This is a genomic window from Streptomyces sp. NPDC047072 (assembly GCF_040643855.1).
Classification (GTDB): Bacteria; Actinomycetota; Actinomycetes; order Streptomycetales; family Streptomycetaceae; genus Streptomyces.
Genome location: NZ_JBEYVC010000058.1, coordinates 1 through 56,617 on the forward strand (window position 1 = coordinate 1; position 56,617 = coordinate 56,617).

Annotated in this window: 51 protein-coding genes and 1 pseudogene; 34 read left to right on the plus strand and 18 right to left on the minus strand. The window is 70.2% G+C overall.

Annotation, left to right across the window (positions count from 1 at the left end; genetic code table 11):
* The 4 genes from ABZ896_RS24070 to ABZ896_RS24085 form a co-directional block, all read left to right on the plus strand.
* Positions 1 to 347: HupE/UreJ family protein (locus ABZ896_RS24070; protein WP_360932620.1), on the plus strand; the 347-nt coding region annotated here is incomplete at its 5' end.
* A 90-nt stretch (positions 348 to 437) separates the two neighbouring features.
* Entirely contained in the window at positions 438 to 1,307 is an 870-nt protein-coding gene (locus ABZ896_RS24075) for a helix-turn-helix domain-containing protein (RefSeq protein ID WP_360932623.1), read from the plus strand.
* A gap of 30 nt (positions 1,308 to 1,337) precedes the next feature.
* Positions 1,338 to 1,511, plus strand: coding sequence for a hypothetical protein (locus tag ABZ896_RS24080; protein ID WP_360932626.1), 174 nt, complete (start codon positions 1,338 to 1,340; stop codon positions 1,509 to 1,511).
* Between the two features lies 1 nt (position 1,512).
* Complete coding sequence (locus ABZ896_RS24085; protein WP_360932629.1) at positions 1,513 to 2,511, plus strand: peptidoglycan-binding protein; 999 nt, start codon at positions 1,513 to 1,515, stop codon at positions 2,509 to 2,511.
* Positions 2,512 to 2,527: 16 nt separating this feature from the next.
* Here ABZ896_RS24085 and ABZ896_RS24090 read toward each other — a convergent pair whose 3' ends face one another.
* Together ABZ896_RS24090 and ABZ896_RS24095 are read right to left on the minus strand one after the other, a co-directional pair.
* The gene (locus tag ABZ896_RS24090) at positions 2,528 to 2,899 is read right to left on the minus strand and encodes a peptidase inhibitor family I36 protein (protein ID WP_360932632.1); all 372 of its coding nucleotides are present in this window, start codon (positions 2,897 to 2,899) and stop codon (positions 2,528 to 2,530) included.
* Entirely contained in the window at positions 2,896 to 3,399 is a 504-nt protein-coding gene (locus ABZ896_RS24095; RefSeq protein WP_360932635.1) for a hypothetical protein, read from the minus strand. Before ABZ896_RS24095 ends, ABZ896_RS24090 begins: the two co-directional genes overlap by 4 nt.
* A 124-nt stretch (positions 3,400 to 3,523) precedes the next feature.
* Here ABZ896_RS24095 and ABZ896_RS24100 point away from each other — a divergent pair, with 124 nt between their 5' ends.
* The gene (locus tag ABZ896_RS24100; protein WP_360932637.1) at positions 3,524 to 3,814 is read left to right on the plus strand and encodes a DUF3303 family protein; all 291 of its coding nucleotides are present in this window, start codon (positions 3,524 to 3,526) and stop codon (positions 3,812 to 3,814) included.
* A 3-nt stretch (positions 3,815 to 3,817) separates the two neighbouring features.
* On the opposite strand, the pseudogene ABZ896_RS24105 reads toward ABZ896_RS24100, so the two are convergent.
* The 4 genes and pseudogenes from ABZ896_RS24105 to ABZ896_RS24120 form a co-directional block, all read right to left on the minus strand.
* Positions 3,818 to 4,018 (minus strand): annotated as a pseudogene (locus tag ABZ896_RS24105) (hypothetical protein); the annotation flags it as partial.
* An 88-nt stretch (positions 4,019 to 4,106) separates the two neighbouring features.
* Positions 4,107 to 4,757 (minus strand): hypothetical protein, encoded by a 651-nt coding sequence (locus ABZ896_RS24110; protein ID WP_360932754.1) that lies wholly within the window; start codon positions 4,755 to 4,757, stop codon positions 4,107 to 4,109.
* A gap of 131 nt (positions 4,758 to 4,888) precedes the next feature.
* Positions 4,889 to 5,590 (minus strand): GntR family transcriptional regulator, encoded by a 702-nt coding sequence (locus tag ABZ896_RS24115; protein ID WP_360932640.1) that lies wholly within the window; start codon positions 5,588 to 5,590, stop codon positions 4,889 to 4,891.
* 129 nt (positions 5,591 to 5,719) lie between these two features.
* Positions 5,720 to 7,075 (minus strand): aspartate aminotransferase family protein, encoded by a 1,356-nt coding sequence (locus ABZ896_RS24120; protein WP_360932643.1) that lies wholly within the window; start codon positions 7,073 to 7,075, stop codon positions 5,720 to 5,722.
* 126 nt (positions 7,076 to 7,201) lie between these two features.
* Between ABZ896_RS24120 and ABZ896_RS24125 the strand changes: the two genes are divergently transcribed.
* From ABZ896_RS24125 to ABZ896_RS24135, 3 genes are all read left to right on the plus strand, one after another.
* Positions 7,202 to 7,441: a hypothetical protein gene (locus tag ABZ896_RS24125; protein ID WP_360932646.1), complete on the plus strand. Its 240-nt coding sequence runs from the start codon at positions 7,202 to 7,204 to the stop codon at positions 7,439 to 7,441.
* A 123-nt stretch (positions 7,442 to 7,564) separates the two neighbouring features.
* Complete coding sequence (locus ABZ896_RS24130; protein ID WP_360932649.1) at positions 7,565 to 9,106, plus strand: substrate-binding domain-containing protein; 1,542 nt, start codon at positions 7,565 to 7,567, stop codon at positions 9,104 to 9,106.
* Positions 9,107 to 9,209: 103 nt separating this feature from the next.
* Positions 9,210 to 10,604: a M20/M25/M40 family metallo-hydrolase gene (locus ABZ896_RS24135; protein WP_360932652.1), complete on the plus strand. Its 1,395-nt coding sequence runs from the start codon at positions 9,210 to 9,212 to the stop codon at positions 10,602 to 10,604.
* Positions 10,605 to 10,654: 50 nt separating this feature from the next.
* On the opposite strand, the gene ABZ896_RS24140 is transcribed toward ABZ896_RS24135, so the two are convergent.
* Complete coding sequence (locus tag ABZ896_RS24140) at positions 10,655 to 11,380, minus strand: SLATT domain-containing protein (RefSeq protein WP_360932655.1); 726 nt, start codon at positions 11,378 to 11,380, stop codon at positions 10,655 to 10,657.
* A gap of 237 nt (positions 11,381 to 11,617) precedes the next feature.
* Between ABZ896_RS24140 and ABZ896_RS24145 the strand changes: the two genes are divergently transcribed.
* From ABZ896_RS24145 to ABZ896_RS24155, 3 genes are all read left to right on the plus strand, one after another.
* Positions 11,618 to 11,959, plus strand: coding sequence for a YbaB/EbfC family nucleoid-associated protein (locus ABZ896_RS24145; protein ID WP_360932658.1), 342 nt, complete (start codon positions 11,618 to 11,620; stop codon positions 11,957 to 11,959).
* A 78-nt stretch (positions 11,960 to 12,037) separates the two neighbouring features.
* Positions 12,038 to 12,637, plus strand: a complete 600-nt coding sequence (recR, locus tag ABZ896_RS24150) for a recombination mediator RecR (RefSeq protein WP_360932661.1) — start codon at positions 12,038 to 12,040, stop codon at positions 12,635 to 12,637.
* A complete protein-coding gene (locus ABZ896_RS24155) occupies positions 12,630 to 13,298 on the plus strand; it encodes a DUF5063 domain-containing protein (RefSeq protein WP_360932664.1) in 669 nt (222 codons plus the stop codon). The genes recR and ABZ896_RS24155 overlap by 8 nt, the downstream gene beginning before the upstream one ends.
* Positions 13,299 to 13,468: 170 nt before the next feature.
* On the opposite strand, the gene ABZ896_RS24160 is transcribed toward ABZ896_RS24155, so the two are convergent.
* On the minus strand, positions 13,469 to 14,347 hold the full coding sequence (locus ABZ896_RS24160; RefSeq protein ID WP_360932667.1) for a hypothetical protein: 879 nt from the start codon (positions 14,345 to 14,347) through the stop codon (positions 13,469 to 13,471).
* Positions 14,250 to 17,591, minus strand: a complete 3,342-nt coding sequence (locus ABZ896_RS24165; protein ID WP_360932670.1) for a hypothetical protein — start codon at positions 17,589 to 17,591, stop codon at positions 14,250 to 14,252. Before ABZ896_RS24165 ends, ABZ896_RS24160 begins: the two co-directional genes overlap by 98 nt.
* A gap of 278 nt (positions 17,592 to 17,869) precedes the next feature.
* On the opposite strand from ABZ896_RS24165, the gene ABZ896_RS24170 reads away from it, so the two are divergent.
* The 4 genes from ABZ896_RS24170 (at position 17,870) to ABZ896_RS24185 (ending at position 26,329) form a co-directional block, all read left to right on the plus strand.
* Entirely contained in the window at positions 17,870 to 24,808 is a 6,939-nt protein-coding gene (locus ABZ896_RS24170) for an RHS repeat-associated core domain-containing protein (RefSeq protein ID WP_360932673.1), read from the plus strand.
* Between the two features lie 15 nt (positions 24,809 to 24,823).
* Entirely contained in the window at positions 24,824 to 25,366 is a 543-nt protein-coding gene (locus ABZ896_RS24175) for a hypothetical protein (protein ID WP_360932676.1), read from the plus strand.
* A 307-nt stretch (positions 25,367 to 25,673) separates the two neighbouring features.
* Positions 25,674 to 26,090 (plus strand): SsgA family sporulation/cell division regulator, encoded by a 417-nt coding sequence (locus ABZ896_RS24180; protein WP_360932679.1) that lies wholly within the window; start codon positions 25,674 to 25,676, stop codon positions 26,088 to 26,090.
* Positions 26,090 to 26,329: a helix-turn-helix transcriptional regulator gene (locus tag ABZ896_RS24185; RefSeq protein ID WP_360932682.1), complete on the plus strand. Its 240-nt coding sequence runs from the start codon at positions 26,090 to 26,092 to the stop codon at positions 26,327 to 26,329. Before ABZ896_RS24180 ends, ABZ896_RS24185 begins: the two co-directional genes overlap by 1 nt.
* On the opposite strand, the gene ABZ896_RS24190 is transcribed toward ABZ896_RS24185, so the two are convergent.
* Entirely contained in the window at positions 26,292 to 26,720 is a 429-nt protein-coding gene (locus ABZ896_RS24190; protein ID WP_360932685.1) for a hypothetical protein, read from the minus strand. The genes ABZ896_RS24185 and ABZ896_RS24190 overlap by 38 nt on opposite strands.
* Positions 26,721 to 26,798: 78 nt before the next feature.
* Between ABZ896_RS24190 and ABZ896_RS24195 the strand changes: the two genes are divergently transcribed.
* The 4 genes from ABZ896_RS24195 to ABZ896_RS24210 all read left to right on the plus strand — a co-directional run bounded on the left by ABZ896_RS24195 (position 26,799) and on the right by ABZ896_RS24210 (position 29,633).
* The gene (locus ABZ896_RS24195; protein ID WP_360932688.1) at positions 26,799 to 27,596 is read left to right on the plus strand and encodes a helix-turn-helix transcriptional regulator; all 798 of its coding nucleotides are present in this window, start codon (positions 26,799 to 26,801) and stop codon (positions 27,594 to 27,596) included.
* Entirely contained in the window at positions 27,589 to 27,771 is a 183-nt protein-coding gene (locus ABZ896_RS24200) for a DUF397 domain-containing protein (RefSeq protein ID WP_360932691.1), read from the plus strand. Before ABZ896_RS24195 ends, ABZ896_RS24200 begins: the two co-directional genes overlap by 8 nt.
* Positions 27,772 to 28,056: 285 nt before the next feature.
* Complete coding sequence (locus tag ABZ896_RS24205; RefSeq protein WP_360932694.1) at positions 28,057 to 29,001, plus strand: hypothetical protein; 945 nt, start codon at positions 28,057 to 28,059, stop codon at positions 28,999 to 29,001.
* 50 nt (positions 29,002 to 29,051) lie between these two features.
* Positions 29,052 to 29,633, plus strand: coding sequence for a Uma2 family endonuclease (locus ABZ896_RS24210; protein ID WP_360932697.1), 582 nt, complete (start codon positions 29,052 to 29,054; stop codon positions 29,631 to 29,633).
* Position 29,634: 1 nt separating this feature from the next.
* On the opposite strand, the gene ABZ896_RS24215 is transcribed toward ABZ896_RS24210, so the two are convergent.
* Positions 29,635 to 30,360, minus strand: a complete 726-nt coding sequence (locus tag ABZ896_RS24215; protein ID WP_360932700.1) for a sulfite exporter TauE/SafE family protein — start codon at positions 30,358 to 30,360, stop codon at positions 29,635 to 29,637.
* Between the two features lie 140 nt (positions 30,361 to 30,500).
* Here ABZ896_RS24215 and ABZ896_RS24220 point away from each other — a divergent pair, with 140 nt between their 5' ends.
* Together ABZ896_RS24220 and ABZ896_RS24225 are read left to right on the plus strand one after the other, a co-directional pair.
* On the plus strand, positions 30,501 to 30,671 hold the full coding sequence (locus tag ABZ896_RS24220; RefSeq protein ID WP_360932703.1) for a hypothetical protein: 171 nt from the start codon (positions 30,501 to 30,503) through the stop codon (positions 30,669 to 30,671).
* Between the two features lie 136 nt (positions 30,672 to 30,807).
* A complete protein-coding gene (locus ABZ896_RS24225) occupies positions 30,808 to 31,308 on the plus strand; it encodes an SgcJ/EcaC family oxidoreductase (protein ID WP_360932706.1) in 501 nt (166 codons plus the stop codon).
* Here the strand turns inward: ABZ896_RS24225 and ABZ896_RS24230 are convergent.
* Positions 31,274 to 32,626 (minus strand): HAMP domain-containing sensor histidine kinase, encoded by a 1,353-nt coding sequence (locus ABZ896_RS24230; protein ID WP_360932709.1) that lies wholly within the window; start codon positions 32,624 to 32,626, stop codon positions 31,274 to 31,276. The two genes, ABZ896_RS24225 and ABZ896_RS24230, sit on opposite strands and share 35 nt — an antisense overlap.
* Entirely contained in the window at positions 32,623 to 33,309 is a 687-nt protein-coding gene (locus tag ABZ896_RS24235; protein WP_360932712.1) for a response regulator transcription factor, read from the minus strand. Before ABZ896_RS24235 ends, ABZ896_RS24230 begins: the two co-directional genes overlap by 4 nt.
* A gap of 187 nt (positions 33,310 to 33,496) precedes the next feature.
* On the opposite strand from ABZ896_RS24235, the gene ABZ896_RS24240 reads away from it, so the two are divergent.
* The 4 genes from ABZ896_RS24240 to ABZ896_RS24255 all read left to right on the plus strand — a co-directional run bounded on the left by ABZ896_RS24240 (position 33,497) and on the right by ABZ896_RS24255 (position 37,897).
* The gene (locus ABZ896_RS24240; RefSeq protein WP_360932715.1) at positions 33,497 to 34,777 is read left to right on the plus strand and encodes an aspartate kinase; all 1,281 of its coding nucleotides are present in this window, start codon (positions 33,497 to 33,499) and stop codon (positions 34,775 to 34,777) included.
* The gene (locus ABZ896_RS24245) at positions 34,777 to 35,856 is read left to right on the plus strand and encodes an aspartate-semialdehyde dehydrogenase (RefSeq protein WP_360932718.1); all 1,080 of its coding nucleotides are present in this window, start codon (positions 34,777 to 34,779) and stop codon (positions 35,854 to 35,856) included. The genes ABZ896_RS24240 and ABZ896_RS24245 overlap by 1 nt, the downstream gene beginning before the upstream one ends.
* A 329-nt stretch (positions 35,857 to 36,185) precedes the next feature.
* Positions 36,186 to 36,761, plus strand: a complete 576-nt coding sequence (locus ABZ896_RS24250; RefSeq protein WP_360932757.1) for a SigE family RNA polymerase sigma factor — start codon at positions 36,186 to 36,188, stop codon at positions 36,759 to 36,761.
* A 113-nt stretch (positions 36,762 to 36,874) separates the two neighbouring features.
* Positions 36,875 to 37,897: a hypothetical protein gene (locus ABZ896_RS24255; RefSeq protein ID WP_360932721.1), complete on the plus strand. Its 1,023-nt coding sequence runs from the start codon at positions 36,875 to 36,877 to the stop codon at positions 37,895 to 37,897.
* Between the two features lie 67 nt (positions 37,898 to 37,964).
* On the opposite strand, the gene ABZ896_RS24260 is transcribed toward ABZ896_RS24255, so the two are convergent.
* Positions 37,965 to 38,780 carry an SURF1 family protein gene (locus ABZ896_RS24260; RefSeq protein WP_360932724.1) on the minus strand — a complete coding sequence of 272 codons (816 nt, stop codon included), beginning with the start codon at positions 38,778 to 38,780 and terminating at the stop codon, positions 37,965 to 37,967.
* Between the two features lie 274 nt (positions 38,781 to 39,054).
* Between ABZ896_RS24260 and ABZ896_RS24265 the strand changes: the two genes are divergently transcribed.
* Positions 39,055 to 40,869: a prolyl oligopeptidase family serine peptidase gene (locus ABZ896_RS24265; protein ID WP_360932727.1), complete on the plus strand. Its 1,815-nt coding sequence runs from the start codon at positions 39,055 to 39,057 to the stop codon at positions 40,867 to 40,869.
* Between the two features lie 49 nt (positions 40,870 to 40,918).
* Here ABZ896_RS24265 and ABZ896_RS24270 read toward each other — a convergent pair whose 3' ends face one another.
* Positions 40,919 to 42,754: an NAD-binding protein gene (locus ABZ896_RS24270; RefSeq protein ID WP_360932760.1), complete on the minus strand. Its 1,836-nt coding sequence runs from the start codon at positions 42,752 to 42,754 to the stop codon at positions 40,919 to 40,921.
* A gap of 164 nt (positions 42,755 to 42,918) precedes the next feature.
* Here ABZ896_RS24270 and ABZ896_RS24275 point away from each other — a divergent pair, with 164 nt between their 5' ends.
* Together ABZ896_RS24275 and ABZ896_RS24280 are read left to right on the plus strand one after the other, a co-directional pair.
* Complete coding sequence (locus ABZ896_RS24275; RefSeq protein WP_360932730.1) at positions 42,919 to 43,956, plus strand: permease; 1,038 nt, start codon at positions 42,919 to 42,921, stop codon at positions 43,954 to 43,956.
* Positions 43,953 to 44,663 (plus strand): TIGR03943 family protein, encoded by a 711-nt coding sequence (locus ABZ896_RS24280; RefSeq protein ID WP_360932733.1) that lies wholly within the window; start codon positions 43,953 to 43,955, stop codon positions 44,661 to 44,663. Before ABZ896_RS24275 ends, ABZ896_RS24280 begins: the two co-directional genes overlap by 4 nt.
* A gap of 7 nt (positions 44,664 to 44,670) precedes the next feature.
* On the opposite strand, the gene ABZ896_RS24285 is transcribed toward ABZ896_RS24280, so the two are convergent.
* Positions 44,671 to 45,258 carry a TetR family transcriptional regulator gene (locus tag ABZ896_RS24285; RefSeq protein ID WP_360932736.1) on the minus strand — a complete coding sequence of 196 codons (588 nt, stop codon included), beginning with the start codon at positions 45,256 to 45,258 and terminating at the stop codon, positions 44,671 to 44,673.
* A gap of 76 nt (positions 45,259 to 45,334) precedes the next feature.
* Here ABZ896_RS24285 and ABZ896_RS24290 point away from each other — a divergent pair, with 76 nt between their 5' ends.
* The 4 genes from ABZ896_RS24290 to ABZ896_RS24305 all read left to right on the plus strand — a co-directional run bounded on the left by ABZ896_RS24290 (position 45,335) and on the right by ABZ896_RS24305 (position 49,667).
* Positions 45,335 to 46,123, plus strand: coding sequence for an NAD(P)-binding domain-containing protein (locus ABZ896_RS24290; RefSeq protein WP_360932762.1), 789 nt, complete (start codon positions 45,335 to 45,337; stop codon positions 46,121 to 46,123).
* Between the two features lie 12 nt (positions 46,124 to 46,135).
* Positions 46,136 to 46,882, plus strand: coding sequence for a dienelactone hydrolase family protein (locus ABZ896_RS24295; protein ID WP_360932739.1), 747 nt, complete (start codon positions 46,136 to 46,138; stop codon positions 46,880 to 46,882).
* Between the two features lie 105 nt (positions 46,883 to 46,987).
* On the plus strand, positions 46,988 to 48,292 hold the full coding sequence (locus ABZ896_RS24300; RefSeq protein ID WP_360932742.1) for an amidohydrolase family protein: 1,305 nt from the start codon (positions 46,988 to 46,990) through the stop codon (positions 48,290 to 48,292).
* Between the two features lie 157 nt (positions 48,293 to 48,449).
* Positions 48,450 to 49,667 carry an amidohydrolase family protein gene (locus ABZ896_RS24305; RefSeq protein ID WP_360932745.1) on the plus strand — a complete coding sequence of 406 codons (1,218 nt, stop codon included), beginning with the start codon at positions 48,450 to 48,452 and terminating at the stop codon, positions 49,665 to 49,667.
* Positions 49,668 to 49,827: 160 nt separating this feature from the next.
* Here ABZ896_RS24305 and ABZ896_RS24310 read toward each other — a convergent pair whose 3' ends face one another.
* Together ABZ896_RS24310 and ABZ896_RS24315 are read right to left on the minus strand one after the other, a co-directional pair.
* On the minus strand, positions 49,828 to 53,844 hold the full coding sequence (locus tag ABZ896_RS24310) for an AAA family ATPase (protein ID WP_360932747.1): 4,017 nt from the start codon (positions 53,842 to 53,844) through the stop codon (positions 49,828 to 49,830).
* A 222-nt stretch (positions 53,845 to 54,066) separates the two neighbouring features.
* Complete coding sequence (locus ABZ896_RS24315) at positions 54,067 to 54,297, minus strand: hypothetical protein (RefSeq protein ID WP_360932765.1); 231 nt, start codon at positions 54,295 to 54,297, stop codon at positions 54,067 to 54,069.
* 96 nt (positions 54,298 to 54,393) lie between these two features.
* On the opposite strand from ABZ896_RS24315, the gene ABZ896_RS24320 reads away from it, so the two are divergent.
* Positions 54,394 to 54,798 carry a metalloregulator ArsR/SmtB family transcription factor gene (locus ABZ896_RS24320; RefSeq protein ID WP_360932749.1) on the plus strand — a complete coding sequence of 135 codons (405 nt, stop codon included), beginning with the start codon at positions 54,394 to 54,396 and terminating at the stop codon, positions 54,796 to 54,798.
* A gap of 76 nt (positions 54,799 to 54,874) precedes the next feature.
* Positions 54,875 to 56,617 (plus strand): cation-transporting P-type ATPase (locus ABZ896_RS24325; protein ID WP_360932752.1); only part of this gene is annotated, 1,743 nt, incomplete at its 3' end.

Genomic DNA, 56,617 nt, shown 5'->3' on the forward strand with positions numbered 1-56,617 from the left:
TGTCCACCGGTCAACTCGTCACCAGCCTGCTCGGCTTCAATCTCGGTATCGAACTGGTCCAGCTCCTGCTGGTCTGCCTCGCCCTGCCCTCCCTGCTGGTCCTGGCACGCCTGCGCGTCGGCCCCGCGCTGCGGCTGACCGGCGCGGTGCTCACCGGCCTCGCGGCCCTCGGCTGGCTGGCCGACCGCCTCGGCCTGCCCAACCCCGTCGCCCGGGCCGCCGACGCCGCCGGCACCCACACCACGCTGCTGCTCTGCACCCTCGTGGTGAGCGCGACGGCGGCCGCGACCTGGACGCTGCTCACCCGCCGTCGCACCCGGGCGGCGGACCCCGCACCGGTGCTCTGAGGGCGCTACCGGTACCGGACGTCCATCGGAAATTTATGCGCGGCCGGTAACACTGGTACCGGACCTATTCATCCGCCTCGGGGGAGAGCGATGGACGCGGAGACCTGGACGAGGGAGCTGGGAAAGCCGGGCAGCACAAGGGAGTTGGGGGCGGTGAGGCTGTCCGCCGTGCGCTGCCCGGCGCTGTCACTGACCGGGGACGGCGGGGGACCGTACCATCTGGCCCTGTTGCTGGCCGGCGAACTCGTCGTCGACCAGGAGGGCCGCACCGCGAGGGCCGGCCGCGGGGATCTGGTGCTGCTGGACGGAGGACGGCCGTTCCGGCTGGCGTTCACCGCGCCCCGGAACACCGTCGTCACCGCCCATCTCCCCGTCGTCCCCGGCGCTCCGGCCCAGTGCGTGGCTCGCACGTTCAACGGCCGGGACGGTCTGGGCGGTCTGGTCGCCGGATTACTGACGGGACTGACCCGGGACACCACCCCGTACCGCCCCGACGAGGAACGGCGGTTGGGCTCGGCGGTACTCGAACTCACCGGTGCGTTACTGGACTTACGGCCTTCAGAACCCGTACCGGAGCCCCTCCTGCCGCGTATCCAGGCGTACGTCCTCCAGCATCTCGGCGACGGCCGCCTCACGCCCGACGACGTCGCCGCGGCCCACCACATCTCCACCCGCTATCTGCACCGCCTCTTCCAGCGGCAGGGACTGACCGTGGCCGCCTGGATCAAGGCGCAGCGGCTGGAGCGGTGCCGGCGCGACCTGGCCGACCAGCGACTGGCCCACCTCCCCGTCTGCGCCATCGGGGCCCGCTGGGGATTTCCCCAACCGGCCGATTTCAGCCGGGCGTTCCGCACCGCGTACGGCATCGCGCCGACCGCGTTCCGGGTGCGCTCGGTGCCAACAAACAGTGCGCGCGCTGCCAACGACAGTCCTCTCGCGGCTCAGCAGACTCACGGATAAGCACGACAACCACATCCATGGGGGAGCCGTATGGCCGAGAACGAAGCGGTCGCCGCCGTCGCGGCGAGCGAGCAGAAGCCGGTGGAACCGCGCGGCGGCGCCGGGCTGTTCGACGTCGACCCGGATCAGGCGGGCGTGAGCCAGGACCCGAAGAAGGTCGTCAAGGGGGACATCTCCGTCTTTCCCGAGAACACGGAGGTGTGAGATGGGATCCGTCGCAGGGATGCTGGCGCAGATGCGGGCCCTCATCGGCACCGCCGAGTACCCGCCCGGCTCGAACAGCAACAAGATCACCGACTGGTACGGCTTCGACGACGCGTGGTGCGACATGACCGTCAGCTACGCGGCCGCCCACTCGGACAACCTCAGCGCGGTCTGCGGCAAGTTCGCCTACACCGTCGCGCACGCCAACGCCTTCAAGGCGAAGGGCCGTTGGCACTACGGCCTCGGCGGGATCCGCCCCGGCGACATCGTCTTCTTCGACTGGAACGGCAGCCGGTCCATCAGCAGGATCGACCATGTCGGCGTCGTCGAGGCGGTGCACTCCAACGGCACCATCACCACCATCGAGGGCAACACCAGCGACAAGTGCCAGCGCCGCAGCCGCAATTCGTCCTGCGTGGTGGGCTACGGCCGGCCCAGCTACGGCGACGCCAGTCCGCTGCCGTCCACCGACGGCATGCTGCGCAAGGGCTCCAAGGGCCAGGCGGTCAAGACGCTCCAGCAGAACCTCAACACCGTCATGAAGTCCGGGCTCGTCGTGGACGGCGACTTCGGCGCGAAGACCGACACCGCCGTACGGGCCTTCCAGAAGAAGTACGGCCTGGCGGTGGACGGGGTGTACGGACCGGCGTCGGCCGCCGTGATGAAGTCCGCGCTCAAGGGCGGCACCAAGCCGACCCCGCCGGCCCCGAAGCCGCCGGCCGCCGGAAAGCTCACCGTGGACGGCGAGTTCGGTCCGGCGACCTGCGCGGCGATGCAGCGCGCCCTGAACAAGCACGGCGCCAAACTGAGCGTCGACGGCTCCTTCGGGACGCTCACCAAGAAGGCGCTCCAGGGCTATCTGAAGGTGACGGCGGACGGGGTCGTCGGCCCCAACACCATCAAGGCCCTCCAGAAGAAGGTGGGTTCGGGTGTCGACGGCAAGTGGGGCGCCGACACCACGCGGCACCTCCAGACAGCCCTGAACGCGGGCACGTTCTAGCGGGCCGTCCAGAAGGTCAGCAGCCTGTTGCCCAGATGTGCGAGTCCCCCCGGTCGTTGGCCGCGCCGTTGTAGCTGACCTCCTGGCCGGGGGCCAGACAGACCGTCACGCCTCCGCCCTGCCAGGCGGAGGCGTAGACCTTCACGTAGTCCTTGATGCCGGGGCCCGAGATGCCGTGGTTGGCCCAGGAGGAGTCCTGGTCGGCGATGTTCCCCTCCCACCAGCCGTCGTCGCCGCTCCACTCGACCTTCAGGCCCTGGTAGTTGGCGTCCGTCCAGGCGCAGAAGTTGCCCCGGCCGCAGGGTGCCGCCTGGGCCGAGGCCGAGGTGGCGAGGACGGCTCCGGTGGCGAGCAGTCCGGCGGTGAGGACGGCGATGATGCGCTTCACGTGGTTCCTTTCGGGGTGCCGCCCTCCAGCAGGGCGGTCGCTTCGGTGAGGGCGTGGGCGCGCAGCCGCCGCCACTCGGTGATCTCCGCGCGGTGCCGGGCGCGGATCTCGGGCAGGGCGAGGCCGGCCTGCGCGGCCTCGGGCTCCAGGTTGTCGACCACCGTCGAGGTGCGGAACCAGCGGTCCTGGTCGCCGTAGAGCCGCCGTTGCGCGGCCGCGAGACAGCCGTCGGTGTGGGCGCGGACGGTGAAGCCGGTGGGCAGGGTCAGCGACAGTTCGGCGGGGCCGGCGCCGAAGAGGGCGTCGGAGACGCGCCGGGCGCCGGAGCGGGGGGTGATGCCCTGCCGGGCCAGGCACTGGTCGGTGAGCCTGCGGGTGGCCGCCTTGATCACGTCGTCCGGCGGAAGCGCGTCGTCGGGCGGGAGCTGCCCGGACCGTGGTGCCGTGCAGCCGGTGAGAAGGGCCGCGAGGACGGCGAGCAAGATCACGGCGGGGCGCATGCGCGCTGCATGCCCAGGGGTTCATGCCCCTATGCGAGCTTTCACCCGTTCGAGGGGTAAGGCTGATATATCGGGTTTACGATGTATGCGTACGCGCGTCTCCGTGGCGAAGAAGGTGAGTGCGATGCGCGTGATGCTCAAGGCGACACTGGACACCGACAAAGCCAACGAGGTCCTGCGCACGGGAAAGATGCAGGACCTGCTGGGGGAGACGCTGGAGCACATCAAGCCCGAAGCCGCCTACTTCGGGCCGGAGGGCGGCCGGCGGACCTGTTTCCTCGTGTTCGACATGAAGGACAGCTCCGACCTGCCTCCCGTGGGCGAGCCCTTCTTCTCCCACCTCAACGCCGAGGTAGAGATCTTCCCGATCATGAACCTGGACGACCTGAAGAAGGGGCTGTCCCAGCTGCGGTGAGGATCAGGCGTGGGAGGTGACGCGGCGGCCGGTGACCCCCCGGTACAGTGCGCCCAGCGCCACCGCCTGGACCAGCGCGCCCACCGCCACGCCGATCCACGGGAGCGGGCCGGGCAGGGCCACGAACAGGAACGACGTCGGGGCGGTCACGACGAAGGCCCAGACCCCGGCGAGGCTCGCGTCGGCGTGCTCGACGAACAGGGATCGTGTCGGTGAGATCCACGATGCCGGGGAGGGGCGAGTCGCCGCCTGAGTAGCCGTACTCAGACAAGTACCCAGGCGGTACTCGCCGTCAGCTGAAGATGATCATCGAGCCCTGGGCGAGGCTCCTGGTCGCCGCCGCGTGCAGGCCCAGCCACACATGGCGTTCACGGGCGAACGGGCTGGGGTCGTACGGCGCGGGGACGGCCGGCTCCTCCAGCTCGGTCGGAGCACGCGGCGGTTCGGGGGGCGCCGGGGGGTTGGCCGGGTCGATGCCGATGACCGGGGCCACGAACTCCAGCTCCCGCAGCAGGGTCTGCGAGGAGCCCAACGGGCCGCCGCCGGCGAGCAGTTCGTCGCTCGCGAGCGGGTGCGGGAAGTCCACGGGGACATAGGCGCCCGCGTGGTCGTAGTGCCAGACCAGGTGCGACTGCTGGGCCGTCGTCTCGAACATCTCCAGCAACTGCTCGTAGTCGCCGCCCAGTTCGTCGACCGGGGTCACCGGCAGCCCGCAGACCTGGAGCAGGTAGGCGCGGCGCAGGAAGTGCAGGGCGTCGTAGTCGAAGCCGGCCACCGGGGCGACCTCGCCGGACAGCCCGGGCATGTACTGGTACACCGGCACCGGTGGCAGTCCGGCCTCGGCGAGCACCTTGTTGTATTGCGCGAGTTCCTCGGCGAACGGGTTGTCCGGGGTGTGGCACAACACGTCGACGAGCGGCACCAGCCACAGGTCACAGGCCAAAAGACAGCTCCTCGGATACTCGCGGTGCGCGGACATCTTCACACGGTGGTCAGGGCAGGGTAGTCGGTGGGGCGTCGGTACGGCCCCTGTCGTACGGGTTCGTGCTGGTCCCTTACCCGTACCGGGTCCCCTCAGTCGGTGGCGAGGCTCTCGATGAGGGACAGATAGTGCCCGTTGTAGCCGACGAGCAGACTGCGGGCCTTGTCGGTCTCGCGCCGGTAGAGCGCCTCGACGAACTCCGTGTGCCCGGACCACAGGCTGCCGCGCAGATCGGTGAGCCGGCGCAGGTGCTGGACCGTGCACACCCAGGTCTGTACGCGCAGCCGGTGCAGGAAGTCGGCGAGGTAGGGGTTGCCGAACAGGACGGTCAACTCCCGCCAGAACCTGAGGTCGTAGCCGATCAGGATCGTCAGGTCACCGGCGACGGCGGCCCGTTGCGCCTCCTCGCCGCGCCGCCGGACACCGGCCACGGCCGCGGCGACCCGGGGGTCGTCGAGCTCGTCGAGGATCTTGTGGCCCGCGTCGAGCGAGGCGAACATGCCGTCCGTGACCAGGCTGCGGGCCTCGATCATGCCCCGGAAGTCGGCGAGCGAGTACTCGTGGACATGGAAGCCGCGGTGCTGGTCGGCTTCCAGCAGTCCCTGCGCGGACAGGTCGACGAGCGCCTCGCGCACCGGGGTCGCGGAGACGCCGTACTGCTCGGCGATCTCCTTCACGGTGAACTCCTGCCCCGGCTGCAGCCGCCCGGCCAGCACCTCGTCCCGCAACGCGTCCGCGATCTGCTGTCGCAGGGTGCTGCGGGTCACGGCACCGTTGCCACTGCTGTCGGGCATGGTCGAGGCGTCTCCCTCCGCGCATGGAAAAGGCGTGCTCGTACATCTCTACGAGCACGCCACCTTACGCGTTCGACCGTCAGGGAGGGTTACTCCGTTTCGGCCGGGGTTCTGCCTGGAAGCGGGGGGCTACTCCGTGAAGCCGTCCGCCACGGACAGCGCCGTGTCCAGCGCAGCAAGCCCTTCCTTCAGCTCGGCCTCGCCGACGTTGCACGGGGGCACGACATGCGTCCGGTTCATGTTGACGAACGGCCAGATGCCCTGCTTCTTCGCGGCGGCGGCGAAGGCGGCCATCGGGGCGTTCGCCTCGCCGGCCGCGTTGTACGGCACCAGCGGCTCGCGGGTCTCCTTGTTCTTCACGAGTTCCAGGGCCCAGAACATGCCCACGCCCCGCACCTCGCCGACGCTGGGGTGGCGGGCGGCGAGGTCCTTGAGCGCCGGCTCCAGCACTGTCGTACCGAGGTGCCTGGCGTTGTCGACGACGCCTTCCTCGGCCATGACGTTGATCGTCGCCACGGCGGCGGCGCAGGCGAGGGGGTGGCCGGAATAGGTGAGGCCGCCGGGGTAGGGCCGCTTGGCGAAGGTCTCGGCGATCTCCTGCGAGATGGCGACCCCGCCGAGCGGCACGTATCCGCTGTTGACGCCCTTGGCGAAGGTCATGAGGTCGGGGGTGACGCCGAACAGGTCGGCGGCGAACCACTCGCCGGTGCGGCCGAACCCGGCCATGACCTCGTCGAGGACGAAGACGATCCCGTACTTGTCGCAGAGTTCCCGTACGCCGGCGAGGTAGCCGGGCGGGGGCACCATGATCCCCGCGGTCCCCGGGATGGTCTCCAGGATGATCGCGGCGATCGTGCCGGGCCCCTCGAAGGCGATGGTCGTCTCCAGGTGCTCCAGCGCCCGCGCGCTCTCCTGCTCCTCGGTCTCGGCGTAGAAACGGGAGCGGTAGAGGAACGGCGCCCAGAAGTGCACGACCCCGGCGGAGGCGCTGTCGGAGGCCCAACGCCGGGGATCGCCGGTGATGTTGACGGCCTGCTGGGTGCCGCCGTGGTACGACCGGTAGGCGGAGAGCACCTTGGGACGGCCGGTGTGCAGCCGGGCCATGCGCACGGCGTGCTCCACCGCGTCCGCGCCGCCGTTGGTGAAGAAGATCTTGTCGAGATCCCCCGGGGTCCGCTCGGCGATCAGCCGGGCCGCCTCCGAGCGCGCCTCGATCGCGAAGGCGGGCGCGAAGGTGGTCAGCGTCGCCGCCTGCTCCTGGATCGCGGCGACGACCTTCGGGTGCTGGTAGCCGATGTTCGTGTAGACGAGCCCGCTCGTGAGGTCGAGGTAGCGGTTCCCGTCGTAGTCCCAGAAGTACGACCCCTCCGCACCGGCGACGGCGAGCGGGTCGATCAGCTCCTGCGCGGACCAGGAGTGGAACACATGAGCACGGTCCACGGCCTTCACGGCGACGCCGACCTCGGGGTGTGGCTGAGGGGTCATGCGGCCGAGCGTAGGCGGCGGGCAGGGGGCTGCGACATCGGCGTCGTGTCTGCGGACGGGGCCTTTCCGCGACAGGTTGTCCAGGGGGACACTTCTGTCGTACGGCTGTGCGACCAAGGGGGTGTGGTGGGGGAGGAGCACACGGCCGCCGATCCCGGGGACGACGACTCCCAGCAGCATCCGCTGCCCGCCGGGACGTATCTGACGCCGTACCCGGTGGAGGAGGGGCGGCGGCCCGCTCGGGGGGTCACTCTCGTGCTGCTCGTGGTCGCCGTGGTGGTGGCGGTGGGCGCCGGGTGCTCGGTGTGGGCCGCGCTGGAGGGGGCCGGTTCGCGTCCTGCCGTGTCCCCCACGGTCTCGCCCTGAACTCCGCCTGCGCGTACGCCGGTTGAACGCCCGGCGAACTTCGTTCCGGTCGCCCTTCAAGGGTGCTCGTACGGCCGTACGGTGGACATAAGAGCGGCTGCGGGAGGTGCGGGGGCGCCCACAGTGGAGTGGTTCAGCGCGGAGAACGTCGTGGCGGTCGGGACCGCCCTGCTCGGGGTCGTCGCGTCCGGGGTCATGGTCTGGTACGAGCGCCGGGTGCCGCGCAGGAAGCGGATCGGGTACCGGGTGCAGATGGACAACCCGATCGGCGACGACGTACGGCTGGGGCGGGCCAACGTCCGGCTCGGGCTGTTCGACGAGGCCCCGGAGATGTCCGACGCCACCCTCGTCCTGCTGCGCATCGAGAACGACGGCTCCCAGGGCATCGACCGCGACGACTACACCGGCCCCGCGCGGCACGGCCTGACCGCGGTCTTCGGCGACCGCACGGTCCGCGGGGTCTCGGTCACCCAGCCGGTCGGCACCGACCACCTCATGGACCACTTCACCCCCGAGCGCGGCTTCCGCTACGAGGGCAACCGGCTGCACATCCCGCGCGTCCCCCTCAACCGCGGCGAGCACTTCAAGCTGCTCGTGCTGCTCTCCGGCGGGGACGTCGGCGATCCGATCCGGATGACCGGCGGCATCCGGGACGGCGAGGTGCACCCCAACCGCAGCGCCACCCCGGACGAGATCCCGCCCGTACTGAGCCCGCCGGCCCGCGTCTTCACGGCCCTGCTCACCGTCTCCGTGCTGGTCCTCGCGACGATCATCATCGCCCGCGACGACACCCCGCCCCCGCTGGGCTGCGAGACCGGCCGGCTCACGGTGACCGGGTCCACCGCGTTCGCGCCCGTCGTCGAGACGCTCGCGAGGGAGTACGAGAAGGACTGCGAGGGTGCCGACATCCGGGTCGAGGCGCGTGGCAGTGAGGCGGGGGTGTCGGGGCTGGCCGCTCTCGGAGCCGAGAAGGCGAAGGCCGCTCGCGCGGTGATCGCCTTCTCGGACGGCCCGATGGGCGACCGCCTGGGGCTGCGCGGTGAGAAGGTCGCGTTGTCCGTGTTCACGCTCGTCGTCAACGACGGCATCGATCTGGGCATGCGCGGGCTGACCCGCGCCGAGGTGGAGCGCCTCTACCGGGGCGAGATCCATCGCTGGAGCGACCTCAACGCCTCCCGCCCGGCCACGCTGCCCCGGTTGCCCGACCTGCCGGTGGTGCTGGTGAGCCGGGACGCGTACTCGGGGACCCGGCAGATCTTCCAGGAGCGGGTCCTGGGCGGCGCCTGGGAGGGCACTCCGACCACTTCCCTGGACTGCACCCCGCCCGCGAACCGCTCCCTTGTCACCCGCTGCGAACTCGCCTCCACCGAGGACGTGTTGGACAAGGTCGCCGACCGGCCCGGCGCCCTCGGCTACAGCGAACTCACCCTCGCCACCGGCCACAAGGGCGTACGCCGCGTCGCGCTGGACGGCGAACAGGCCTCGGTCGACTCCCTCGGCGACTACCCCTACCGGGGCGTCGAGTACGCCTACACCTACGGCTCCCCGCGGCCCGGTTCGCTCGCGGCGGGCTTCCTCGCGTACCTCGACGAGAGCACGAGCCAGGACGTGATCCGGGAGCAGGGGCATCTGCCGTGCGGGCGGCAGCCGGAGCTGTGCGGGTAACTCCCCGGTGCCGAGGGGCTCTTGAGAGACGAGGTGCCCTTGCCGTGTTTTGTTGTGTGCACGACCATTGCAGGCATCGGTCCCGCCGGCCCCGGGAGGACACATGCGCCCCAGCAGGAGAACGGTCCTGACCGCGACGGCGCTCGGCGCTACCGGTACCGCTTCGGTTTCCGGTACGGCCGCCGCGGCGCCCTCCGGCACCCGGCCCCCGGCGACCGCGCAACGCCCCACCCGCGAACTCCGCGCCCTGCTGCGGGAGATCGACCCGGCCCGCATCGAGGCGACCGTACGCAAGCTCGTCTCCTTCGGCACCCGGCACACCCTCTCCGTCCAGGACGACCCGGTGCGCGGCATCGGCGCCGCCCGCGACTGGCTGCTCGCCGAGATGCGCTCGTACGCGGCGACTTCAGGCGGCCGGATGACGGCCGAACTCCAGTCGTACGTCCAGGAACCGGCCTCCCGGATCCCCACGGCGACGCGGATCACCAACGTCCTTGCGACACTGCGGGGTTCGGTGACCCCCGAGCGGGTGTACGTCGTCTCCGGCCACTACGACTCGCGCGTCACCGACGTCATGGACGCTGTGTCCGACGCGCCGGGCGCGGACGACGACGCGTCCGGGGTGGCGGTGGTCCTGGAGCTGGCGCGGGTGATGGCGAGGCGCCGGCCGGCGTCGACGATCGTCTTCGCGGCGGTGGCGGGGGAGGAGCAGGGGCTGTACGGATCGGCCTATCTGGCCCAGCAGTTGAAGGCGGCCGGCACCGACGTGCAGGGCATGTTCACCAACGACATCGTCGGCAGTTCCACGGCGGACGACGGTACGCGGGACCCATACACGATCCGTCTCTTCGCGGAGGGCGTCCCGACCTCGGAGCCCCCCGAACAGGCCGCGATCCGCCGCTCGGTGGGCGGCGAGAACGACTCACCCGCCCGCCAACTGGCCCGTTTCGTCAGGGATGTCGCCGACAACGACGCGACCGGCATGCACGTCCGGGTCGTCTACCGCCGCGACCGCTACCTCCGGGGCGGCGACCACATCCCCTTCCTCGAACGCGCCTACCCGGCCGCCCGTTTCACCGAACCGGCCGAGGACTTCGCCCACCAGCACCAGAACGTCCGCGTCGACGACACGGGCAAGCAGTACGGCGACCTCCCGGAGTTCTGCGACTTCGCGTTCACGGCGAGGGTGGCCCGCGTGAACGCGGCGACCCTCTGGACCCTGGCCCAGGCACCGGGCACGCCCAAGGGCGTCAGGATCGACACGAGCGCCCTCACGAACTCCACCCGGCTGGTGTGGACGAGGGGCACCGAACCGAACTTGGCCGGCTACGAAGTCGTATGGCGAGAAACAACGGCCCCGGAATGGACGCATGTCATCGACGCGGGTGATGTGACTGCTTTCGAGGTGGACCTGTCCAAGGACAACGTGTTCTTCGGGGTACGGGCGGTAAACAAAGACGGCCTCCGCAGCCCAGTAGCATTCCCGTCACCCACCTAGGGGCGCGGGGAACTGCGCGACAAGCCACGACGAAACCCGCACTCGACGGCTTACCGCGGCTCAGGCGGCCTCTGTCGAGGCATGTTCGGCCGGGCCGCAGGCCCAGGAGGCAACGGAATCCGCCCCTGCCCACCCCCCGAATCCGACCGAGACCCCGAAGCCACCGCCCCCTGGATCCCCATCGGCGCCGACCCGTTCCGGAACTCCACGATCCAGTCCGCGGTCTCCACTCGGACGAGTTCCGTCACGTCCTCGGAGAACCGGCGCAGCACCCCCAGACACCGCTCCGCCGCCTCGCTCGCCGTCCCGTCCGCCGGCCCCAGAACCTCTCGCACACTCTCCGAGGCCCAGTCGAACTGGAGTACCTGAAGCCGCCGCTGCACGGCCTGCGCGGTCGCCACGTCCCTTATCCACCCGGACGTCACCCCGAAGAACCGGTCGACGGCGACACAGGCCACCGCGAGCAGCAGCGCGAGATAACCCCAGGCCACGACACCGTCACCGGCCACCCCGGTCAGCCCCAGCAACGGCAACCCCGCCCCGGTGACCGCCCCCGCCGCCGCCCCACCCCGCAAGGCCCGCGCAGCGCGCCGCTTCCACACCCGGTCCGTGAGATACCAGGCCGCCGTCTCCAGCGCCCCGCGCTCCACCCACCGGTACAGCTCGTCAAGGCGCTGGGCGGGCTCGCCCCAGTCCCCGAGCGGAAACGTCCGCCCGGCGAGGTCGCTCTGCCCGTCCTGGGGCGGGCCCTCGGGCTGCATCTCCGGCTGACCCACCCGGTACTCCCTACTGATCACGTCGCGTGACACCTGATGCTGATGTGCCGGGTCCCTTCCTAGCGCCCAATGGGTGGCGAAGAGATGCGTTTCACCTCTTTTCCGCCCGGAAGTGGGCCTTGATCAGGTATAGGACTCCCCGTGAACTCACTCGAAAGAGTGCTGGGGCGACGGGTGCCCGGAACACGTAGGCTCGGGACAGACGGAAGACCGAGGCGGAAAGCACAGGAGCTGATCGTGATCCCCGGTGGTGGCCAGCCCAACATGCAGCAGCTGCTCCAGCAGGCCCAGAAGATGCAGCAGGACCTGGCGAACGCGCAGGAGGAACTCGCCAGGACCGAGGTCGACGGTCAGGCGGGCGGCGGCCTGGTCAAGGCCACCGTCACCGGCGCCGGCGAGCTGCGCGCGCTGAAGATCGACCCGAAGGCGGTGGACCCGGACGACACCGAGACCCTCGCCGACCTGATCGTGGCGGCCGTACAGGCGGCCAACGAGAACGCCCAGACCCTCCAGCAGCAGAAGCTCGGCCCGCTGGCCCAGGGTCTCGGCGGCGGCGGTATCCCGGGCCTGCCTTTCTAAGAGGGCCCTGCTTTCGAAGAGGGGCCCCGGCCAACTAGCGTACGTATCGCAAGGAACCCCAGGAAGGACGGCAGTCCGTTGTACGAAGGCGTGGTCCAGGACCTCATCGACGAACTGGGGCGGCTGCCCGGCGTCGGTCCCAAGAGCGCCCAGCGGATCGCCTTCCACATCCTGCAGGCGGAACCGACCGACGTACGACGGCTCGCGCACGCCCTTCTGGAAGTGAAGGCGAAGGTCAGGTTCTGCGCGACCTGCGGAAACGTCGCGCAGGAGGAGCTGTGCGGCATCTGCCGCGACACCCGCCGCGACCCCTCCGTCATCTGTGTGGTGGAGGAGCCGAAGGACGTGGTCGCGATCGAGCGCACCCGGGAGTTCCGTGGCAAGTACCACGTCCTGGGGGGCGCGATCAGCCCGATCGAGGGTGTAGGACCCGATGATCTGCGTATACGAGAACTGTTGGCCCGGTTGGCCGACGGTACGGTCACCGAGCTGATCCTGGCCACGGACCCGAACCTGGAGGGGGAGGCCACAGCGACGTACCTCGCCCGCATGATCAAGCCCATGGGCCTCAAGGTCACCCGCCTGGCCAGCGGCCTCCCGGTGGGTGGCGACCTGGAATACGCGGACGAGGTGACCCTCGGCCGCGCCTTCGAGGGGAGACGACTCCTAGATGTCTGACGCCACGCTGCACGACACGACGCAGAACCCGGACGACTTCGCGGTCCAGATCGCCGACCAGATCGAGAGTTTCCTGGTGGCGACGATGGAGGTGGCGAAGGGCGACGAGCCGGACTCGGCCGTGCCCTTCCTGCTCCTGGAGGTCTCCCAGCTGCTGCTGGCCGGCGGCCGGCTCGGCGCCCACGAGGACATCGTCCCCGAGGAGCGCTACGAGCCGGACCTGGGCCCGGAGCCGGACGTGGACGAGCTGCGCGAGAACCTCGCCCGGATCCTGGACCCGGTCGACGTCTACTCCGAGGTCTTCGACCCGTACGAGCCCCGCAAGGCGCCGGTCCCGGCGCGGATCTCCGACGACCTCGCGGGCGTGATCACCGACCTGCGCCACGGCATGGCCCACTACCGGGCGGGCCGCACGACGGAAGCCCTGTGGTGGTGGCAGTTCTCCTACTTCTCCAGCTGGGGCTCCACGGCCTCTGCGACCCTGCGCGCCCTGCAGTCCGTTGTGGCGCATGTGAGGTTGAACCAGCCCCTGGAGGAACTGGACGGCCTCGACACCGACCAGGCGATGGGCGACGAGACGCTCGAGTTCGAGGCGGGCCGGGTGATGGCGGAGGAGATCGCGGGGCCGCTGGGGATCACGGGTACGGGCCGACCGAGCTGAAGGGGCTCAGGTACTCCCCGACCCGGGGTCGATGACGTCGCTGCAGTCACCGGTGCCGTTGTAGCCGGTGCACAACTTCACGTACACCTCCTCGAACGGGTCGTTCTGGGGCGGGGCGGGCACCTGGGACCTCATAGGCTGGTACCCGCTCCGCGAGTGACGGTGTGCCTCTACGCGTCGGGTCCGAGGGAACCGAGGTCGAAGGCGCCGCTGATCGCGACGTATCCGTCCGCCGTCAGATTGACATGATCACCGGAGTCGAAGTCGGCGGGGGCCGCGTCGGCGCCCAGCTTCAGTGGCTGCGGGTCCGCCGTACTCGTCGTGTCCGTCACCGACACCACAGCCTCCGCGTCGACGTAACTCACGGTGGGTGAGGTGAAGTCGACCTGGTCGGTGATCCAGGTGCTGGTGTCCGTCCGTGCGGTGTCGACGGTCGCGGTGCAGGGGGCGTAACCCTGGCACGGAGTGAGGGTGGCGAGGACGACCTTGATGCCCCAGCCGCGGAGCTGTGCGACGAGCGTGGCAAGCGCTCCCTCGACCACGACGTCGTCGGTTCCGGCGACGACATCCTCCAGCCCTTCGTCGACGATCACCGTGGTGATGCCGGGGAGCGCGAGGACGTCACGGTCCAGGCGGGTGAGTGCGGCCGGGCCCCCCTGGCTCTGTTCCGCGGCGAGACGGTTGTTCTCGATGCCGGTGGCGACGACGCCGTAGTCCGGTATGCCCTGATCGTTGGTCCGCAGGGCGGTGGCGAGGTCGTCGGACAGGCGCCGTGTGGCGAGCCCCGGGGTCGTCGCGTCGGCGAAGGGGTCCACGAGGTGGTCGCCGAGTACGGCCACGGTGGGCCGACTGTCGCCGGTGGTGACGTCGATACCGGTGAGGATGTCGGTGAAGTAGCCCGAGACCACACCGGTTCCGGTGAACGCCGTGTTGGCGGTGTCCGCTGTGTGGTCACCCGAGCCGACGGCGCTGACGTACTGGGTCGCGGCGCTCGCCCAGCTGTGTTGGACGAGGTAGGGGGTGTCGTTGACCAGATGGAGGCTGATCATGATGCGTTTGCCCGGTGTCGCGGTGTAGTCGGCTGGGTCGCTGTACACCTCTCCTCCGACCGGTACGGTGACCGACTTGCTCCCCCCCGTTGAAGGTCAGGTCGGCGGGCGTCGCGGCTGGGACGGCTCCTGAGAGCTGGGTGGCCAAGGTGGCGTGGTCGATGGTCAGCGGGGTACGTCCGCGAGCGTTGGAGAGCCGGATACGGACACTGGAGCCCGCCAGGCTGGGGTCGGCGGAGATACGGAAGGTCTGGTCCTTGTAGTCGGTGCCCTCGTAGTTGAACGAGCCCTCGTTCGGACTGCTCCACGCGCCGGTCCACTTCGAGCCGCCGGAAGCCGCGGACGTGTCGCGGACGGTCATGCCGAACAGGTGCAGCCCGGGCGTGTACTTACGGGCGGCGTCACTGAGATCGGGCAGGGTGACGGAGCTGACCTGGACACCGGCCTTCAGCGGGACGGCGAAGGCGTAGATGTTGGTGCTGCGCGTTTCCTGAGTTCCGGTCGAGAGATTGCGATGGGGGAGGGTGATCGCGGCGAGGGCGTTGGAGCCGTAGACCCAGTCCGGGACGGTCAGGTGGTAGGCGTCCGTGGTGCCGTCCGCGTAGGTGATCGAACCGTAGGGCCCACCCGCTTGGCAGTCCTCGTACTGTCCGTTGCCGAGAGTGCATCCGGTGCCGCTGACGGAGGTGCCGTCGGGGACGACGGGACTGGAGTAGTCGTCCCCGGCACGGTCGGAACTGACGAAGCCGTAGGTGGAGAAGCCGAGGAACACCAGGGCACCGCCGGCGCCGTTCATCTGGATGGTCTGGTTCGCGGCCATCACGTTGTCGCCGCTGCTGGATGTGAAGGAGGGCAGTGTGAAGGAGGCGCCGTCCACAGTGACCTTGCCGCCGGGTTGCCAGCCCGCGGCCTTCAGGTCCTGGAGGGACATGGTGGCGCCATAGCCGTCCGCGTCGGCCGCGGCCTTGGTGCTGTCGTCCGTGACGGCGGTGTTGTTGAAGGCGGCCTGAAGACTGGCGTACGTCTTGCCGACGTGCCCCAGCGCGGTGAACTGGTACTGCTGCTGTGTGGACACGTTCCCGGCGGAATCGACCGCGTAGACGTAGAGGGTGTGGGTGCCGGGGGCGGTGGGGGTGACGGAGACGGTGGCGCTGTTACCGGACGCGGTGGCGACCTGCGAGGCCGGTGTGTTGGAGGTGGGCGGGGTGGCGTCCAGGCCGTAGAGGAACTTGGTGGCGCTGTTGGTGGTGAGGGTGAATTTGCCGGGTGTACCCGCCGCGGTGACGCCGGATCCGTCCTCCGGGTAGAGATCGTCCGCGTCGGTGACGGTCGGCGCGGCCGGGGCGGTGAGGTCGACGTTGAAGTGGCAGGTGGAGGAGGTCGCGCTGGTGTCCTTGCCGTCGCTGGCGGTGACGCTCCAGCTGACCACGTCACCCGTCTTCAGGGCACTCATGAAGGTGGCGGAGAGCTGTTTTGGCGCGTTCTGGCCGCTGGCGACGGTGGCACTGGCGGTCGTCGTGGCCGTGGCGCTGTTGACCCAGTATTTGTAGGTCGCGGCCAGCGCGTCCTTGTCGCCGTCGCTGACGACGGCGTTCAGGGTCGGGGGAATGGTCGCCAGGGTCTTCCCGATGACGGGATACGGCGTCGCTGTGCCGCAGCCGACCGAGTGTGTGCCGAACTTCGCAGCCAGACTCGCGGGCTTGGCGGGAACGTGGTTGTACTCGATGGACATGGACGGGTTGTTGGCGAACCGCTTGAAGTAGTTGCCGTCGCTGCTGCTTTCCTGGCTGTTGACCAGGGCGAACGTCCAGCTCGTGTCCTTCGCGGCAGCCTTGTTGGCGATGGTGGAGGTGACGGAGAAGCCGCCGGACGGCTCGCTGGTGCAGGCGGGGCCGAAGCTCTGGGTTTTCAGCAGGGTGGAGAGGGCCGGCCGGTTGTTCCAGGTGGTTCCGGAGCTGATGGCTCCGGTGAGGTAGAGCCTGACGTCGGAGGTCAGGCTGCAACTGGCCGAGTAGTTCTCTTTGACATCGACCGTGGCGGCCACGATGTGGGTGCCCCAGACGGCGGAGGGGATACCGAGCTGGAAGTAGGAGCGCTCGTCGCCGATGCAACCGGACCAGCTGTTGTAGCCGACACCGGGATCGCCGTACTGGGTGGAGTCGTAGTTCTTCGCCGAGGGGCAGCCCTGCTGAGTCTCCGCATAGTGCTGTTTGCTGCCGGTCGCATAGTGCGGGTTCCATGCGGGGTCGATATAGACCGGGTACTGGGTGGACGAACCGGTGAGCAGGTCCCGATCCGGGGTGAGGGAGAGTTCGTTCCCGTTGACGTCGTCGGCGACGTGGGCGACCTGCGCGCCGATCCCGGGCACAGGGGCGGACGTCGTGGTGTCGTCGGTGTCGGCTTCCGCGGTGAGCCTGTGGGCGTTCGCGGCGGACGACGAGGAGTCCCACATCACTGGTTGCGGCGCGCTGAACATCACTTGGCCCGCCGCTGTGGCGGCCTGGAGATTGTCGTGTCCGTCGTCGGACACCGCCACACCGGTGGCGTGGGTGGTCAGTTTCAGGGTGGCCAGCGCAGGATCCGCGGCGGCCTCGGCGGTCTTGACGACGATGAGTTCGGAGAAGCCGCCGAGGGTGTCTGCGGTGAGCCGCAGGTCCACGTCCTTGAGTACGTCGGCGTAGGTGACCGTGGCGCCGGACACGGTCGGCTTGGGCAGGGACTGGGGCCAGGCGAAGGCGAGTTGAGCGGCGCCGCTCGTCATGGACACCAGTGGGTCGGTGCCACCTCCGGAAAACACGAGAGGCTCGGAGGCGGCCGCAGGGCTGTACGTGCCGTCGGCGTTCTCTTGCAGCGTGGCGTCGACAGGGACCCACGCACCGTTCCGGCGGACGCGTTCGGGCAGCAGAGTGGTCGTCCAGGTGACCGTGCCGGACGGGTTCGCCTGCACGGTGGCGGTCTCGGTCGTCAGCGCGTCCACCGTGACGGGGCTGCCGCTGTCGGCGGCGCGGCCCTGGGCGTCGGCCAGAGCGGCCTGCTGGTCCTTGGTCAACCCCGAGTCGTCCGGGGCCCGTGTGGTGCCCAGTGGCCCTTCCGGGGTGGTCTCGGGCAGGGCCGGTGCCGGCGTGGACACGGGCATCGCACCACCGTCGTCCGTGGCGGTGGCTGGCATCGCGCTGACCAGGGACAAGGACATCGCGCCGACGACCGCCATCAGGAGAAACCGGCCTGTAAATCTCTCGGACATTTACCCCCCAAGTCGAGTCCGAATACGAGGCAGGAAATAGGCGCGAGGAGGTTAACCACATTCTTGTCCCGCCCACAACCAGTGGCTGGAAAGTGCCTTTGGCTGTGCGTCACTTGGTGAGAGCGAGAAGGGTTCATGGGTATCTCCATACCCGATCCTTACCGTGAGGGTCCTGCGGAATTGAATTACGTCCTGATCGAATAACCCCTCGGCAGTCACGCTGAATTGGGGGGTTCGTGGTGCGTCGTAATGCGCTGTGGCCGATTTACGGGCAGACCATGCGGTTGCACCGAAGATCGACCCTGTGGGTCATCGCCGTCGCCGCACTCGGACTCCTGGCGGGACTCCTCCTGCCGCAGGCTGCCCTCGCCGACACGAAGAACCCGAACTACCTCGTCAAGGCCGAGAAGGAAAAGCCGGTACCGGTGTCGCCCGTCAAGGGCAACGCGGCCAAGGTGCCTTCCATGGCCCGGTGGAACTCTGCCGAGGCGCACCGGACCTGGCCCGCCAAGGGGGCGGCCGATGTGGCGGTTCCCGCGCACGGGGCCGCGCGGACCGACAGCGTGCCGGTGACCGTCGCCGCGGCGGGCGGCGCGCACGGGGCGGCGGCAGGAACCCGCGTGCACGTGTCGCTCCCCGGGCAGATGGCCGCGCAGCAGCTCGGAGTCCACGGTGTGGTCTTCACGGTACGACCGGACCAGGCCGGCACCGCCCAAGTCGGTCTGGACTACTCGGCGTTCAGGGACGCCTACGGCGGTGACTGGGCCGGTCGGCTGAGCCTCGTACAGCTTCCGGCCTGTGCTCTGACGACTCCACGGTCCGCTGCCTGCCGCGAGCAGACCCCGCTGACCTCGACCAACGACGCGAAGGCCCAGACGGTCTCGGCCGCCGTCCCGCTGTCCGCCTCCGCACAGCCCACGGTCCTCGCCGCAGAGGCCACCGCCTCGGGTGGCGGCGGCAGTTACGCGGCCACCTCCCTCGCCCCGTCCGGCCAGTGGTCGGCCGGCGGTTCGAGCGGCGCCTTCACGTACTCGTACCCCATATCGGTGCCCGACGTCCCCGGCGGTCTGACCCCGAGCGTATCCCTGGGCTACAGCTCGCAGAGCGTCGACGGCCGGACGACCTCCACCAATGCCCAGTCCTCCTGGATCGGCGACGGCTGGGACTACTCACCGGGCTTCGTCGAGCGCGGCTACGCCTCCTGCTCCGACGACGCGGCGAACGGTACGCCGAAGACCTCCGACGAGTGCTGGTCGGACGATGTCGACACCCTGACGCTGTCGCTGAACGGCTCGTCCAACACGCTTGTCCACGACAAGGACTCGGGCACCTGGCACCCGCAGGGTGACAACGGCGAGAAGATCGAGTTCAAGTCCGACACGGTCAACGGCGACAACGACAACGAGTACTTCGTCGTCACCACGGCCGACGGCACGAAGTACTACTTCGGCCTGAACCGTCTGCCCGGCTGGACCACCGGTGCCGCGACCACCAACTCGGTGTTCACCACACCGGTCTACGGCAACGACACGGGCGAGCCCTGCCACGCCGCCGCCTTCGCCGACTCCTGGTGCCAGCAGGGCTACCGATGGAACCTCGACTACACCGTCGACCCGCACGGCAACGCCGTCAGTTACTGGTACACGCCGGAGACCGGCTACTACGGTCGGGACAACTCCACCACCCCGACGCCGTACTCCCGCGGCGGCTACCTCGCCAAGATCCAGTACGGTCAACTGGCCGGGAAGGTCTACGACGGCACCGCACCGGCCGCCGCCCAGGTCTTCTTCGACACCTCCGAACGCTGCCTGGCCGACGCCGACTTCGACTGTGCCGCGGCCAAGATGACGACGGCGAACGCCACGCACTGGCCGGACGTCCCCGTCGACCAGACCTGTGCGTCGACGGGCACCTGCGCCAACCACGGCCCGTCCTTCTTCACCACCCGACGCCTGACCGGCATCCGCACCCAGGTCCTGGTCGGCACCGCCTACCAGGACGTGGACGCCTGGGCACTCACCCACAGCTTCCCGTCGACCGGTGACACCACCACCCCGTCGCTGTGGCTGAGCCAGATCGTGCACACCGGCAAGGACGGCGGCAGCCTGGACCTGCCGCCGGTGAAGTTCGCCGGGCAGGCGCTGGCCAACCGGGTCGACGGACTGGACGGATACCAGCCGATCACCCGCTACCGCCTCACCACGGTCACCACCGAGTCCGGTGAGGTGATCACGGTCAACTACACCGGACCGCAATGCCATCGCACGGGCACCGCGGTCCTGCCGTCCAGCCCGGACGCCAACACCTACCGCTGCTATCCGCAGTACTGGACCCCGCCGGGCCAGACCTCCCCGCAGCTGGACTGGTTCAACAAGTTCGTCGTCAACTCCGTTACGGCACAGGACCCGACGGGTGGCGGGCTGCCCGTGCAGACGTCGTACAAGTACATCGGCGACCCGGCCTGGCACTTCAACGACGACCCGATGACCCAGGCCAAGTACCGCACCTGGAACCAGTGGCGCGGCTACGGCACGGTCGAGACCCGCACCGGCACGTCCCCCGCGACGATCACCCTTTCCCGGGAGACCTTCTTCCGGGGCATGGACGGCGACAAGACCTCCTCGGGAACCCGCAGCGTCACCCTCGACGACTCCGCGAGCGACGACCCGCAGAAGGACTCCGACTGGCTGGCGGGCCAGACCTTCGAGGCCCAGTCCTACGACGGTGACGGCGGCGACCTGCTCTCGGACGGCGTCACCGACCCGTGGAGTTCGGCGGCGACGGCCACACAGCCCCGTACGAACGCGGGCCTGGATCCGCTGGTCGCCCACCGCACCAACATCAAGCGGGCCCGTACTGTCACCACCAAGGCGGACGGCACCGGGCGTACCACCGAGGTCGACTACACGATCGACGGCGCGACCGGTCTGCCCACGGCCGTCGACGACCTGGGCGACACCTCGACATCCACCGACGACAAGTGCTCCCGCACCTGGTACGTCCAGGACGCCTCGGGCGCCAACCTGCCGGTACCGCGCCGGGTCCAGGAAGTCTCCGTCTCCTGCTCGACGACCCCCGACTACACGAAGGACCTGCTCAGCGACGACCTGACGTTCTTCGACAACTCGACGGACAACAGCGCGGTGCCCAGCAAGGGTGACGTGACGATGGTGCAGAAGGCCGACTCGGTCGCCGCCGACGGCACGATCCACCGCGTCACGGCTCTGCAGAACACCTATGACAGCTACGGCCGCGAACTCACCGAGACCGATGCGGACGGCCGTACCACGACCACGGCCTACACCCCCACGACCGGCGCGGCCCCAACTTCCGTCAAGGTCACCCAGCCGAAGGTCACCGGTCAGACGGCCGGGTTCGCCACCACGACCACGCTCGACCCGGCCCGTGGCCTGGAGTTGAAGACCACGGACGCGGCGAGTTACTCCACCACCAGTACCTACGATCCGCTGGGCCGTCTCACCGCGGTGTGGAACCCTGGCTTCTCCACTGCCAACAACCCCAACAGCAAGTTCAGTTACAGCCTTTCGCCGTCGGTACCGTCCACGGTCACCACCCAGACCCTCACCGACGACAACGCCTACCGCACCTCCGTCTCGATCTACGACGCGATGCTGCGTCCCCGCGAGACGCAGACGGCGACGGTCGACGGCGGTCGCACGATCACCGACACCGTCTACGACAGCCATGGCTGGGCGGTCAGTTCGTCCGACGCCTACTACAACACCGGTGCTCCTTCAGGCACGTTGGTCGACGCCGCGGACAACCAGACCCCATCGCAGACCGGAACGGTCTACGACGGCGCGGGCCGGGTCACCGCCTCGATCGCCTACCACTTCGCCTCGGAGACATGGAGTACCACCACCGCCTACCCCGGCTCGGACCGTGTCGACGTCACGCCGCCCGCGGGCGCGACCCCCACCACGACGTACAGCGACGCCCGCGACCAGCTGGTCAAACTGCTGCGCTACCACGGCACCACCCCCACCGGCGCCGCCGACACCGTCACCTACTCCTACGACGCGGCCGGCCACCAGACCGGTCAGGACGACGGCCAGGGGAACACCTGGAACAGCCACTACGACCTCCTCGGCCGCCGCACCTCCCAGACCGACCCCGACACTGGTACATCCGGTTCGACGTACGACAACGCGGGCCAGTTGCTGACGACGACCGACGCGCGCGGCAAGACCATCAGCTACCAGTACGACGAACTCGGCCGTAAGAAAGCGGAGTTCGACACGACGGGCGGTGTGACGGCCGCAGCCGGCAACGAGTTGGCCGCCTGGACGTACGACACGCTGAAGAAGGGCAAGCCCACCTCGTCCACCCGCTATGTGGGCGGCACGAGCGGCACCGCCTATACCGAGAAGGTGCTCGGCTACGACAGCCACGGCTGGGTGCAGGCCACCGAACTCGTCATGCCGACGGCCGAGGGCGCGCTCGCGGGCAACTACATCCACCAGAACACGTACAACCTCACCGGCACACTGTCGAACTACACCGACCAGGACCCGACGGCCGTCAAACTGCCGGAGGAATCGGTCGGTTACACCTACGACGCCTTCGACCGGCCCGTCGCGGTCGGCAGCGGCACCGGTGGCTGGGCCTACGTCAACAAGCTCAGCTACACGGAGTTCGACGAGCCGTACCAGTTCACGTACGGCACGTCCGGCAACTTCGCCCAGCAGACCCTGAATTACGACGACCAGACCCATCGGCTGACCAACTCCACCACCATCACCCAGTCGGGCGCGGCGATCGCCGACAAGACGGCGTACTCCTACCAGCCGTCCGGAAACGTCACAAAGATCAGCGACAAGTTGGAGAGCGGTCAGACCGACACCCAGTGCTTCGCCTATGACTGGGCGCAGCGGCTGAAGTCGGCGTGGACGGCGACCGACGACTGCACGGCCACCCCGGCGGCGGGCAACTCCTCAACGGTGGGCGGGCCTTCACCGTACTGGCAGTCGTGGACGTACGACGCGACCGGCGCCCGTGCGAGCCAGGTGGACCACGACACGACCGGCACCGTGACGAAGGATGCGACGGCCTCGTACACCCCCGTCGCGTCGGGCGCGGGCCCGGCGCACGCGGTGGCCCGGGTCGACACGGTCGTACCGGGCGACTCGACGGCGAACACCACGAACGCCTACACCTACGACGCCGACGGCAACGTCCTCACCCGCACCACCCGCTCGGGTACCGACACCCTCACCTACGACGACGAGGGCGACCTGTCCGAGCTGGCGTCGACGGGGTCGGCGGGCGACACGAAGTACCTGTACGACGCCGACGGCGGCCTGCTGCTGCGCCGTAGCCCCGGCGCCACCACCCTCTACACGGGCGACGAGGAGATCACCCTCAAGTCCGGCGCCACCAGCGCCGACGGCGTGCGGTACATCTCCATCGCGGGCGAGACGGTGGCCACGCACTCCTCCGACGGCAAGTTCACGTACCTGGTCCCCGACCGCCAGGGCACCGGCACACTGCAGATCGACTCGCAGACGCAGCAGGTGGTCCGCCGCCAGTACAAGCCCTTCGGCGAGACGCGGGACCAGTCGGGTACTTGGGTCGGGCAACAGGGATACGTCGGCGGGGTCCAGGACGACAACACGGGCCTGACGAACCTGGGCGCCCGCGAGTACGACCCCACGATCGGCCGCTTCCTCAGCCCGGACCCGGTGCTGGACCCGGGTGACCCCCAGTCGTGGAACGCCTACGACTACGCCGCGGACACACCCGTCACCGCCTCCGATCCCAGCGGGACCTGCGCGGACATCGACTGCCCCACCCGCAACTGCCCCGCCTGCCTCAACTACACGCCGGGTCACCCGACCCAGCAGGCGATGCACGACTACGCGGGGTCGGGCAGCACGCCCAGCAACACCAAGGCGTATGCCAAGCAGTACAAGGCGGACATCAGCAACTCCACGGCTCATGCGCAGGCGGAACAGCGTGCTCTGGAGCGGCAGAAGGCCACGGCGGACGCGGCGGTCGCCGCGGCCAGAAGACAGGCCTCGGGTTTCAAGCACCAACTGCTCAGTCTCGTCGCGGACGTCCTCGGTCTGACCGACGCCTACAACTGCTTCACCAAGGGCGACGTGATGGGGTGCATCAACACGGCCCTGACGGCGGTCCCCTGGGGCAAGGTCTTCAAGGCGATCAAGGTCGGTGTCGAGGCCTTCAAGGTCTGGCGTGCTCTGGACCGGGCGTACACCGCGGTCAAGGACGCGGAGGAGGCGGCCAAGGTCGCCGAGGACGCGGTGCAGGCCGAACGCTTCCTGTCGGAGGCGGGATCGGCGGAGGAAGCGGGGGCCGAGGCGGTCGAGGCGTGTACGGTGCACAGCTTCGTGCCCGACACCGAGGTCCGGCTCGCCGACGGCACGTCGAAACCGATCAGCAAGGTGAAGGCCGGGGACACGGTCCTGGCGACGGATCCCCAAACGGGTGTCACGGCCCCTGAGAAGGTCCAGCGGGTCATCGTCACGAAGACGGACAAGGACTTCACGACGCTGACCCTGTCCACGGCGCCGACCCGCGGCCCACCGCAGAAGTCCTCCCCCACCGGCAAGACCCTGACCACCACCTGGCACCACCCCTTCTGGGACGCCACCCACCACCACTGGACCGACGCCCACGACCTGACGCCGGGCACGAAGCTGCGGACGGCGGCCGGGACGACTGTCACGGTGGTGGGGGTCCGGAACTTCCACCAGAGCGGGACGACTTACGACCTGACCGTCGGCGGGTTGCATACCTACTACGTACTCGCAGGCTCTACCCCAATCCTTGTCCACAACTGTGGGCCCAGGGTATTCGCGGTGGATTCCGCCGGGGAAACCACCATTCTTCCTGTGCACGAGATCGACTCGGCCGCCCACGCGCCGCAGGCGGCGAACTTCCTCAAGGCTGTAAGCAATGGTGCTCCGGCTATCGTCACCAGGAGGGGCGGGGGTGAAGCAGCTGCCCGAGCCGCGAGGCGTCAAGCACAAGCGCATGCTCCCAGGCCCCGCCAGTTCGCTGCTAATGCAACGTGGGAGGAGTATCCTTTCGCTTCAACGGTAGAGGGTGGAGCGGGTGCAACCCTTACCCTTTCCCCAGGGTCGATTAATTCCAGTCATGGGTGGGCCTTGAAAGAGTTCTATCGGACTGCGGGTGTCGGTCCCGGAGACCAATTCGCGGTCAAGGTTCGCTGAGGAGTACGGACGGGCATGCTTGATGAATTGATCAGGGAGTTGTGGGGCGAGGCGGAAAGGCTTCGACTTCCCGTGGTGGCGCATAGGAAGGCCGGAGCCTCGACCGCTCTCCTGGAACGGTATTTCGGTCAGTCAGTCCCTTCGGATGTCGCAGCATGGTTCCGTTGGTGCGATGGTGTGGCCTATCTTCCCGGGCAAACTCAGAATGATGCTGCTCTCGTTCCTGGGTACGAGCCGCTCTCTGTCACCGAATCCTCCGCGATGAGACGTGATCAGCTGCCGCATCCACTTCTGCTGTCGACTTTCTTCCCAATGCTGGGCACAGGTGGGGGTGACTTTTATGCGGCGGCTTATGAGCTCGAAACAGGGCGATCGCATATTGTCAGTGTTGTGGTTGGTGAGGATTTCAGGGTCGCCTACAGGAGTGTGGAGCAAATGATCGAGACCCTTATCGCCTGTTACCGAGAGGGCGTTTTCTTCGTCGATGAAGACGGTGTCTTTCAAGCGGACGATGAGCGCTGGATCCAGAAAGAGATGGAAGCGGTTGGCTTTATGTGAAGTCAACCGGCGCTCGCTCAGCGAGGATGCGCTTGGGTGATCTCGGATTCACCTTTGAAGATGCCTGTATCTGGCACTATCTTCCGGGGTCTGCGGGACTGGTCTGGGTCTCGCGTGTCCGTAACTCACAGTGGTGGTGATCTGCGGGGACGTCATGGCGTTGCGGGTGGTGCTGGCGACATCGTTGTGGTGCAGATCACATGCGGAGGTTTGTGGAGTGGCGTAATGCCGAGGGGGCCAGCGGGGTCTCTCAGGGCACAGGGGTCGTGTCCGGCCGCTGTCGCCCCGCCCGAATCGGAGTCCCTCTATGTACGTCAGCATCCAGCAGCCGACCGGTGCTCGGCTGGTCACCGGTACCGGGCAGGAGATCGCTGTTCCTGTGAGTCTGCGGTACACCTCCGGTGATCCGCTGGCTGTGCATCTCGACTTTCCGGCGCATGTGACGCTCGACGGGGAGGGGACTACCTGGACGTTCGCTCGGGTGTTGTTGGGGGAGGGGCTTCGGGGGGTCGCCGGGGTCGGGAGTGTGCGGGTGCGGCCGTGTGGGGACGAGCACACGTACGTCGAGTTCCACGCGGCTCAGGGCGTTGCCCGGCTGCGGTTTCTCGCCGCCGATCTGGTTCGCTTTCTCGCCCGTACGTACACCGTGGTCGCCGCCGGCGAGGAGGCCGTCGGTGCTGAGCTGGACCACGGGCTCGTGGCGCTGTTCGGAGGGCGGGTCTGATGCGGGGCGGGCCGCTCTCCGCTCCGCAGGCGTACGCCCTCGGGCACCGGCTCCGCGAGGTCCGCGAGCAGCGGGGGCTGACGCGTGGTCAGGTCGCCGACGCCTCCGACCTCTTCCCCACCTGGATCTCCCAGATCGAGGGCGGCGAGGTGCACGACCTCGCCACCGTGCGCGCCTACGCCGACGCCCTCGGCGCCCGCGTCATGGGGACACGCGCCGTGCGGATACGGCGTTCCTGACCACCCGTACGAGCAGTCCGGCGTCGACGAAAGGGGCCGTCGGCGTCGGTTCGCTGTACCAGCGCAGCGGCCAGGTGTTCCCGTCCAGCGCCGGGATCCCGATGTACGTGACGGAACGGTCCCCTCGGGCTCCGAAGCGCTGCACTCCCAACGGCCACTGCTGTCTCCGTACTTCTCCCGGTGCCAGCAGGAAGTACATCCACCGGTACCCCGTCACCTCGCACACCACCGGGCCCGCGTCCCCGTCCGTCGCCTCGATCATCCGTGACGCGGCGACCTCTCCCCGTACCCCCTCGATCCGTACGGCGTCGAAGTGCACGCCCGCGAGGCGGAGTTGGTGGCCCGATGCGGGGACCCACTCGAGCGGGTCGAATACGTTCGTCATGGTCACACCGTGGCGGTCACGGAGCTACGCTCGGTAGCGACTGAGGTGATACACGGCGGGGTGTATCGGTCGGAGGTGCGTGCTGTGTCCCAGACGCCGGTGAACTGGCGCTACGGCGGCAACCAGATGAAGCGGTGGCGTCTGAAGGCCAATGTGACCCGCGAGGAGCTGGCCGCCGCGTCCAACTACTCCCCGGACACCATCAAGTCGATGGAACAGGGCGTACGGATGCCGACGCCGCGCGTGCTGGACGTGGCCGACGAGCTGTGCCGGGCGGAGGGGTTGCTGAGCGCGGCGAAGGAGTACTTGCAGCGGGAGAAGTTCCCGAAGCGAGCGCAGGACTTCATGGAGCGGGAGAAAGAGGCGATCAGCTTCTGGTCGTACGAGGCCGGACTGATCCCCGGGCTGTTGCAGACGAGCGGGTACATGCGGTCCCTGATCGAGGGCCATGTTCCGCCGCTGGACGAGGAGACGGTGGAGCAGCGGATCGCGGCCAGGGCGGAGCGGCAGGCCATCCTCACGGATCGCACCCCGCCGGTGGCCTTTGCCTTCATGATCTACGAGGCTGCCCTGCGGCTCCCCTTGGTGGATGACGCACAGCTCCGGCACCTGCTGGCGATGTCGGAGCTTAGGAACGTCGTGGTGCAGGTGCTGACGTTCGAACGGGCCGTTCCCTGCGCGGGGATGGGGCCCATGATCTTGCTGGAGAACGGCGGCTACGAGCGGTTCGCCTATACCGAAAGCCAGTTCATCAGTGACCTGTCGGCGGATCCGGACGTGGTCCGGCGGGTGACCGAGCGGCTTGGCATGATTCGTGCCGAAGCCCTCAGTCCCGCTGAGTCGGCCCGACTCCTTGAGAGCATGGTGAAGCACCGTGACTGACCAGATGACGTGGTTCAAGTCCAGTTACAGCGACTCCGAAGGCGCCGCCTGCCTCGAAGTCGCGTTCGCCTCCCGTGTCCACGTCCGAGACTCCAAGAACCCCTCCGGCCCCGAACTCCACCTCGCCCCGTCCGCCTGGAAGGCCTTCGTTTCCGCAGTTCGGCCCGGGGCTTGAGCCTCGGGCTTCGAGCTCTTCCATGGGTGTTCCTGGGTGGTGAAAACCAACCCAACCAACCAGGTCTGTACGTGAGTTGAGGCGCCGTCGCTCGAAAGGGTGACGTTCCGTGATCGGCTTGCGTCGCTGTGTAAAGGCGCTCTAGGTTCGCGGCACACAAGCAAATAGTTCGGCCCCGGTCGGTGCGCCAACACCGGCTCCGGGGCCTGACCTACAGATCGAATCGAGACTTCGACCGTGGCTTACGCCCAGCCTAGTGCTGCCCTGCCTTCCCCGTCTCACCCCATGGCCAAAACGGGTTACGGCAAACGCTCCGCAGGTGACGAAGACCCGCACGCCGACCCGGACTTCGCACACCTGAGCCCCCGTGACCGCGAGATCGCCCTCTTCGTCGATCACCTCGAAGACGGCCACGCGATGGGCTACAAGGCGATCGCCGCGGCCCACCCCCGCTACGGCCAGCAGGCCGTCCGGAGTTCGCTGGGGCGCATCACCGTCGCCGGCCATCTGCGCTGGATCAGGGAGCACATCACCGTCGAGGACAACTCGATGCGCTGGGTGACCCGCACGTACTGGTCGCGGACACCCAGGTCGCCCGAGTGGTGGGCCGACTTCGCGCGGGAGCGGCACGGCAAGGACGTGACCGACCAGCACATGCCGGGACTGGCGCGTGTCGAAACGGTGGACGAGTCCGTCGCGTGCGGCGAGGAGCCGTGCGCCGAGGAGCCGAGCGCCGCCTACCGGACCCTCGCCGACGTGCGTACGGCCGACCCGCGGATGCCGCTGTCCGACGGCGACTGCCGTTCCCTCGAAGCTCTCGCCGCCGAGTGGCTGTCCCGTGGCGCGACGGCCCACGACATCACCGAAGCCCTGACCGACGGGCTGCCGCCCGCCGTCACCAACCCGGGCGGACTCGCCCGCAACCGACTGGAGAGCAAGATGCCCCCGAAGAAGGCGAAGATCCGGCAGAAGGCCGCCCGCCGTGCCCGTGTGACCCGCGTGATCATGGCCTGCGGTCTGTGCGACGCGGACGAACGGACGACGGAGATCGTAAGCGGGCTGTGCCGGGAGTGCCTGGCGGAGATCGAGGCGGAGGGACCGGTGTACGGAGCCGTCCCGGCGACGTTCCTCCCCGGCCCGCGGGACGGAGGCGGTCTGCCCGGTGCCGACGAGGTCATCGACGTCACCGAGCGCGTGGAGGCGCTGCGCCGCGCGGCGGGGTTGCGGTGAGCGTGCAGGACGTGCCGGTCGGGGCACCATGGAGTCGAGGAGGCGACGCCATGACCCCCAGGACCGAGCATCGGCCGCAGATGTCCGTCGAGGAGTTCGAGGAGCTGGAACGCCATGCCCCGGAGACGGTGCGGCTGGAGTTCATCAGGGGGAAGGTCCAGGTCAAGCCGGTGACCGACGGCAACCACGATCAGATCGTCGCTTGGCTTCAGCGGCTGTGCATGCAACACCGTCCGGAACTTTGGCTCTACGGAGACCGAGGGATGAAGGTCGAGCGCTACCGCAAGGGACGGGCGCGACCCGACGGCGTCCTCGCGCCCTTCGGGTTCCCGGTGGGGCACGGAGACTGGTCCGAGGCGGCGGGCGTGCTCATGGCGGTCGAGGTCACTTCGCACGACTCCGACACCCATCAACGTGATCGAGTCGACAAGCCCGACGGCTACGCGGCGACCGGTATCCCCGTCTACCTCCTCATCGACCGCGACGACTGCACCGTCACCGTCTTCACCCATCCCGAGGACGGTCGTTACCGTCAGCAGGTCAACAAGCCGTTCGGGGCGACCGTGCAGCTTCCCGAACCCGTGAACATCCTTCTCGACACCGAGCCTCTCAAGGAGTTCGTGGAGGGCTGAGTCACAGGCCCCACAGGCCTTTTGTTACGGCCGTCAGCCCGCCTGCGAGTGCCAGGAGGAGTACGAGCAGGCGGGTCCGGGGCTCCGGTAGGTGGCCCGCCAGGGTGCGGCCGAGCAACGCGCCTGTCGTCATCGCCGTCACCACCGTCGCCCACTGTGTTCCGGTCAGGTCCGGTACGCCGTTCGACGCCACCGAGAACGCGTTCACCAGCACGCCGTAGAACATCGCGTTCGGGACGAACTCCCGTACCGGCCAACCCGCGTTGAGGGCGTACAGGGAGATCGGGGGGCCGCCCACGCCTGCCGCCGAGTTCATGAAGCCGCCCGCCGCGCCCGCCGCGATGGCGCCTCTCGTGCCGTGCAGGGCCGGTACGCGGATGCCGCGCATGACGAGCAGGGTCGCCGTGGTCACCAGGGCGCCCATGACCAACAGGAGCCAGGGCTCGGGGAGTTGGTGGGTGACCCAGGTGCCCGCCGGGACCGTGCAGGCCGCTGCCGCGCACAAAGGGGCCATCGAGCGGAGTCGTACTCGGCGCCGGCCGCCCAGCAGACCCACCGAACAGATCGCCCCGGCCGCGCAGTTGGCCAGCACCACCCCCTCCACCGGGCCGAGCAGCAGGACCAGTGCCGGGACCGAGACCAGGGCGAAGCCCATGCCGGTGAGCCACTGCACGCAGGAGCCGAGCAGCACGATCGCCGCCAGCGGTACCTCGCCCGTCGTCCCCATGGTTCGGCATCCTCCGCCATGGAGGGTGGAGTCCGCTACACCCCCTTTCGGGAGTCCACTCCATCGTTGTGACCTGCGGAAACCGGGATTGTTGAGCTCAGAAGAAAGCAAGGGCTCCCGCCCCGACCGAAGGAAATGACATGAAGTCGCTGCTCGCCTCCAAGCCCGTTCTGTGGTTCCTCTTCCTGTTCAACCTCGCCGTCGCCGCGGTCGCGCCGTTCGTCGTGGACGGGACGCAGGGCATCATGACCGCCGTGGGGATGGGTGTGGTGTCGCTCGGGGCCGGTGTGAGTCTGCTGCGCGGCAAGTAGCCGTACGCATGCAGAGAGTTATTTGGACCGGTGCTGGATCTGCGTTGTATCTCGGCTGCACGGGCCCTAAACGGCCTGACGACAGGCTGGAGGCAGTTCGAAAGCAGCACCTCCCACCACCGCACCGGAGACAACGATGAACCGTCGTTCCATAACCAAGCGCGCAGCCGTCGTCACCGCCACCGCGGTCGTCGCCCTCGGCACGGTCGGCACCGTCGCGGCCACCGCCGGACCGAAGCCCGCCGCCAAGCCGAGCAAGGCGCAGATCGCCGGTCTCTTCGACCGGTGGAACGCCGCGCTCAAGACCGGCGACCCGGAGACGGTCGCGGACCTGTACGCCAAGGACGCGGTCCTGCTGCCCACCGTCTCCAACAAGGTCCGCACCGACCACGCCGGCATCGTCGACTACTTCGAGCACTTCCTGGCCAACAAGCCGGTCGGCAAGAAGGTCCAGACGATCGTCAACGTCCTCGACAAGAACTCCGCGATCGACACCGGCGTCTACGAGTTCACGCTCACCGACCCGAAGACCGGCGCGAAGAGCACCGTAGAGGCCCGTTACACCTACGAGTACGAGAAGCGGGGCGGCGAGTGGCTGATCGTCAACCACCACTCCTCGAAGATGCCCGAAGGGTGATCTCCACCCGCAACCCGCTCCCGGGCGCGTCCGCCAGCGTGACGGTCCCGCCGTCGTCCGACACGAGCTGTTTGACGACGGCGAGGCCGAGGCCGGAGCCGGAGCGCCCGGTCAGGCCCTGACCGCGCCAGAAGCGGTCGAAGGCACGGGACTTCTCGGAGTCCGACATGCCCGGCCCCTCGTCCACCACCGACAACACCACCGTGTCCGCCCTGGATTCGATCTCCACGGTGATCCTCCCGCCGTCCGGCGAGACCTCCAGGGCGTTCGAGAGCACGTTGTCCAGCACCTGGTCCAGATGACCGGGGCTGGCCAGCACCAGCAGCCGGCCGTCGGCACTCCCCCTGAGCGCGATGGTGACTCCGCGCTCGTCGGCGGCCGGCCTCCACACCGTGAGCCGTTCGTTCACGATGTCCTCAAGGACCAGCGGTTCGGCTGCGGTCACCTTCGCCTCGGCCCGTGCGAGGACCAGAAGTCCGTTGACCAGGCGGCTCATTCGGACCACCTCCGCGGTCGCCTGCTCCACGTCCTCCCGTACGAACTCGTCGTCCACGCCGTCCGCGATGTTGTCCAGCGACAGGCGCAACGCGGTCAGGGGGGTACGGAGTTGATGCGACGCGTCGGCCACGAAGATGCGCTGTGAGGCGACCAGCGTGTCCAGGCGTTCCGCGCCCTGGTTCAGGGTGCGGGCGAGCGTCTGCGTCTCCGGCGGGCCCGTCACCGGGGAGCGCGCGGTGAGGTCGCCGTCGCTGAACTTGCTTGCCATCGCGTTGAGTTCGCGCAGGGGGGCGGTGATACGGCGGGCCGCGTAGGCGCCGATCGCGGCGGCGGCCGCGAGCACGAGGACGGCGAGGCCGGCTCGGAAGCCCCAGATCTGCCAGAACCGTGTGGTCATGTCCGAGGTCGAGTAGACGATCCGTACGGCTGCGCCGTCCTGGGCGGGAACGGTGACCGTCAGCTCCTTGCCCCAGATGAAGTCGGAGCCCCAGTCGGTGGTCTCCTCACCCTTCTCCAGGGCTCGGCTCAGGGCATGGTCGGCCCGGGGCGCGGGCAGTACCGGGGCACAGCCGGCCGTTGGCGTCACCTGGACGTCGCCGGGTGTCTCCTCGCCGTACGCCGTGGCCACCCGCTCCAGGGCACCGCACGACGTCGAGTCGCCGTTGGCCAGCAGCAGCGCCATCGTCTTGGCCTCGCGCAGAACCGACTGCCTGGTGTCGTCGCGCAGTTGATCGGTGAGCGTGAAAGCCACAGGCACCGTGAACAGGAAGATCGCCACCGCGACCAGCAGGATGTAACTCCTGATGAGCTGCCGGTTCATGAAGCCCCGTCACCCTTGACGATCTCCAGCCGGAAGCCCACCCCGCGCACCGCCTCGATCGCGATGACGCCCGCGAACTTCCGCCGCAGCGCGGCCACATGGACGTCCAGCGTCTTCGTCGGCCCGAACCAGTTCGCGTCCCAGACCGCCTCCATGATCTGCTCGCGCGACATCAGCGCGCCCGGCTCCTCGGTGAGGAAGGCCAGCAGGTCGTACTCCTTGGGCGCGAGGGGCACCTCCTCGCCGTCCAGCCGGACCCGGGCCGCCTTGCGGTCGACGGTCAGCCGGGAGCCGTACCGGTCGGGCCCGCTCTCCGCACCGGGAGGACGGGGCTGCGCGCGCCGCATCACGGCCCTTATCCGCGCGATGACCTCCCGTACCCCGAACGGCTTGGAGACGTAGTCGTCGGCGCCCAGCTCCAGGCCGACCACCCGGTCCGTCTCGTCGCTGCGCGCGCTGATCACGATGATCGGCACGTCACCGCGTTCGCGCAGCGCCTTGCAGACGTCGAGGCCGTCGGTGTCGGGCAGGCCGAGGTCGAGGAGGACGACGTCGTAGGGGCCGTCGTGGCTCAGCGCCGCGCCGCCGGTGGAGACCCACTCCACCTCGAAGCCGTAGCGGGTCAGGCCGCGCCGCAGGGACTGGGCGACCGGCTCATCGTCTTCCACCAGGAGTACGCGCACGTGTCGAACCTTAAGGCTTGTGAGCATCCGCACTTTTGCCGCACACCCCGCCTGGGCAGGTGCTGACCTGGGCGTCCGGATCTCACCATGAGATCTCACCGTGAGTCTCACCATGCGATACCACAGAGGTGAAAATCGGACGCTCGTTAAACTGAGCCGACACATACGGACTGAGCGAGGAGCGCACGTGGGCCTTGTCGTGCAGAAGTACGGAGGCTCCTCCGTAGCCGATGCCGAGGGCATCAAGCGCGTCGCCAAGCGAATCGTCGAAGCGAAGAAGAACGGCCACCAGGTGGTCGTCGTCGTTTCCGCGATGGGCGACACGACGGACGAGCTGATCGATCTCGCCGAGCAGGTATCCCCGATGCCTGCCGGGCGTGAGTTCGACATGCTGCTGACCGCCGGAGAGCGGATCTCCATGGCGCTGCTGGCCATGGCGATCAAAAACCTGGGCCATGAAGCCCAGTCGTTCACCGGCAGCCAGGCGGGCGTCATCACCGACTCCGTCCACAACAAAGCCCGGATCATCGACGTCACGCCCGGCCGTATCCGCACCGCGCTGGACGAGGGCAACATCGCCATCGTCGCCGGTTTCCAGGGTGTGAGCCAGGACAAGAAGGACATCACCACGCTCGGGCGCGGTGGCTCCGACACCACGGCCGTCGCGCTCGCCGCGGCCCTGGACGCCGAGGTGTGCGAGATCTACACCGACGTCGACGGTGTGTTCACCGCCGACCCGCGGGTGGTGAAGAAGGCCCGGAAGATCGACTGGATCTCCTCCGAGGACATGCTGGAGCTGGCCGCGTCCGGCTCCAAGGTGCTGCTCCACCGCTGTGTGGAGTACGCCCGTCGTTACGACATCCCGATCCACGTCCGCTCGTCCTTCTCCGGACTGCCGGGCACCTGGGTCAGCAACGAGAAGCCCGAGTCGCAAGGGGACCAGCAGGTGGAGCACGCCATCATCTCCGGAGTCGCCCACGACGTCTCCGAAGCCAAGATCACGGTCGTCGGGGTCCCGGACAAGCCGGGCGAGGCCGCGGTGATCTTCCGCGCGATCGCGGACGCCGAGATCAACATCGACATGATCGTGCAGAACGTGTCGGCGGCGTCGACCGGGCTGACCGACATCTCCTTCACCCTCCCCAAGTCCGAGGGCCGCAAGGCCATCGACGCCCTGGAGAAGGCGAAGGTCGGCATCGGCTTCGAGTCGCTGCGCTACGACGACCAGATCGGCAAGATCTCCCTGGTCGGCGCCGGGATGAAGACCAACCCGGGCGTCACCGCCTCCTTCTTCCAGGCGCTGTCCGACGCGGGCGTCAACATCGAGCTGATCTCGACCTCCGAGATCCGCATCTCGGTCGTCACCCGCCAGGACGACGTCCCCGAGGCTGTCCGCGCCGTGCACAGCGCCTTCGGGCTCGACTCCGACAGCGACGAGGCCGTCGTCTACGGAGGCACCGGGCGCTGATGGCCGTCACCGGACGGCGGCCGACGCTCGCGGTCGTGGGCGCGACCGGGGCCGTCGGCACCGTCATGCTCCAGATCCTGTCCCAGCACGCGGACATCTGGGGCGAGATCCGCCTGATCGCCTCCCCGCGCTCGGCCGGCCGCAAGCTGGCCGTGCGCGGGGAGCAGGTCGAGGTCGTGGGTCTGACCGAGGGCTCCGAGGAGGCCTTCGACGGGGTCGACGTCGCCATGTTCGACGTACCCGACGAGGTGGCCGCGCACTGGGCGCCGGTCGCCGCGGCCCGCGGTGCCGTCGTCGTGGACAACTCCGGCGCCTTCCGGATGGACCCGGACGTGCCGCTGGTCGTCCCCGAGGTCAACCCGCACTGCGCCCGGCAGCGGCCGCGCGGGATCGTCGCCAACCCCAACTGCACGACCCTCTCCATGATCGTGGCGCTGGGCGCGCTGCACGCCGAGTTCGGCCTGCGCGAGCTGGTGGTCTCCAGCTACCAGGCGGTGAGCGGGGCCGGGAAGGCCGGCGTGGACACCCTGAGGCAGCAACTGTCCCTGGTCGCGGGCACCGAGCTCGGCACGCAACCCGGTGACGTACGGCGGGCCGTCGGCGACCACACCGGGCCGTTCCCGGAGCCCGTGGCGCTGAACGTCGTACCGTGGGCCGGGTCCCTGCGGGAGGACGGGTGGTCCTCGGAGGAGATGAAGGTGCGGGACGAGACCCGCAAGATCCTCGGGCTGCCCCGGCTGCCGGTCGCCGTCACCTGTGTACGGGTGCCGGTCGTCACCGTGCACTCCCTCACCGTCCACGCCCGCTTCGAGGGCGAGGTCACCGTCACCCGGGCCCGCGAGATCCTCGCCACCGCGCCCGGGGTGGTGCTCTTCGACAATCCGGCGGCCGGGGAGTTCCCCACGCCCGCCGACGTCGTGGGCACCGATCCGACGTGGGTCGGGCGGGTCCGGCGCGCCCTCGACGACCCCACCGCGCTGGAACTTTTCGTGTGCGGGGACAATTTGCGCAAGGGAGCGGCGCTGAACACCGCGCAGATCGCCGAACTCGTCGCGAGGGAGTTTCCGCAGGAAGTGTGACCGGGCCGATGGTCCGGACCACTTGAACCGGGCCGCTTCGCGTCCGAAGATTTGACTCCCCGTCCACCGCAACCAAGCGGCGGGCGGGGAGCGTCTTTGCGAACGCCCATTCAGGGGGCGCGGGGTCGCAGGGTGGAGCGTGGGGACGCTCCGGTATTCAGGACACAGGGGAAGAGCGGGTAGGGCATGAGCGCGTTTGACGCACGGTCAGTTGTGCTGCCTGAGAGAAGACGGCCGATCGCGTACAACCCTCCCGGGGGTGAGGGCGTCCAACTTGCGTGGCTCAGGTACTCGACTTCCGACCCCGCAGGCTCGGGGCGCCCGGCGGCATGCCGGTGATCGCCCCCATGCCCGCAGCGCGGCCGACCCGCATCCCGAACCAGCGTGACGGCGCCGAGGAAGCGGCGGCGGCCGGTACCACCGTCGACCACCTCACGGAGACCTACCGGGCGCACTACCGCTCGCTCCTCGGCCTCGCCGCGCTCCTCCTCGACGACACCGCCTCCTGCGAGGACGTCGTCCAGGAGGCCTTCATCCGCGTCCACTCCGCGCGCAAACGCGTCCGCGACCCCGAGAAGACCCTCGCCTACCTGCGCCAGACGGTCGTCAACCTCTCCCGCTCGGCCCTGCGCCGGCGCATCCTCGGACTCAAGCTGCTGTCCAAGCCGATGCCCGACATGGCGAGCGCCGAGGAGGGGGCGTACGACCAGCTGGAGCGCGACTCCCTCATCAAGGCCATGAAGGGACTGCAGCGCCGCCAGCGCGAGGTCCTGGTCCTGCGTTACTTCGCGGACATGACCGAGGCGCAGGTCGCCGATACGCTCGGTATCTCGCTGGGGTCCGTGAAGGCGTACGGCTCCCGGGGGATCGCCGCGCTGCGCGTCGCGATGGAGGCGCCGGCGTGAGCGGATCCAAGGACTCCGAGGGACGGCGCCATGAGCGCCATGAGCCCTACGAATGGCACGAGCCGACATGGGCGGCTGACCACAAGACGCAATCGCACGCTGGGAACGGAACTGTGAATCACGGCCCCGACGATCTGGGCTCCACGGGGGAGTTCGACTCGGACGAGCTGGCACTGCGACGACTGCTGCACCAGGCGGTCCAGGAGATGGAGCCGCGCGACGGCACCCTCGACCACCTGCGCAAGGCGGTGCCCGCGCGGCGGGCCCGCAAGCGACAGGCCCTCGTGGGGATGGCGGCCGCGGCCCTCTTCTTCGGCACCGCGATCCCCGCCGTGGTCCACGTCTCCTCCACGGACACCGGCGCCAACACCTCCAACGCCGGGCACGCCTCGCAGATGCAGGGCGGCGCGGGCCAGGGCAAGACCGAGGACGGCGGCGAGTCCACCTCCGGCGGCTCCTCCGGCAAGACCGAGGGCGCGGGCAAGGGGGAGTCCAAGGGCGACCAGAAGAACTCCGGCGGCAGCAGCACCGGCGCGAGCAGCGGTGCCGACCCCGCGGCCACCAGTGCGGCCGGGGCGCCGGTCTGTACGGCGGCCCAGCTGGGCACCCCGACGCCGACCACCGACGCGGCCGACTCCACCGGCGCGGTCTACGGCGCCTTCCGCGTCGCCAACGTCTCCTCCACCGCGTGCACCGTCACCGGTCCCGGGAGCGTGACGCCGACCGCGTCCGGCGCGGCGGACTCCTCGAAGATCAGCGCCGTCCGGCACGCCTCGGGCGACGCGGCGGCGAGTCTGCCCGACCCGTCCACCGAGGTCTCCCAGCTGGTCCTGCAGCCCGGGTCCGCCTACGACGTGAAGTTCGCCTGGGTGCCCTCCGCGAGCTGTCCCACGTCCGACCCCTCGACCGACCCGAGCCCCGACCCCTCGTCCTCCCCGGACACCTCGACCACCGAGGGCTCCTCGACCGGCGGCGACACCGGCACCTCCACCCAGCTGGTCACGGAGGACGGCACGACCGACGGCAGCGTCACGATCACCAACACCACGGCGCTGGGCTCCCCGTCGGCCTCGACGACGCTGTCGAACGCGTGCGCGGGGGTCGTCTACTGGACGGGGCTGCTGACCTCGTCGTAGGGGGTACGGCCCTCCGGCCGGGGGTTACTTACGGCCTTCCGGCCAGGGTTACGGTGATCCGCGCGCCCTAGGCGTTCTGGGCCGGTGCCCTCTCCTGCGGCGCCGGCTCGCTCTCGTCGTCCGGGGCCGGGAGCAGGCCCAGTTCCGCGTCGCGGACGAACTCCGCCTCGCGGCGGACCAGGCGGAACCACATGAAGACCACGAAGCCCGCGAAGACGAACCACTCGCCGGTGTAGCCGAGGTTCTGGAACGCCTTCAGGTCCAGGCCGGAGTCGGCGGGCGCGGTCGCGGGCACCGCCTTCATCCCGGAGTCGCCGGTGTCGAGGGTGATCCAGGCGTCGTACACGTCGTACGGCACGAGGTTGATCAGCGAGGCGGTGCTGATCGCCGCGGTCTGGCCGGCCGGGAGCCCGCCCTGGGCGCTGACGCCGTTGTCCCCGGGCGTCTCGGACGCCTGGAGCGCTCCGGTGACGGTGACCTCGCCCTTCGGCGGGGCCGGGACCTTCGCCGCGTCGGGGGTGCCGGGCAGCCAGCCGCGGACCACCGGCAGGGCCTTGCCGCCGTCGGTGCGCAGCAGGGTGAGGACGTAATAGCCCTCCCGTCCGTCCAACTGCCGGTCCGGGACGAGGAGTTGCCTGTCGTACCGGCCCGTCGCGGTGGTCTGCTTTCCGGAGGTCACCTTGTCCACCGGCAGCAGCTCGGCCAGCGGCCGCGCGGCCTCCCGCTCGTCCGAGGAGACCTGCGCCACGGCGGTGCGGTGGTCCTGCATCCGGTCCTCGAACCGGCTCAGCTGCCACGACCCCATGAACACACAGAAGGGGATGGCGAGCAACACGAAGACGTTGATGCCCCACCAGCGGGGTGTCAGCAGAAACCGGTACACACCTCCACGGTACGGGGGCGCCCTCGGGGGCCGGGGCGCGGGGTCAGAAGCGCTCGGTCAGGTGGTCCCGGCCCGCCGGGGGCTCGCACGGCGGCAGGGTGTAGACGACGTCCGCGGCGAGGGTGTCCGTGAACGCGCTCCAGTCACGGGCCACGGCCGACGCCTGGGCTGTTGGACCAGGTCGGAAGGGGTTTGGGTAAGCGGCCGGTAGAAGTTTTCCACAGGCTGGGGGCCCCGCCAGTGCATTGTCTGTGAGGGCAGGCAGTATGGGGTCATGACTGAGAGCAACGGGACCGCCGCGGCCGAGCGGAACGACGAGATGCCGGACTGGGAGAAGCGCTTCCGGGCGCCCCGGGTGTCCCTGCCCGACTGGGCGGAGGACGCCCCCGACCGCTCCTTGTTCGTGTCCAACGCCACCGGGACGTACGAGCTGTACGCCTGGGACAGAGCGACCGGCGAGCAGCGCCAGGTCACGGACCGGCCGAACGGCACGACGGACGGCGTGCTCTCCCCGGACGGCGCGTCCGTGTGGTGGTTCGACGACAAGGACGGCGACGAGTTCGGCGTCTGGCGCCGCCAGCCCTTCGAGGGCGGCCCCGACGAGCTCGCCGCGCCGGGCCTGGAGGCCTCCTATCCCGCGGGCCTGGCCCTCGGCCGGGACGGTCGTACGGCGGTGGTGGGCCGCTCCACCGACGAGGACGGCACCACGATCTATGTCGTGCGCACCGGCGAGGACCCCGTGGAGATCTACCGCCACCGCGAGTCGGCGGGCGTCGGAGACCTCTCCCACGACGGCTCGCTGATCGCGATCGAGCACACCGAGCACGGCGACGCGATGCACTCCGCGCTGCGCGTCGTCCGCCTCGACGGCACGGCGGTCACCGAACTCGACGACACCAAGGACGGCACCGAGGAGCTGGGCCTGGAGGTCCTCGGCTTCGCACCGGTCGACGGCGACACCCGGCTGCTCGTCGGCCACCAGCGCCGGGGCCGCTGGGAGCCGCTGGTGTGGGACGTGGCGACCGGCGAGGAGACCGACCTCGTCCTGGACCTGCCCGGTGATGTCGGCGCCGAGTGGTACCCCGACGGCACGGGCCTGCTGATCGCGCACAGCTTCGAGGCCCGCAGCGAGCTGTTCCGGTACGACCTGGCGAGCCGCGCCCTGGAGAAGGTGCCCACCCCGCCCGGCTCGGTCTCCGGGGCGACGGCCCGGCCCGACGGCAGCGTGGAGTACCTGTGGTCCTCGTCAGCCGAGCCGTCGGCGGTGCGGTCGACGTCCGGCGCGGTCGTTCTCGACCCGCCCGGTCTGAAGTCGCCGGGGTCGGTGGCGGTGGAGGACGCGTGGGTGGAGGGGCCCGGCGGCCGGATCCACGCGCTGGTCCAGAAGCCGGCGGGTGTGTCGGGGCCGTTGCCGACGGTCTTCGACATCCACGGCGGTCCGACCTGGCACGACAGCGACTCGTTCGCGGCGGGACCGGCGGCGTGGGTGGACCACGGGTACGCGGTGGTGCGGGTCAACTACCGGGGCTCCACGGGATACGGGCGGGCCTGGACGGACGCGCTGAAACACCGGGTCGGGCTGATCGAGCTGGAGGACATCGCGGCGGTGCGGTCGTGGGCGGTGGATTCGGGGCTCGCCGATCCCTCGCGTCTGGTGCTCACCGGTGGCTCGTGGGGCGGGTATCTCACGCTGCTCGGGCTGGGGACGCAGCCGGAGCTGTGGACCGTGGGGATCGCCGCGGTGCCGGTCGCGGACTATGTGACGGCGTACCACGACGAGATGGAGGCGCTGAAGGCGATGGACCGGACGCTTCTCGGGGGTACGCCGGAGGAGGTGCCGGAGCGGTTCGAGGCGTCGTCGCCGTTGACGTACGTGGACCAGGTGAAGGCGCCGGTGTACATCTCCGCGGGGGTCAACGATCCTCGGTGCCCGATCCGGCAGATCGACAACTACGTGAAGCGGCTGGAGGCGCGGGGGGCGGTGCACGAGGTGTATCGGTATGACGCCGGGCACGGGTCGTTGGTGGTGGACGAGCGGATCAAGCAGGTTCGGCTTGAACTGGACTTCGCTGCTCGGTATTTGGGGTAGTTCGTCGGGTGCGGGTGTGTGGGGGCTGGTCGCGCAGTTCCCCGCGCCCCTAAGCGGTGGGTGTCCTGGGCCTGCGGCCTAGCAGTTCTGCCAGACCCCGTCTTGTGGCTGCCAGCAGCACCCTGTCCGTGTTGCGCAGTACGTAGGTGTCCGGGAGGTCCCACACCAAGGTCCCGTCCGTTTCCAAGGCCAGGACCCTCCACGAACCCGCCCTGAACGCCTCGCCCACCCTTCTGCCCTCCAGTTGGGGGTGGCCCGCCACCTCCACCGCCGCGAAGAGCAGGACCCGGCGTTCCACCGGGAACGCGCCCAGGATCTGGCGGCCCATCATCGCGCCGGCGAAGGCGGGGGCGGCCAGGTGGGAGACGCTGCGGCTGCGGGTGGAGGCGAGGGGGTGGGCGGCGCGCAGGGTGCGGTAGACCGCCGTGGAGAAGTCGTCGTCGTACAGGCGCAGGACGACCCGGAGGTCGGGGCGGACCGCGCGGGCGTACAGGACCGCCTCCAGGTTCGTGGTGTCCGCGCTGGTCACCGCGAGCAGGGCGTGGGCGCGGTGGATCTTGGCGGCTTCCAGGACGCCGTCCTGGGTGACGTCGCCGAGGACGACCGGCACCCGCAGCCGGCGGGCGACGGCGAGGCCGCGGGCCTCGGGGTCGGACTCGACGCAGACCACGGGGATGTTCAGCTCCCGCAGCCGGGTCAGCACCCGGGTGCCGATCTTGCCGAGGCCGAGCAGCACGACATGGCCGCCGAGACCGCGGGGCGGCTTGCGCAGGCCGCCCGCGGTACGGAAGGTGCCGAGCGCCTCCAGGACCGCCGCGAGGAGCACCGGGAGGAGGAGCAACCCGACCAGGCCGGAGAGGAGTTGGAGGATCTGGCGGCCCACGGACTCGCCGATCGCCGGGTCGTCGATGGCGAACAGGTCGAGGAGGGTCAGGTAGAAGGCCCGTAGCGGATGGATACCGGTCACCAGCCACAGCGCGACGGCGAGCGCCACCACGCACCCGACCATCCCGGCCAGCGACCACCGCAGCCGCCGTGAGAACAGCGAGCCGAACCACGGCATCACACCGCGTCCGACGGGCAGGGCGGGTCCGGCGTACGACACCTGCTCCAGGACCACGGTCCCGCGGTCGTCGCCGGCCCGGACCGTCGCCGCGTCCGGCAGCAGCGCGGGGCCCTGGTCGCCGCCGGGGTCGGTGCCGTCCGTCGGGGAGAGCAGGGCGAGGGTGGCGAGGCCGGGGTCGGTGCTCACCCCGGCCTGGGCCGGGGGCCGTTCGACCGCCCGCAGCAGCAGTCCGCCGGTCTGGAGGACCTTGCTGGTGCCGGTGAGGGCGGTGGCGGCGAGCGCGGGCGCGGCCGTGTCGGCGTCGGAGAGCACGGTCGTGGAGGCGTCGAAGCCGGCGCCGGCCGAGCCACCGGCGGCCAACGCGGCGGCCTGGTCGAGGAGTTCCTCGATGTGCTGGCCCAGGCGCCGGTTGTAGAGGCGCAGGACCAGCCGCAGCCGGGGGTTGAGGCGGCGGGCGGTGAGGGCGGCGCGGATGTTGGTCTCGTCGTCGTCGTACACGAGCGCGAGCGCGTCCGCGCGCTCCACGCCGGCCTCGGCGAGCGCGGTCTCGCTGGGCTCGGGGGCCTCCATCACCCGTACACCGCCCGGGGGTTCGGCGGTGACGCCCGCGCTCCCGGCTGTGCCCCCGTTGCCGGTCCGGCCCACGGCCGCCGTCACCATCCGGTCGAGCAGCGCCGACGCGGCCCGGGCGCGGCCCACCACCGGGGGCCGTACGGACCGTTCGGAGGCGGGTACGACGAGGGTGACCTGCTCGCCGTAGACATGCCGGAGTTCGGCGGCCAGCCGGTGGGCGAGACCGTCGTCGCCGCACACCACCATGTGCGCGACCATGTCTCCACCCGGTGCACCCTGATTCGGAACGCTCCCCACGAGGGAAAAGAGTGCCCCAAAGAGACGTCTGGTTCCAGAAAGGACTGAACGACCCCGCACCGGCCGCCGTACCGCCTGACAGGGAGTCCCGCATACCCGGAGGTACCTCGCCCGTGGCCATCACCAAAGCAGCCCCGCCGGCTGCCGACGAGCGCGAAGCCCCGCCGCCGGACGGCCCCGCGGAGGGGCACCCGAAGAAGGACCAGCGGCTGAACTCCCCGCTCGTCCTCACCCTGTTGATGCTCCTGGTCGTGCTGCTGCAGAACCCCATCCGGCAGGCGCTCGGCGCGCCGGTGATGCAGAGCTGGATGACGGTGTTCGTCGCCGTGCTCGTACAGGCGCTGCCGTTCCTGGTGCTCGGCGTGCTGCTCTCCGCGGCGATCGCGGTGTTCGTGCCGCCGTCGTTCTTCGCCCGCGCGCTGCCGAAGAACCCCGCCCTCGCGGTGCCGGTCGCGGGCGCGGCGGGCGTCGTGCTGCCGGGCTGCGAGTGCGCGTCGGTGCCGGTGGCGGGCGCGCTGGTGCGCCGGGGCGTCACCCCGGCCGCCGCCCTCGCCTTCCTGCTCTCCGCCCCGGCGATCAACCCGATCGTGCTGACCGCGACCGCCGTCGCCTTCCCGCGCAACCCCGAGATGGTGGTGGGACGGCTGGTCGCGAGCCTGCTGGTGGCGTGCGCGATGGGCTGGCTGTGGCTGCGCCTCGGCCGCACCGACCTGATCAAGGCCCCGGCCCGGGAGTCCTACGAGGGCCAGGGCAAGGGCGCGGCCTTCTGGGGCTCGGTGCGGCACGACGTGATGCACGCGGGCGGCTTCCTGGTCGTCGGCGCGATGGCCGCGGCCACCCTGAAGGCCGTGGTCCCGCAGACCTGGCTGCGTACGGCGGCGGAGAACCCGGTGATCGCGGTCCTCGCCCTCGCCGCGCTCGCCGTGGTGCTGTCGATCTGCTCGGAGGCGGACGCGTTCGTGGCGGCCTCGCTGACCCAGTTCTCGATGACCGCCAAGCTGACCTTCCTGGTCGTCGGCCCGATGATCGACCTCAAGCTGTTCGCGATGCAGACCGGCACCTTCGGCCGCGCCTTCGCGCTGCGGTTCGCCCCGGCCACGCTCGCCCTCGCGATCGTGGGTTCGGTCCTGACCGGGTGGGTGATCCTGTGAACCGGCAGGCGCAGTCGGCGGTCCTGTTCCTCCTCGGCGCGGCCCTGCTGCACGCGGGCACGACCGACCTCTATCTCCGTTACGTCAAGGCGGGCCTGCAACCGCTGGTCGTGGCGGCCGGTGCGGTCCTGATGGTGACGGCGCTGGCGACGGCCTGGTACGAGTGGCGTTCCAGGAGGGACACGCACGAGCACTCCCACCCCGAACCCCGGGTCTCCTGGCTCCTGGTCCTCCCCCTCTTCGCCCTGATCCTCGTCGCCCCGCCCGCCCTCGGCTCCTACAGCGCCATGCGCACGGGTACGGCCCTGCAGCAGTCGTACGGCTATCAGAAGCTGCCCGCGAGCGGCCCCCTGCGTCTGAACCTGGTGGACTACGCGACCCGTGCCGTCTACGAGCACGGGCAGGGACTCGCCGGACGGCAGATCGTCGTCACCGGCTTCGTCGCGCTGGACCACTCCGGCGCGCCCTACCTGGTGCGGATGGCCCTCAACTGCTGTGCGGCGGACGCCCAGCCGGTGAAGGTCGGCCTGGCCGGGAAGCTCCCGCCGGTCCTGCGGCCGGACGGCTGGCTCGAGGTCACCGGCACGTTCACCACGAAGCGGGCCAAGGACCCCGTCAACGGCGGCCCGATCCCCTTCCTCCAGGTCACCTCGGCGAAGCCGGTCAAGACTCCGGCCGACCCGTACGACGAGACCTGGAACACCTGACCGGGCCTCACCCCAGGGCCGCGAACGCCTCGTCCAGGAGGGTGATCAGGTTCAGGCGGCCGTCCGAGGCGGTCCAGTGGTCGAGGGCGACGTTGAGGCAGTTCAGGGCGGCGCCCGCGCGGGCGGACTGGGCGAGGGTCGGGGGGCCCTCGGTGCCCGCGCGGTCGGCGAGGGCCCGGGCCAGGGCGGGCCGCCAGCTGTGCTGTTTCTCCAGGTGCCGGGCGCACAGCGACGGGGTGTCGTAGACGAGCCGGGTGGTGGCCAGGGCGCCCGCCGGGTCCTCGCGGTAGCGGCCGATGACCGAGTCGAGGGCGTGCCGCAGCGCCGGCCAGTCCGCCTCGTCCGCGGGACGGGCGCGCAGGGCGTCGGCGACCTTGCGGTCCTGGCCCTCGAAGGCGCCGAGCACGGCGTCCTCCTTGGTGCCGAAGTAGCGCAGGAAGGTGCTGCGGGAGACCCCGGCGGCCGCGGCGAGGTCGTCGAGCGTCACCTTGTCGAAGCCCTCGCGGCGGAACAGCTCGAAGGCCACGGCGGCCAGTTCCGCGCGTACGGCGGCCCGGGCGATGTCTCTGGTGGTCGTACGTCCTGCTGCGGTCACCCGCCGATCGTAACGCCCGTACCGGACCGCACTTGCAGGAGTGGATCTCAGTGGCTAGCGTGACACTCAGTTCCACATCCAGCACTCGCCTCCAGGAGGCCGCACCCTTATGGCCCAGACCGTCGGCATCATCGGCAGCGGCATGATCGGCGGCGCGGTGGCCCGGCTCGCCGTCGCCGCCGGACTGGACGTGGTGGTGAGCAACTCCCGCGGCCCGGAGAGCCTCACCGGGCTCGTCGGTGAACTCGGCGAGCGGGCGCGCGCGGGCACGGTCGGGCAGGCGGCCGAGGCGGACTTGGTCCTCGCCGCCGTACGCTCCGCTGGGCGGGCCGGGCGCCTTCGAATGTGCCCCGTCGTGCCGTCCGGCGAGTGCGGGTTCGTCGTGGCCGGTCGCGCCCACGCGGCGGAGCCGCATATCGATACAGCCCCGCGCCCTGGGTGGGTGCAGGAGCCCCTGGTCGAGACCGGCCGGCAACCACCGACGGGGGACTGCGGCCCCGGCGGAGCCGCTCGCAGCGTGCTGCTCGACGCCCTCGGCTACGACGGTGTCGGCGACGGGTTCCTCGCCGACAGCGGGGGCCCAAGCGGACTTGGTCAAGTCGACTGCGGTTCGGCAGCGCCGCTAAGGGGCGCGGGGAACTGCGCGACCAGCCACGACGGCGCCGCGGACCAACGACGGCACGACGCGGCACTTCCAGCGGAGCGCTCGGCGCCCGGCAACCCCGCCTTCGTGCAGCCGTACATGGGGGAGCGGCCTCAGGGGCTGAGTGCGGAGGACGGGCAGCGGTGGTTCTTCCCGTCGCGGGGAGTCCCGGTGCCGGCCGCCCGTGTCGAAGAACTGATCCAGTCGCAGTCGCAGTCGTAGGAGACCTCTCGTATGCCCATGATCGACATCACCACCCCCGACGGCACGGTCGACGCCTACCTGGCGCACCCCGACGATGGCGCTCCGCACCCCGCCGTCCTGCTCTACATGGACGCCTTCGGGCTGCGCCCGCACCTGAAGTCGATGGCGGACCGGCTGGCGGCCGAGGGCTACACCGTCCTCGTGCCCAACGTCTTCTACCGGTTCGGGCCCGCGCCCGTCGTGGAGCTGCCCGACTTCATCAACCCCGCCGAGCGGCCGGAGATCATCCAGAGCATCGGCCCGGCCGCGCGCACCCTCACGCCCGAGGGCGCGATGCGGGACGCGGCCGTGTACCTGGAGTGGCTGGAGGACTCGGCGCTGACCACGGACGGGCCCGTGGGTGTCACCGGCTACTGCATGGGTGCGGGCCTGGCTCTGCGCACCGCCGGCACCCACCCCGGCCGGGTCGCCGCGGCGGCCGGCTTCCACGGCGCCCACCTCGCCACGGACGCCCCCGACAGCCCCCACCTGCTCGCCGGACACATCACCGCGGAGCTGTACTTCGGCCACGCCGACAACGACTCCACCAACCCCGCCGAGCAGATCGACCGGCTGGAGAAGTCCCTCACCGAGGCGGGCGTCGCGCACCGCAGCGAGGTCTACGAGGGCGCCCACCACGGCTTCACCCAGGCCGACACGGCGATGTACGGCGCGGAGGCGACGGACCGTCACTGGGCCGCGCTGCTGGAGCTGTTCGCCCGGAGGCTCTCCCGCTGATCGTTCCGTCCGAATGCTTGATTCCCGTTCTCCGAGAATGTAATTTTCACATCGCGAGAGCGGGAATCTGCATTCCGTACGGCGCGCGCAGCGAAGGGAACCGTGATGGAGCGGGACGACCTCATCCTGATCAGCGTGGACGACCACATCATCGAGCCGCCGGACATCTTCGTGAACCACCTGCCGAAGCGGTATCTGGACGACGCGCCCAAGCTCGTCCACCGCGAGGACGGCAGTGACGCGTGGCAGTTCCGGGACAGCACCGTGGGCAACGCCGCGCTCAACGCGGTCGCCGGGCGGCCCAAGGAGGAGTACGGCCTCGACCCGCAGGGCATGGACGAGATCCGGCCCGGCTGCTACGACGTCCACGAGCGCATCAAGGACATGAACGCCGGCGGGGTCCTCGCGCAGATGAACTTCCCGTCCTTCCCCGGCTTCTCGGCACGGCTGTTCGCCACCGAGGACTCCGACTTCTCGCTCGCGCTGGTGCGGGCGTACAACGACTGGCACATCGACGAGTGGTGCGGGGCGTATCCGGGGCGCTTCATCCCGATGGCGCTGCCGGCGATCTGGAGCGCCGAGCTGACCGCGGCGGAGATACGGCGGGTCGCGGCCAAGGGCTGTCACTCCATGACGTTCCCGGAGAACCCGGCCGCGCTCGGCTATCCGAGCTTCCACGACCCGTACTGGAACCCGGTGTGGCAGGCGGCCTGCGACACGCAGACGGTCCTCTCGGTACACATCGGCTCCTCGGGGCGGCTCGCGATCCCGGCCGTGGACTCGCCGCCGGACGTGATGATCACGCTCCAGCCGATCAACCTCGTGCAGGCGGCGGCGGATCTGCTGTGGTCGCGGACGCTGAAGGAGTTCCCGGATCTGAAGATCGCCCTGTCGGAGGGCGGTACCGGGTGGATCCCCTACTTCCTGGAGCGCGTCGACCGCACCTTCGAGATGCACGCGACGTGGACGCTCCAGGACTTCGGCGGGAAGCTGCCGTCCGAGGTGTTCCGGGAGCACTTCCTGACGTGCTTCATCACCGACCGGCTCGGGGTTCGGCTGCGGCATGACATCGGGATCGACAACATCTGCTGGGAGGGCGACTATCCGCACAGCGACTCGCTGTGGCCGGACGCGCCGGAGCAGTTGCATGGGGTGCTGACCGAGTGTGGGGTGCCGGATGTCGACGTCGTGAAGATGACCCACGAGAACGCGATGCGGTGGTACTCGTTCGATCCGTTCGCCCATGTGCCTCGGGAGGAGGCGACGGTGGGGGCGCTGCGGCGCGCTGCCGCGGGGCACGACGTGAGTGTGCGGAACCGGAGTCGGCAGTTGAAGGAACCGGTGGACAAGTTGGAGGCGTTTCGCGCTCGCGCGCGGGCGGCGGTGGCGGCGGCGTCGTCGGGAGCCTAAGGGGGAGGGGCCGGGTGTTGTGTGGCGGGTGCCGCGCCGTTGTGGCTGGTCGCGCAGTTCCCCGCGCCCCTAGGTGGGTTGCAGTACTTGCTGTTATAAGGCGCCGCCCCTAGCCTGCGATCTGACGGTCCATCAGATATCGGCTAGGGGGCATGCCATGAGCGGCGCCACCGAACTGCCCAGAGTCATCAGCGTGGACGACCACGTGATCGAGCCCGCGCATCTTTTCGAGACGTGGCTTCCCGCCAAGTACCGGGACCGGGGGCCCAAGCCGTTGACCGCCGGGATCGGGGAGCTCGCGTACGTCGGGGGGAAGTACCGGTTCACCACGGATCCGGAGGGGCAGCTCACCGACTGGTGGGAGTACGAGGGGGAGCTCTTCCCGTACAAGCGGATCATCGCGGCCGTCGGGTTCTCGCGGGACGAGATGACGCTCGACGGGATCACCCGGGAGCAGATGCGCCAGGGGTGCTGGGATCCCAAGGCCCGGCTCCAGGACATGGAGATGAACCACGTCGAGGCCTCCCTGTGCTTCCCGACCTTCCCCCGCTTCTGCGGGCAGACCTTCGCCGAGGCCAAGGACAAGGAGGTCGGCCTCGCCTGTGTGCGCGCCTACAACGACTGGATGGTCGAGGAGTGGTGCGGGGACAGCGGCGGCCGGCTGATCCCGCTGTGCCTGATCCCGCTGTGGGACGTCGAGCTGGCCGTCCAGGAGATCCGGCGCAACGCCGAACGGGGCGTACGGGCCGTCACCTTCAGCGAGATCCCCACCTATCTGGGGCTGCCGTCCATCCACTCCGGCTACTGGGACCCGTTCTTCGCGGCCTGCCAGGAGACCGGGACCGTGGTCAACATGCACATCGGCAGCAGCTCCCAGATGCCGGCCGCCTCCCCCGACGCCCCGCCCGCCGTCCAGGCCTCGCTCTCCTTCAACAACGCCATGGCCTCGATGATGGACTTCCTGTTCAGCGGGGTGCTGGTGAAGTTCCCGCGGCTGAAACTGGCGTACAGCGAAGGGCAGATGGGCTGGATCCCGTACGCCCTGGAACGCGCCGACGACGTCTGGGAGGAGCACCGGGCCTGGGGCGGGGTCAAGGACCTGATCCCGGAGCCGCCGTCGACGTACTACTACCGCCAGATCTTCTGCTGCTTCTTCCGGGACCGGCACGGCATCGAGGCGATCGAGACGGTCGGTGTGGACAACGCGACCTTCGAGACCGACTACCCGCACGTCGACTCCACCTGGCCGCACACCAAGCAGGTCGCCGAGGAGCACGTGGCCGGGCTGCCGGACGACGTGGTCTACAAGCTGATGCGGGGCAACGCGATCCGGATGCTCGACCTCGACTTCGACAAGCAGGGCCCGGGGCAGTGAAACGCCCGACCGCTGGCGACGGGGGATGCACCAGCGGTCGGGCTATGGCCAACACTAACAAGGCCGCAGGAACAGCGGGAGCGGACTGCTCGGCTGTTACCCGCAGTTGTGATCGGGATCACGTCATGCGGTTCAGTAAGGCGGCCCCGCGCACCGCGGGTCACGGATCGCACGGAGGGTCGTAGGAGAGTCTCGGCAGGTACTCCCGCCATTTCTGCTCCGTCAGGACGTTTCCGGTGCTCGCGCAGATGCGGCGGATCGCGTCGGACACGTCCAGGTTCCAGAGCCGGATGGTGTCCGCGCCGCTGGAGACGCCGAGCATGCGGCTGCCCGGGCTGAAGGAGAGGAAGTCGCCGGTCCTGGCGTTGGGGCTCATCGACTGTCCGACGGGTTCGGCGTGCGCCGGGTCGGCCACGTCCCAGAGCCGGACCGTGGTGTCGTTGCCGCCGCTGGCCAGGGTGGTGCCGTCGGGGCTGTAGGTCAGCGACACGACCGCCTCGGTGTGCCCGGTCAGCGGCGAGCCGAGGGGCTCCGCGCGCGCGGGGTCGGCCACGTCCCACAGCCGTACGGTGTCGTCGTCGCCCCCACTGGCCAGGGTGGTGCCGTCCGGGCTGAAGACGACCACGTTGACGGGCCCGGTGTGCCCGGTCAGCGGTCTGCCGAGCGGGGTCGGGCGGGCCGGGTCGGTCACCTTCCACAGCCGGATCGTGCCGTCCGCGCTGCCGCTGGCCAGGGTGTGCCCGTCGGGGCTGAAGGCCAGGCCGTCGATGTACCCCTTGTGACCGGCGACCGGGCCGTGGGAGACCGGGCGGGCCGGGTCGGTGACGTCCCAGAGCTGGAGACGGTGGTCGTCGTAGGCGGTGGCCAGGGTGCGGCCGTCCGGGCTGAACGCCAGCGCGTCCGGACCCATGAAGCGGGAGCGCAGGTCGAGCGCCGGGCCGTAGGGGGCGGGGCGGGCCGGCTCGGTGACGTTCCACAGGTGGACCTGGCCGCTGGTGAGCACCGCGAGGGTGCGGCCGTCGGGGGAGAACAGGACCTGGGTGCCGGGGTCGCCGGCCACGGGCGTGAACGGCTTGCCCAGGGCGACCGGCCGGGCCGGGTCCGCCACGTTCCACAGCCGGATCCGCCCGTCCCGCCCGGCGGTCGCGAGCACCTTGCCGTCCCGCCGGAACGCCCCGCTCGCCCCCACCATGTCCGCCGTCGGGACCGACCACAGGCGCACTGTGCTGTCGCCGCTGCCGGTGGCGAGGGTGCGGCCGTCGGGGCTGAAGCCCAGCGCGTACATCTCGCCGCTGCTGCCCGCGAGCGGCTCGCCGACCTGGGAGGGGTGGCGCGGGTCGGCGACGTTCCACAGGCTCGCCGTGCTGTCCGCGCTCGCGGCGGCCAGCGTGTGCCCCTGCGGACTGAAGGCCACCGACCAGATGGGCCCGGTGTGCCCGGTCAGCGGCGACCCGAGGGGCTCGGCGTGCGCCGGATCGGTCACGTCCCACAGCCGTACGGTGTCGTCGGCGCCGCCGCTGGCCAGCGTGGTGCCGTCCGGGCTGAAGGCGACCGAGTGCACCAGGGCGGTGTGGCCGGTCAGCGGAGTCCCGTACTGCCTGGGCCGGCGCGGGTCGGTGACGTTCCACAGCCGGATCGTGGTGTCGTCGCCGCCCGCCGCGAGGGTCTGCCCGTCCGGGCTCCACGCCACGGACCGCACCGCCGCGTCGGACCCGGTCAGCACGCCGAGTCGCTCGGGCCGCGCCCGGTCGCGCAGGTCCCACAGCCGTACGGTGTGGTCCTCGCCGGCGGAGGCCAGCGTGCGCCCGTCCGGGCTGTAGGCGATGAAGTAGATCGTGCCGCGGTGGCCGGACAGGGGAGCGCCGAGGGAGACCGGACGGTCCGGGTCGGTGAGGTCCCAGCGGCGGATCAGCCCGTCGTCCCCGGCGCTCGCGAGGGTCTTCCCGTCGGGGCTGAAGACCGCGCTGCTCACCCAGCTCGTGCCCCCGGCCAGCGGCCTGCCCAGCGGCTTCGGGTGGGCGCGGTCGCGCACGTCCCACAGGCGGACGGTCCGGTCGTAGCTCGCGGTGGCCAGCAGCCTGCCGTCCGGGCTGAACGTGGTCAGGTAGACGGCGCCGGTGTGGCCGGTCAGAGGGGTCGCCAGCGGGGCGTTGACGATGGAGACCAGCCGGCTGTTGGTGCCCTGGTCGTCCGGCCTGAGACCGTGGGCGACCAGGTCGATCTGCGCGGACAGCGACGGGTCGGTGGACTGCACCCGGTCGGCCTCCGCGACGACCTGCTCGAACACCGCGTCGTTGCGCTGCTGCCAGGCCACCACCGCCGAACCGACGGCCACCATCGCCAGCACCACCAGCGCGGACACCGCCGAGCGGCCGATCCACACGGTCCGCCTGCGTAGCCGTACCGAAGCCGCCAGGAACTCCGCCGCGCTGCGGGTCAGATACGTGTCCCCGGCCGACCCCGCCCAGCTGCGCGCCTGCTCCAGGCGCGAACCCCGGTACAGCAGCGAGGAGTCGCGGTTCGCGCCCTCCCAGGAGCGGCCGTCCTCCTCCAGGCGCTGGCGCAGCAGATGCTCGCCGCGGTCCTCGTCGATCCACTCGCGCAGCCGGGGCCACGCGGTCAGCAGCGCCTCGTGGGTGATCTCCACGGTCTCCGCGTCGAGGGTCACCAGCCGGGCGCGCACCAGCGCCTCCAGCGACTCCTCCGTCTTGCCCGGGTCCCGCGACTCCGCCGCGAGCCGGCGACGGGTGCCCCGGCGGCGGGTGGCCTGGGTGTCCTCGCCGAGGCGCACCAGTCTGAGCAGCAGCAGCCGGGCCGCCTCGCGCGCCGCCGGGTCCAGACCGGACCAGGCCCGCTCGGCGGTCGCCGCGACCGCGCCCTGGATGCCGCCGGCCGCGCGGTACCCGGCCAGCGTCAGCCGTACGCCCTTCCGCCGCTGCCAGGTCGCGAGCAGCGCGTGCGACAGCAGCGGCAGTACGCCCGCGTCATGCGCCCCGCGCGGCCCGTCCGCGCCGACCTCGCGGACGATCAGCTCGGCGAGCCCGGGTTCGAGCTCCAGTCCTACGGCCCGGGCGGGCGCGGTGACGGCCTCGCGCAGTTCCGCCGTGGTGAGCGGGCCGAGCACCATGTGCCGGTGCTGGAGCGCGTCCGCGAGTTCGGGGTGGAGCAGGCACTGGTCGTAGAAGTCGGCGCGGACGCCGAGGACGACCAGGACGGGGGGCTTGCCGCCCGGCTCGGCGGGGGTGGCGGCGGCGTGCAGGAGGCGGACGAAGGTGTGCCGGTCGTCCTCCGGGGCGAGGGTGAAGGTCTCCTCGAACTGGTCGACGATGACGACGGCGCCGGGGGCGTTCTGCCGGGCCGCCCAGTCGGTGAGGGCGTGGCGGGCGGCGGTGGTGAAGTCCTGCGGGGCGTCGGCTGCGGGCTTGTGGGGCGCTGAGATGTCGGGCGTCGGTTTGTCGGCTCCCGGCCCGTCGGTCCCCGGATCCTCCGTCAGGACCCGTTCGAGTTCGGGTACGGCGGCGCGCAGTTCCTTGAGCGGGTCGGTGCCCGGGACCAGTTGCAGGACGGGCCGGCCCTCGGTGTGCAGCGCGGGTACCAGGCCGGCGTTGAGGAGCGAGGACTTGCCCGCGCCGGAGGCGCCGACGAGCATCACCAGGCCGCCGGTGCCGGTCCGGGCCGTGGCGCCGAGCAGGCCGAGCAGCGCCTCGGTGCTGCGGTCGCGGCCGAAGAACCAGCGGGCGTCCTCCTGCCGGTAGGAGGCGAGGCCCCGGTACGGGCAGACGGCGGTGACCGGCGCGGGCCCGGCCGGGGCCGACTGCTCCTCCTCCGGGGCGAGCGCGTTCGGGGCGAGCGCCTGCTCCCACAGCTTCTGCCACTGGGCGAGGTCGTAGAGGCCGGCGGAGACGGGCACCGGCCGCAGCCGCCGGGCCTCGGGGATCAGGATGTGCAGCACCGCGGCGAGCACGGTGAACTGGGCCGGTACGTTCCTGGCCCGCCGCCAGTCGCTGATGCGCTGGGCGGAGACCCGGACGGGGCGCCCCCGCTCGTCGATCCGCTGCAACCGGCCGACGCTCTCGGAGACCCGCTTGAGGGGTGGGTTTCCGGCCTCGCGGTACAGCAGCGCGAGGCGCTCCGCGAATGCCGTGCGTGGCCCTGAGTCGGAACTCAAGGTCTCCACCCCTTACTTGTCCTGTGGCTGAATCCGGACCGGAAAAGTCACTTTATACGGCTGACCTGCGGCGACTTCCTCGATCCGGGACCGGAACCTCCTCCTCCGAGGGTGCCGCTGGCAGGATCGGCCCGCAGCTTCGGCCCGCGACCGCACATCGTCCGGTACCGGTCCCCACGTGGGGAGGGACCGGTACCGGACGAGGGGTCGGCCGCTCCGGGGCCGGCCGGCTCAGGGGCAGGCGATGTCGAAGCCGTAGCGCAGGGGCTCGTCCGCGGCGCCGAGACCGAGCCGGTACACATAGACCCCGTCCACCCGCACCCCGGGCGGAGCGGACTCCGCCTCGCAGGGATACGTCACCTGGAGCACCCGCGGCCGGTCCGCGACCTTCACCCGCATCCCGTCGGCAGGTCCGCCGTCGAGCACGGCGGACTCCCATCCCGCAGCGTCGTCGTTCGTCACGCGGACACTTTAAGGGTTGCGCAAGTTTCCCCGTCGTGGTGTCCACGGGACGGGCGCGTACGGGCTGCGTTCGGACGCCTACACTGGGCGGGCGTTATGTGTGCGGGCTGTGACGACGAGGGCGGGACGGAGAGCGCTGTGGCGGAGGACGTCGGGTTCGGGGACCCGTCCGGCCAGGTGCTGGCCGAAGCGGCCGCCACGTTCGGACTGCTCGCCTCCTCGGCCCGGCTGCACATCATGTGGGCGCTGGCGCAGGGGGAGAGCGACGTCACCCACCTCGCGGACCGGGTGGGCGGGGCGCTGCCCGCGGTCAGCCAGCACCTCGCGAAGCTCAAGCTCGCGGGGCTGGTCCGGTCCCGCCGCGAGGGGCGCCGCCAGGTGTACTACGTCGACGACCCCGACATCGTCACGGTGGTCCGCGTCATGGTCGGCCAACTGACGGCCCGCACCCTCCCGGCACCGGCGCCCCCGGTCCGCGAACTCCGCAGAGCCGGTGGCTGACGGGGGTGTGACGCCGGGGGCGGATTCGGGAGCGCAGGGCGGTGTCGCTTCCGTGGGCGCGTCCCTTCCGCCGACTGTGCCTGATCCGCCGGGTGCTCCCCCTCTTCTCGCGGTGCTCCGGAAGCTCGACACCGGCCCCCGGGGGCTCACCGAGGCGGAGGCGCAGGCGCGGCTGGGGCGGTTTGGGGAGAACGTCGTGCCGGCGCGGCGGGGGGTTTCCTGGGCGTGGCTGTTCGCGCGGAGCCTGAAGGATCCGTTCACCGCGGTGCTGCTGTGTCTCGGGCTCGTCTCCGCGGCCGTGTTCGCGTGGGGCACCGCCTCGGTGATCCTCTTCCTCGTGGTCGTGAGCTGCGCGCTGCGGGCCTCCGGCGAGTACCGGGCCGACCGCTCCACGGCCGCGCTGCGCGACCTGGTCGCCGCCACCGCGACCGTACTGCGCCGCGAGACTCCCGACGCCCCGCCCGTCGCCCGCGAACTCCCGGTGTCCGACCTGGTCCCGGGCGACGTCGTCCACCTCGCCCCCGGCGACCTCGTCCCGGCCGACGTCCACCTCCTGCGCACGACCGGCCTGACGGTGAGCGAGGCGACCCTGACGGGGGAGTCGGCACCGGTCCCGAAGCATGCGCAGCCCCTCTCCGGGACGGGGACCGGGGCCAGGGCCGACGAAGTGCCCCCGCTCCTCGGCCCCGAGGCCCACCGACCCGCCTACTTCGCCGCTTCCGAGGTGTCCGAGTCGGCCTACTTCGCCGCTCCTGAGGTGTCCGAGTCGGCCTACTTCGCCGCTCCTGAGGTGTCCGAGCCGGTCTACTTCGCCGCTCCTGAGGTGTGCGAGTCGGCCTACTTCGCCGCTCCTGAGGTGTCCGAGTCGGCCCACTCCGCCGCCCCTGAGGTGTCCGAGTCGGCCCACTCCGCCGCTCCCGAGGTACCCCTGCCGGCCCGCCCCACCGCCCCCGAGGTACCTCAGCCGCCCCACCTCGCCGCCCCCCACCTCTGCTTCCAGACCACCGCCGTGGCCACCGGCAGTGCCACCGCCGTGGTCACCGCCACCGGCGCCCGCACCCGCTTCGCCCGCGCCCACACCGGTCCCGCCCGCCCCGACCGCAGCTCCTTCGACCGTTCCGTGCACGGGGTCTCCTGGATTCTCGTGCGGTTCATGCTCCTCACCCCGCCGCTCGTCCTCATGGCGGGCGCGGCCCTGCGCGGCCGGGGCCTGGAGACGCTGCCGTTCGCCGTCGCGGTGGCCGTCGGGCTGACCCCCGAGATGCTGCCGGTGCTGGTCACCACCTGTCTGGCCCGCGGCGCGACCCTGCTCGCCCGCGGCCACGGCGTGATCGTCAAACGCCTCCCCGCCCTGCACGACCTCGGCGCCATGGACGTCCTGTGCGTCGACAAGACCGGCACCCTCACCCAGGACCACCCCGTCGTCGACCGCGCGCTCGACGCTGCCGGAGACGACGACCCCCACGTCCTGCGCCTGGCCGCGGCCGCCGCCTGGTGGTCGCTCCAGCTGGCCGACCTGCCCGCCCCCGACGCCCTCGACGAGGCCCTGCTCGCCGCGGCCGACGAGAACGCGCCGACGTCGTACGACGGGATCGGCGCCGTCCCCTTCGACCCGGCCCGCCGGCTGGCCACGGTCGTCGTGCGCACCCCCGGCCGGCCGGGCACGCACACGCTGATCACCAAGGGCGCGGTGGAGGCCGTACTCGAACGCTGCGAGCTGACCGACGAGGAGCGCGCGCGGCTGCTCCGGCTCGCCGTACCCCTCGACCGCGCCGAACAGGTGCGAGCGCAGCCACGGGACGTGGGCGAAGAGGCGCTG

Coding starts and splice junctions, on each gene's coding strand:
- ABZ896_RS24075 (WP_360932623.1), top strand. CDS start 438: ATGGACGCGGAGACCTGGACGAGGGAGCTGGGAAAGCCGGGCAGCACA.
- ABZ896_RS24080 (WP_360932626.1), top strand. CDS start 1,338: ATGGCCGAGAACGAAGCGGTCGCCGCCGTCGCGGCGAGCGAGCAGAAG.
- ABZ896_RS24085 (WP_360932629.1), top strand. CDS start 1,513: ATGGGATCCGTCGCAGGGATGCTGGCGCAGATGCGGGCCCTCATCGGC.
- ABZ896_RS24095 (WP_360932635.1), bottom strand. CDS start 3,399: ATGCGCCCCGCCGTGATCTTGCTCGCCGTCCTCGCGGCCCTTCTCACC.
- ABZ896_RS24100 (WP_360932637.1), top strand. CDS start 3,524: ATGCGCGTGATGCTCAAGGCGACACTGGACACCGACAAAGCCAACGAG.
- ABZ896_RS24115 (WP_360932640.1), bottom strand. CDS start 5,590: ATGCCCGACAGCAGTGGCAACGGTGCCGTGACCCGCAGCACCCTGCGA.
- ABZ896_RS24120 (WP_360932643.1), bottom strand. CDS start 7,075: ATGACCCCTCAGCCACACCCCGAGGTCGGCGTCGCCGTGAAGGCCGTG.
- ABZ896_RS24135 (WP_360932652.1), top strand. CDS start 9,210: ATGCGCCCCAGCAGGAGAACGGTCCTGACCGCGACGGCGCTCGGCGCT.
- ABZ896_RS24155 (WP_360932664.1), top strand. CDS start 12,630: ATGTCTGACGCCACGCTGCACGACACGACGCAGAACCCGGACGACTTC.
- ABZ896_RS24160 (WP_360932667.1), bottom strand. CDS start 14,347: ATGATCAGCCTCCATCTGGTCAACGACACCCCCTACCTCGTCCAACAC.
- ABZ896_RS24165 (WP_360932670.1), bottom strand. CDS start 17,591: ATGTCCGAGAGATTTACAGGCCGGTTTCTCCTGATGGCGGTCGTCGGC.
- ABZ896_RS24170 (WP_360932673.1), top strand. CDS start 17,870: ATGCGGTTGCACCGAAGATCGACCCTGTGGGTCATCGCCGTCGCCGCA.
- ABZ896_RS24175 (WP_360932676.1), top strand. CDS start 24,824: ATGCTTGATGAATTGATCAGGGAGTTGTGGGGCGAGGCGGAAAGGCTT.
- ABZ896_RS24180 (WP_360932679.1), top strand. CDS start 25,674: ATGTACGTCAGCATCCAGCAGCCGACCGGTGCTCGGCTGGTCACCGGT.
- ABZ896_RS24185 (WP_360932682.1), top strand. CDS start 26,090: ATGCGGGGCGGGCCGCTCTCCGCTCCGCAGGCGTACGCCCTCGGGCAC.
- ABZ896_RS24205 (WP_360932694.1), top strand. CDS start 28,057: ATGGCCAAAACGGGTTACGGCAAACGCTCCGCAGGTGACGAAGACCCG.
- ABZ896_RS24210 (WP_360932697.1), top strand. CDS start 29,052: ATGACCCCCAGGACCGAGCATCGGCCGCAGATGTCCGTCGAGGAGTTC.
- ABZ896_RS24215 (WP_360932700.1), bottom strand. CDS start 30,360: ATGGGGACGACGGGCGAGGTACCGCTGGCGGCGATCGTGCTGCTCGGC.
- ABZ896_RS24220 (WP_360932703.1), top strand. CDS start 30,501: ATGAAGTCGCTGCTCGCCTCCAAGCCCGTTCTGTGGTTCCTCTTCCTG.
- ABZ896_RS24225 (WP_360932706.1), top strand. CDS start 30,808: ATGAACCGTCGTTCCATAACCAAGCGCGCAGCCGTCGTCACCGCCACC.
- ABZ896_RS24230 (WP_360932709.1), bottom strand. CDS start 32,626: ATGAACCGGCAGCTCATCAGGAGTTACATCCTGCTGGTCGCGGTGGCG.
- ABZ896_RS24245 (WP_360932718.1), top strand. CDS start 34,777: ATGGCCGTCACCGGACGGCGGCCGACGCTCGCGGTCGTGGGCGCGACC.
- ABZ896_RS24250 (WP_360932757.1), top strand. CDS start 36,186: ATGCCGGTGATCGCCCCCATGCCCGCAGCGCGGCCGACCCGCATCCCG.
- ABZ896_RS24265 (WP_360932727.1), top strand. CDS start 39,055: ATGACTGAGAGCAACGGGACCGCCGCGGCCGAGCGGAACGACGAGATG.
- ABZ896_RS24270 (WP_360932760.1), bottom strand. CDS start 42,754: ATGGTGGTGTGCGGCGACGACGGTCTCGCCCACCGGCTGGCCGCCGAA.
- ABZ896_RS24295 (WP_360932739.1), top strand. CDS start 46,136: ATGCCCATGATCGACATCACCACCCCCGACGGCACGGTCGACGCCTAC.
- ABZ896_RS24300 (WP_360932742.1), top strand. CDS start 46,988: ATGGAGCGGGACGACCTCATCCTGATCAGCGTGGACGACCACATCATC.
- ABZ896_RS24305 (WP_360932745.1), top strand. CDS start 48,450: ATGAGCGGCGCCACCGAACTGCCCAGAGTCATCAGCGTGGACGACCAC.
- ABZ896_RS24320 (WP_360932749.1), top strand. CDS start 54,394: ATGTGTGCGGGCTGTGACGACGAGGGCGGGACGGAGAGCGCTGTGGCG.